Source organism: Cupriavidus phytohabitans (assembly GCF_000426345.1).
In the GTDB taxonomy this organism is placed as follows: Bacteria; Pseudomonadota; Gammaproteobacteria; order Burkholderiales; family Burkholderiaceae; genus Cupriavidus.
On the sequence record NZ_AUFE01000028.1, the window covers coordinates 1 to 57,136 of the forward strand.

The window sequence follows — 57,136 nt, forward strand, 5'->3', positions numbered from 1 at the left end:
AGCTCGTCCGTTACGTCGAGAACGGCGCCTGGCCGATATCGAACAATGTGATTGAGAATTCGATCAGGCCGTTCACCGTAGGGCGCCGGAACTGGCTCTTCTGTGACACCGTGGCTGGCGCGAACGCAAGCGCGAATCTGTACTCGATCATTGAGACCTGCAAGGCCAATGGCGTCGATACGTACCGCTATCTCGTCGCCTTGTTCAAGGCGCTGCCGCTCGCGAAGACCGCTGACGACTACGAGGCCTTGCTGCCTTGGAATCTCAAGACATCCGCTGTTTAGCCGACCTCGTATCCGGCCGCAAGAGGCGTTGTTAGTCGACCGCTTACGCTGCGATTGGCGACCTCTACTGGAGTCAGCCAGTTGGCCAGTTCCGCCGGCCCAGGCACGAACATTTCCCACCATTGCCCGAACGCGCTGCCGTCCATGACGGCATGCATCAATACGGCTTCGGTCATGCCGCCCGACAGGAATTCATCGCCGCCCGGCTCATAGCGCGCCGGATAGCTGCGGTCGTGCCCGAACCAACGATGCGCGCGCCGCACGATGGCGCGCCGCAACGCCGTGTCCTGCGCTGCGCGCGCGTAGGCCAGCGCCATCACGCAGGCAAAGGCGCTGTTGAAGTGTGTGCCGGTGCGCACCGGGAAATCCGCCGCGTCCAGAAACTCAGCCAATTGCCGCGACAGGTGCGAGGCGAGCGGAGCGCAGGCTTCGGCCCATGCCACGGCGCGCGGATCCAGCTGAGCCAGCGCCAGCAATTCGGCCTGCAGCTTCAGTACCCAGCCCCAGCCATACGGACGTTCGAACGTCCGCGAACCGGGCCGATGGAAATAGTCCAGTTCGACCGCGATATGCTGCGGCCGCAGCTGCGCGTCGAGCGCATCGCGAAGTTCGTCCGCTTCATCCAGGTCAGGGTACAGCGCCAGCAGCCGCACCAGCAGCCAGTGCATGTGCACGCTCGAATGCCAGTCGTAGCTGCCGCAAAAGGCCGGGTGCCAGTTCGCCGGCTCGGCCACGTCGCCGGCGGCGCACATCATGTGATCCACCTTGTACGGATAGCGGCGCAGGATATTGTCCAGTGCCACGCGCGCAAAGCTGCGCGCCGTCCCCCGATCAAGCGCCGAGCGGCCCATGCAGATGCTCCCCCTGTCTTGCGCGAATGCGCTGTTATCGATTCTGCCTGCAGGCTGCGCCTTGAGTTCTTGTTGTTACGCAGGCGCCAGCCACTTCTCCACCAGCCGCACGAAGAAAGTCGAGCCCACCGGCAGCAATTCGTCGTTGAAGTCGTAGCTGGGGTTATGCAGCATGCAGGGTCCCATGCCATGCCCGCTGTCGCGGTGTGCGCCGTCGCCGTTGCCGAGGAACAGGTAGCAGCCCGGCTTTTCCTGCAGCATGAAGGAGAAATCCTCGGCGCCCATGGTCGGCTCGATGTCGCTGTCGACATTGGCTTCGCCCACCAGTTCGGAGGCGACCGCGGCGGCGAAGCCGGTTTCGGCTTCGGTGTTGATCGTGGGCGGATAGTTGCGGTGGAATTCGTAGTCGACGGTGCAGTCAAACGCGCTCGCGACAGCGCGGGACACTTCCTCCATGCGCCGCTCGATCAGGTCGAGCACCGGCACCGTGAACGTGCGTACCGTACCGCCGATCCAGGCTTCGTTCGGCACGATATTGGTTGCGTCGCCGGCATGGAACTGCGTGACCGAGATCACCGCGGTATCGATGGGGCGCTTGTTGCGGGTGATGATCCCCTGCAGCGCCGAGACGATCTGCGCGGCGGTGAAGACTGGATCGCTGCCATTGTGCGGCATGGCCGCATGCGCACCCTTGCCGCGCACGACGATGCGGAATTCATTGCTCGATGCCATCAGCGGACCCGTGCGCGTGCCGAAGGCGCCTACCGGCATGCCTGGCCAGTTGTGCACGCCGAATACCGCATCGCAGGGAAAACGGGAGAACAGTCCGTCCTTGATCATTTCGCGCGCACCGCCGCCGCCTTCCTCGGCCGGCTGGAAGATCAGGTGCACGGTGCCGTCGAAGGGCTTGTGCTGCGCCAGGTAGCGCGCCGCGCCGAGCAGCATCGCGGTATGCCCGTCGTGGCCACATGCATGCATCTTGCCCGCATGCTGTGAACGGTGGCCGAAGGTGTTGGCCTCTTGCAGCGGCAGGGCGTCCATGTCGGCGCGCAGGCCGATGGTGCGCGCGCTGCTGCCGTTGCGGATCACCCCGACCAGGCCGGTGGTGCCGAGGCCGCGATGCACTTCGATGCTCCACGACTCGAGGTTGCGCGCAACCACGTCGGCGGTGCGCTGTTCTTCGAAGCAGAGTTCCGGATGAGCGTGGATATCGCGGCGGATCGCGCGGATTTCGGCCTGCGCCTGCAGGATTTCGGGGATGAGCTTCATGATGCCGGAGTCTGGGCGTGGCGAGCCGGGTAGGCGTCGGATAACCCCGATCATACGATGCCTCTTGGAAAAGCGCCAAAATGCGCCGGTTCGTGCCTCATCCAGCGAATGGCGCGGTGCAATATGCCAAGTGGTGTGGGTTTCCCCGCATTGCCCTCGCATGTCGACTGCTGGAACAGTTCATGCTTGAAGTGCCCGGCCGGCAAATTGCCGTTTTGCGCTGCATCACTGCGCCCAGATTGCGCACCAAAAAGCAGCGCCCGTGCGCGACCTGCTGCGTGACCCGCGGCGCGCGCATTGCCGATCCTAAAACGTCTGCTTCACTTCCTACAGGGAGAATTGCGCGATGTCCCTTCGCACTTTCAAGAAGGCAATCGGTGCTGTCGCCGTGGCCGGGGCCCTTGGCCTGGCCTGGTCCGGCAGCGCCCAGGCCGCGGACCTCAAACTGGCCATGAGTTCGCCGCCGACCTCGATGGATCCGCATTTCTACAACCTGTTCTCCAATATCAACGTGTCGGAGCACATCTTCGACTCGCTGGTGAAGATGGATCCGGACAGCCGCATCATCCCGGGCCTGGCCGAATCCTGGAAGCTGGTCAACAACCTGACCTGGGAATTCAAGATCCGACAGGGCGTGAAGTTCCATGACGGTTCCGAGCTGACCACCGAAGACATCGTCTGGTCGCTGGACCGCCCGGCCACCATCCAGAACAGCCCTGGCAAGTTCGACGTCTACACCAAGGCGATCGTCAACAAGAAGGTGATCGACAAGTACACCATCCAGCTGACCACCAACAAGCCGTACCCGCTGATGCTGAACGACCTGACGTCGATCTTCATCGTGCAGAAGAAGGCCACGCAGGGCCTGAGCTCGGACGATTTCGCCCAGGGCAAGGGCATGATCGGCACCGGGCCGTTCAAGTTCGTCAGCTACGCCCGCGACGACCGGGTCGAACTGGTGCGCAACGACAACTACTGGGGCGCCAAGCCGGCGTGGGAAAAGGCCACGCTGCGCTTTATCCCGAACCCGGCCACGCGCCTTGCGGCGCTGCTGTCGGGCGACGTGCAGGCGATCGAGAACGTGCCGACGCCCGACCTGCCCAAGGTGCGGCAGGATCCCAAGCTGTCGTTCTTCTCGAAGATCTCGCACCGCGTGATCTACCTGTATTTCGATGCCAAGCGCGACAAGTCGCCCTACGTCACCACGAAGGAAGGCGCGCCGCTGGACAAGAATCCGCTGAAGGACGCGCGCGTGCGCAATGCCATCAGCATGGCGATCAACCGGCAGGGCATCAAGGACCGGCTGATGGAAGGCCTGTCGGAGCCGACCAACAACCTGGTGCCGCCCACGCTGTTCGGCTACAACCCCAACCTGAAGACGGTCAAGTACGACCCCGAAGGCGCCAAGAAGCTGCTGGCCCAGGCCGGCTACGCGAACGGCTTCGGCGTGACGCTGCACACGCCCAACAATCGCTACGTCAACGACGAGAAGATCGCGCAGACCATCGCGCAGAACCTGACCCGCATCGGCATCGTTACCAAGGTGGAAGGCATGCCGATGGCGACGTACTCGTCCAAGGGCATCAAGCATGAGTGGTCGTTCGGCCTGCTCGGGTGGGGCGCGCAGACCGGCGAGGTCAGCTCGCCGCTGCGCGCGCTGCTGGCGTGCGAGGACAGCAAGAAGGGCTTCGGCACCACCAACTGGGGCGAATACTGCAACCCAAAGATGGACGTGGTGCTGGAACAGGCGCTGTCTACCGTGAATGATGCCGAACGCTCCAAGATGCTGCAGGAAGCCACCGCGATCGCGATCAACGATGGCGGTATCATCCCGATCCACCAGCAGGTGACCACCTGGGCCACGCAGAAGGGCATCGTCTATGTGCCGCGTACCGACGAGCGCACCTACGCGCATAACTTCAAGCCCCAGTAAGCAGGCTGCCTGCTGCTGAGTTCGCGGTGCCGCGCACGGCTGCCGCGCCGCCCGGAAGCGCATCCCGCTCCCGGGCGGCGTGCGCATTCGCGCGCGAAAGGATAGTGGTCTGAATATGCTGGTTTTCATCATCCGGCGCCTGATGCAGAGCGTAGTGGTGCTCTTCGTCATGTCGCTGCTGGTTTTCCTCGGCGTCTTTGCCATCGGCAATCCCGTCGACATCCTGATCAACCCGCAGGCCGACCAGGAGGACATCAAGCGCACCATCGCGGCGCTCGGCCTGGACAAGCCGCTGTGGGAGCAATACTGGGTGTTCCTGCAGAATGCGCTGCAAGGCAACCTCGGTACTTCGTTCGCGCACGGCACGCCGGCGCTCAAGCTGATCTTCGAGCGCATGCCAGCCACCATGGAGCTGGCCGTCTGCGCGATCCTGCTGGCGATCGTGCTGGGCATTCCGCTGGGGCTGTGGGCCGGGTTGCGGCCCAACGGCGTGGCGGGCAAGTCGATCATGACGGTGTCGATCCTGGGCTTCTCGCTGCCTACCTTCTGGGTCGGCCTGATGCTGATCATGGTGTTCGCGGTGCAGCTCGGCTGGCTGCCGTCCAACGGGCGCGGCGAGACCGTGCGCGTGCTCGGCATCCCGCTCAGCTTCCTGACCGTCGACGGCATCCGCCACCTGGTGCTGCCGGCGGTGACGCTGTCGCTGCTGAATATCGCCATGGTGATCCGGCTTACGCGCGCCGGCACGCAGGAGGCGATGCTGCAGGACTACGTCAAGTTTGCGCGCGCCAAGGGCTTGTCCAATACGCGCATCGTCGGCGTGCACGTGCTGAAGAACATCCTGATTCCGATCGTCACGGTGATCGCGCTGCAGTTCGGCTCGATCATCGCGTTCGCAATCGTGACCGAATCGATCTTTGCCTGGCCCGGCATGGGCAAGCTGATCATCGACTCGATCCAGCTGCTGGACCGGCCGGTGATCGTGGCCTACCTGATGGTGATCGTGACGCTGTTCATCCTGATCAACCTGGTGGTGGACATCATCTACAGCATGCTCGATCCGCGCGTGCGCATTGCCGACAACAAGGGCTGAGCCATGACTGCCGCAACCGTCGAACCGCAAGACAAGACGCCGCCGGGCGTACCACCGGCCGCACCGCCGGCCGCGCGCGAACAGTCGCCGTGGCGCCGCTTTGCCATGGAGTTCTTTTCCAGCAAGATCGCCGTGGCCGGGCTGGCCACGCTGGTCACCATCATCCTGATCGCCATCCTCGCGCCATGGCTGGCGCCGCAGAACCCGTATGACCTGGCTACGCTCGACGTGCTCGACGCCCGCCTGGCGCCGGGCGAGAAGGCCGGCACCGGCATGACCTTCCTGCTCGGCTCGGACGAGCAGGGGCGCGACATCCTGTCGGCGGTGATGTACGGGCTGCGCATCAGCATCGGCGTGGGCGTGGTCAGCACCGTGATCGCGCTGTTGCTGGGCGCCACGCTGGGGCTGCTGGCCGGCTTCCTGGGCGGGCGTACCGAGGCGTTCATCATGCGCGTGGCCGACCTGCAGCTGTCGTTCCCGCCGATCCTGCTGGCGCTGATCCTGCTGGCGTTCCTGCGCCCGGGGCTTGGCAACATCGTGATCGCGCTGGTGGCGGTGCAGTGGGCCTACTACGCGCGCACCACGCGCAGCGCCGCGCTGGTGGAGCGCCGCAAGGAATATATCGAGGCGGCCACCTGCCTGGGCCTGCCGCCGCGGCGCATCATGTTCCGCCACCTGCTGCCCAACTGCCTGCCGCCGCTGATCGTGATCGCGGCGCTGCAGGTGGCGTCGGCCATCACGCTGGAGGCGACGCTGTCGTTCCTCGGGCTGGGCGTGCCGATCACGGAGCCGTCGCTGGGCTCGCTGATCTCCAACGGCCAGCAATACATGCTGTCGGGCAAGTACTGGATCAGCTTCTTCCCGGGCATCGCGCTGGTGGTCACCATCGTGGCGATGAACCTGGTCGCCGACCAGTTGCGCGACGTGCTCAACCCGCGCCTGCAGACGCAATAACCCGCGGGAGACCGACATGGCACAACCTACGCTCGTCGTAGAGAACCTGAAGACGCATTTCTACACGCGCGGCGGCATTGCCAAGGCTGTCGACGACGTGTCCTTTACCGTGGGCCGCGGCGAGATCATGGGGCTGGTGGGCGAGTCCGGTTCCGGCAAGTCGATGACCGGCTACTCGATCATGGGCCTGATCGACCCGCCCGGGAAGGTCGTCGACGGGCGCATTGCGCTGACCAGCCGCGACGGCATCACGCGTGACCTGCGCGCGTTGACGCCGGCGCAGCAGCGCGACGTGCGCGGCAACCGCATCGCGATGATTTTCCAGGACCCGATGATGACGCTCAACCCGGTCCTGCGCATCGACACGCAGATGATCGAGGCGGTGCTGGCGCACGAGAACGTCGGCAAGGCGGTGGCGCGCGAGCGCGCGCGCAATGCGCTGGCGCGGGTCGGCATCCCGTCGCCGGACGAGCGCCTGCTGGCCTATCCGCACCAGTTCTCGGGCGGCATGCGCCAGCGCGTGGCGATCGCGATCGCGCTGCTGAACAAGCCCGACCTGATCATCGCCGACGAGCCGACCACGGCGCTCGACGTCACCATCCAGGGCCAGATCCTGTACGAGATGCAGACCCTGTGCCGCGAATCCGGCACGGCGCTGATCTGGATCACGCACGACCTGTCGGTGGTGGCCGGGCTGGCCGATACCGTGTGCGTGATGTATGCCGGCAAGATTGTCGAGGCGGGCGATGTGCGCCAGGTGCTCGAGCATCCCGAGCATCCGTACACGCACGGCCTGATCGGTTCGGCGCCGTCGCGCAACCCGCGCGGCGCGCCGCTGCGGCAGATCCCGGGGATGACGCCATCGCTGCTGAACCTGCCGGGCGGTTGCTCGTTCCGCGAGCGCTGCCCGTACGCGACCGCCGCGTGCAAGACCGAGCCGCCGCTGGAGACCGCGCCTGACGGCCGCCGCCTGCGCTGCTTCCACCCGGTGCTGGCCAACCAGGAGGCGGCATGACCACGACTGAACTGCAATCCCGACCGATGGCAAACACTGCGGCCGCTCCCGGTGAGACGCCCGCGGCGCCGCTGCTGGAGCTGCGCGGCGTGTCCAAGCGTTTCGTCAAGTCGCTCGACACCGCGGCGCGCATCGCCAACCTGTTCGGCGCCCATGCGCGCGAAGAGGTGGTGCATGCGGTCGACCGCGTCGACCTGAGCATCCGCACCGGCGAGGTGGTGGGCCTGGTCGGCGAATCCGGCTGCGGCAAGTCCACGCTGGGCCGCATGGCCGTGGGCCTGCACACGCTGACGGAAGGCGATCGGCTGTGGCGCGGCACCAACCTCGACCACCTGCCGCCGGACAAGCGCCGCGAGAAGCAGCTGGCGATCCAGATGATCTTCCAGGATCCGTACGCGTCCCTCAATCCGCGGCTGCGCGTGCTGGACATCGTCGGCGAGGCGCCGGTGGTGCACGGCATGGTCGACCGTGGCGGGCAGAAGGGCTATGTCGAGGACATGCTGGTGCGCGTCGGCATGGACCCGACCGTGCTGCGGCGCTTCCCGCACCAGTTCTCGGGCGGGCAGCGCGCGCGCATCGGCATTGCGCGCGCGCTGGCGGTGAAGCCGGAGTTTCTGGTCTGCGATGAGTCGGTGGCGGCGCTCGACGTATCGATCCAGGCGCAGGTGCTGAACCTGTTCATGCGGCTGCGCGAAGAGCTGAACCTGACCTACCTGTTCATCAGTCATGACCTTGGCGTGGTCAAGCACATCAGCGACCGGGTGGTGATCATGTACCTGGGGCGGGTGGTCGAGTCGGCGCCGACCGAGGACGTGTTCGCCGCGCCGAACCATCCGTACACGCAGGCGCTGCTGGCCGAAGCGCCGAAGCTGGAGGTCGGCAAGAAAACCTATGTGGCGATCAAGGGCGAGATTCCGTCACCATTGAATCCCCCGTCGGGGTGCCATTTCCATCCGCGCTGTCCGTATGCGATGCCACGTTGCAAGGAGGAGCAGCCGGCGTTGAAGGAGATCGCGCCGATGCGGTTTTCGGCTTGCCATTTGAATGACATGAAGTAGGAGAGGACCCAAGCCGTCTTGCTCCCCTCTCCCAGAGGGAGAGGGGAGAAACCCAGCGCGGCTGGAAAACTCACCGGATCACCTGCCCCTTCGAATTGATCACCGTCATCTCCACGAACCGTGACCCCACATGGTTCTCCGGCGTGAAGTTGACGATGAATCCGCCCAGGTCAAGGCTGCGCATCGATTCCAGTGCCGTCACCAGCTTCTCGCGCGTCAGGTCCTTGCCCGCGCGGCGCAGCCCTTCGGTAAAGGCCTTCGCCGCGATGTAGCCCTCGATGCTGGCGTAGTCGAACTCGTTCGGCTTGCCGGCGGCCTGAAGCAGGCGCAGGTATTCGCGCACCACCGGCAGCGTTGCGTTGCCCGGATGCGGCATCACCTGCGAGATGATCACGCCGCTGCCTTTCGCGCCGACCTCGTTTGCCAGCGCCTGCGTGCCGACGAAGGAAACGTTGTAGAACTGCCCGTTGTAGCCGCGCCGCAGCGCTTCCTTGACGAAGGCGCCGGCCGTGCGATACGCGCTGATCATCACCACGGTATCGGGCTGGGCCTTGATAACGCCCTGCATGGCGTCACCGATTTCCACCGTATTGCGGACCACGGCTTCGCGCGCGACCAGCTGCACCCCACTGTCGGTGGCGCTCTTCAGCGCGCGTTCCAGCTCTTCCAGCTCGGCCTTGCCGTAGGCATCGTCGTTGTAGACCACGGCCACGCGCTTCAGGCCGGTGGTCTGGATCTGGCGCAGGATCGCCGCGGCTTCGTCGCCGTAGCCGGCGCGGACATGGAAGACGTAGCGGCTGCGCGGCTCGCGCACCGAGCGCGCGCCGGTATAGGGGCCGAAGAACGGCACCCTGGCCTGTGTCGCCAGCGGCAGCGCGGCCTGGCTGGTGGGCGTGCCGACGTAGCCAAACAGCGCGAAAACGCGGTCTTCCTCGATCAGCTTCCGTGTGTTCTTGGCGGCAGGCTCGGGCTCGTAGTAGTCGTCCAGCGCCTCGAGCCGGATCTTGCGGCCAAAAATGCCGCCTTGCTGGTTGATGTGGTCGAAATAGAGCCGTGCGCCCGCGTGCATCTGCTTGCCGAGCGACGCGGCGGGCCCAGTCAGCGCGGCCGATTGGCCCAGCAGGATGGTATCGGCGGTGACGCCGGTTTCGGATGTGGCAGTGCTGGCGATGGCAGCGCCGGATGCGCCGCCCGTGCCGATGGCGCACGCCACCAGCAGGCCGGCAAGCCGGCCATTGACCCCGGATCGGAAAAACATAAACCCCCGCGAAATATGGTTCGGTTACCCGTTCGCCGCCATGCGCCGGTCTGCGCCGGCATTGGTCGGCAAGCGCGCCGCCAGCATGGCGCCGGCCGCGCGCCGGCACATCATAATCGAATACAATCCGATCGAGATACTCCCCGCGCCTGGTCCCGTACGCCCGCACGGACGGGGACGCGCCGCAGCGCCGGCGCCGGCCCGCGACCCGCGGCAACCGCGCCATAAACCTCACGTTCCGACCGAACGAAAGATAACGACTGACCGCCAGCCCCCCGGAGATCCCATGGCTTCCCGCATTGTCCGCGCCGCCTGCCCGCATGACTGCCCCGACACCTGTGCCTTGCTCGTCACCGTCGAGGACGGCCGCGCCGTCAAGGTGGCCGGCGATCCGGACCATCCCGGCACGCAGGGCGTGCTGTGCACCAAAGTATCGCGCTACACCGAACGCACCTACCACCCCGACCGCCTGCTGACGCCGATGAAGCGCATCGGCAGGAAAGGCGAGGGCAAGTTCGCACCGATTTCCTGGGATGAAGCGCTCGACACCATCGCAACGCGCCTGCAAGCCATCGCCGCGCGCGATCCGCAGGCCATCGTGCCGTACAGCTATGCCGGCACCATGGGCCTGGTGCAGGGCGAGAGCATGGCCGCACGCTTCTTCCACAAGCTGGGCGCGTCGCGGCTGGACCGCACCATCTGCGCCAGCGCCGGCGCCACCGCGTTGCGCTATACCTATGGCGCCAGCGTCGGCATGGACATGGAGCACGTGGTCGATGCGAAGCTGGTGATCATCTGGGGCGGCAACCCGATCGCTTCCAACCTGCATTTCTGGACACGTGCGCAGGAAGCCAAGCGGCGCGGCGCCACGCTGGTGGCGATCGATCCCTACCGTTCGCTGAGTGCCGAGAAATGCCACCGCCATATCGCGCCGATGCCCGGCACCGACGGCGCGCTCGCGCTGGGCATGATCCATGTGCTGGTCCGCGACGGGCTGCTCGACCATGACTACATCGAACGCCACACGGTGGGCTTCGAGGCACTGCGAGAGCGCGCCCAGGCCTATCCGCCGGCACGCGTGGCCGAGATCTGCGGCATTCCGGTCGAAGACATCGAGTGGCTGGCAGGCCTCTACGGCCAGTTGGCGGTGCGCGAGCGCCAGCCGGTGGCGATCCGCCTGAACTACGGCATGCAGCGCGTGCACGGCGGCGGCCAGGCGGTGCGGGCGGTGGCGTGCCTGCCCTCGCTGGTGGGCGCGTGGCGCCATGCCGCCGGGGGGCTGCAGCTGTCGACCTCGGGCTTCTTCCCGATCAACGATGCCGCGCTGCAGCGGCCTGACCTGCTGCCGGGCGGGCCCGGCAAACTGCCGCGCCTGGTCAACATGAGCACCATCGGCGATGCGCTGCTGGCTGACCCCGCGCCCGGCGCGCCGCGGATCGAGGCGGTGGTCGTCTACAACAGCAACCCGGTCGCGGTGGCGCCGGAGTCGGCCAAGGTCGCTGCCGGCTTCGCGCGCGAGGACCTGTTCACGGTAGTGCTCGAGCATTTCCGCACCGATACCGCCGACTACGCCGACATCCTGTTGCCGGCCACCACGCAGCTCGAGCACACCGACGTGCACAAGGCCTACGGCCACACCTATTTCCTCGCCAACAACGCCGCGATCGCACCGATGGGCGAGGCGCTGCCCAATACCGAGATCTTCCGCCGCCTGGCGCAGCGCATGGGTTTCACCGAGCCGTGCTTCGCCGACACCGACGAGGACATCGCCGCGCAGGCGATCCTGCCGGGCGATGCGCGCGCCGCCGGCATCAGCTGGGCGTCGCTCAAGGAGCAGGGCTGGCAGAAGCTGGCGCTGGCGCCGGCACCGTTCGCCGAAGGCGGCTTTCCCACCGCCTCGGGCAAGTGCCAGTTCTATTCCGAGCCGATGGCGCGCGACGGCTTCGACCCGCTGCCCGACTACGTGCCGCAGTACGAGTCCCCCGCGACCGCGCCGGAACTCGCGGCGCGCTACCCGCTGGCGATGATCTCGCCGCCTGCGCGCAACTTCCTGAATAGCTCGTTCGTCAATGTCGACAGCCTGCGCGCCACCGAGGGCGAGCCGCACCTGGACATCCACCCGGCCGACGCCGCCGAGCGCGGCATCGTGCACGGCGCCATGGTGCGCGCCTTCAACGACCGCGGCAGCATGCTGGCCCGCGCCCGCGTGACCGACCGCGCCCGGCGCGGGCTGGTGGTGGGCCTGTCGATCTGGTGGAAGAAGCTGGCCTCGGACGGCAAGAACGCGAACGAACTGACCAGCCAGCGCCTGACCGACCTGGGCCGGGCGCCGGTATTCTATGACTGCCTGGTGCAGGTCGAGGCCTGCACGGAAGGGGCAGTCCAGCCCGCATGAATACGCGGCAAGGCGCGCGGCCGGGCCGCCGGCGCGGGGCGGCAATCCTGGCGGCGTCGGTCATGACGGGCCTGGCCCTGCTCACGGCCGGATGCGAAACCGTGGGCTACTACGCGCAGTCGATCGGCGGCCACCTCGGCGTGATGGCGCAGGCGCAGCCGCTCAACGACGCCATCGCCGGCGCACGCGACGCCAACGACGCGCGCCTGGCGCAACGGCTGGCGCTGGCCGGCCGCATCCGCGACTACGCGTCGCGCGAGCTGAAGCTGCCCGACAACGGCAGCTACCGCCGCTATGCCAACCTGCACCGGCCCTATGTGGTGTGGAGCGTGTTCGCCACGCCCGAATTGTCGATGGAGCTGCGCAAGTGGTGCTTCCCTATCGTCGGCTGCATCAGCTACCGGGGATACTACGCGCAGGACGACGCCGAGCAGTACGCGCAGGGCCTGCGCCGCGACGGCCTGGAAGCGTACGTCGCAGGCATCCCCGCCTATTCGACGCTGGGCTATTTCGACGACCCGCTGCTCAATACCTTCGTCTACCTGCCGGAGGGCGAGCTGGCGCGGCTGATCTTCCACGAACTGGCGCACCAGGTCGTCTACGTGCGCAACGACACCGCCTTCAACGAGTCCTTTGCCACCGCCGTGGAAGCCGCCGGCGTGGAGCGCTGGCTGGCGGAGGATGCCTCGGAGGATGCGCGCACCAGCTACCGGCAGTATGACGCGCGCCGTCAGCAGTTCCGCGCGCTGCTGCTCGGCACGCGCGACCGGCTGGCGGCGCTGTACCAGACGCCGCTGGACGGCGAAGCCAAGCGCGAGGGCAAGGCCAGGATCTTCGCCGACATGCGCGAGCAATACGCTCGGCTCAAGCTGGAGTGGGGCAACTACAGCGGCTATGACCGCTGGTTCGACCAGCCGCTGACCAATGCCCACCTGGCGGCGGTGGCGACGTACCAGCAGTGGGTGCCGGCCTTTACCGCGCTGCTGGCGCAGTGCGATGGCGACTGGCGCCGCTTCTATGCCGAAGCCGGCCGCATCGGCGCGCTGCCGGCCGCCGAGCGCGAGGCCACGCTGCGCCGGCTGGCGCCGCCCGCTACCCGCGTCGATACGCTGACCGCGAGCGGCACGGCGGCCGGGCCCGACTGACGGCTGGCAGGTATCGATAAAGCGCGGTTTCCCTTCGGGCTGGCCATGTTGAGCGCGCGGCCACGCTGGCAGCCCCATGCCGCCATGCGAGAATTGCGATCATGTCGACCGTACAGAGACCCGCCCCCGCAGACGTTGCGCCCGAGCCCGTGCCGGCACGCATGCAAATCGCCGAGCGCCAGGAAGCGCGCCGCCGCCAGATCCTCGATACCGCCGCGCAGCTCTTCTATACCAAGGGCTATCCCGGCATGACCATGAACGACCTGTGCCGCGCGCTGGGCGTGACCAAGCCGGCGGTCTACTACTACTTCACCGACAAGTACGAGATCTTCGACATCCTGTGCCGCGAGTCGGCGCAGACCTGCCTGCCCGTGATCCGCGAGACCGCCGACCCGGCGCTGCCGGTGCGCGAGCGCCTGCATGCCTGCCTGCTCGAAATGGCACGCCGCTGCGTTGCCTGCCACGTGCCCGCGACGCTCAGCTTCCGCGACCACCAGTACCTGCGCCCCGATACCGTGGCCTGGCTCGACAGCATGGCGCGCGGCTTCTACCGCGACCTGTATGCGTTGCTGGAAGAGGGCAAGCGCGAGGGCGTGTTTGCCTTTGGCGATGCGCGCGTGACGGCGCATGCAATCGGCAGCGTGGTCGGCTTCATGTACACGTGGCACCAGCCGGGCCGCATGGACGACGAGGCGCTTGCGCACGAACTCGCCACCAACATGATGAAGCTGGTGCTGCCCGGCGGAGGTTGAACCCACGGGCCTAGGGGTTATCCCGCTGCCACCGCGGCACCGGTGGCGCATAATGCCCGTCAGGGGCGCGTTGCCTCGAACAATGTCCCCGAGGACTTCGTCTAAGTTGTTGTTTTAACCGAAGCGCCCGTTTAGCATCACGGCAAAATCGAACGACCATTCAGAAATTCAGGAGACGGTGCTATGGACAGGATTTGGCTGAAACACTACCCGGCCGGCGTCCCCGCCGAGATCGATGCCAGCCAGTTTCGTACGCTTGCCCAGCTGCTCGAAGCGTCTTTCCGCACCTATGCCGACCGCAAGGCCTTTGTCTGCATGGACAAGGCCATCACTTACGGCGAACTCGACCAGATGTCCTCGCGCTTCGCCGCGTGGCTGCAGTCGCGCGGGCTGCGTCCCGGCGCGCGCGTGGCAATCATGATGCCGAACGTGCTGCAGTATCCGGTGGTGCTGGCCGCGGTGCTGCGCGCCGGCTTCGTCGTGGTCAATGTCAATCCGCTTTACACCCCGCGCGAGCTGGAGCACCAGCTCAAGGACAGCGGCGCCGAGGCCATTGTCATCCTGGAGAACTTTGCCGCCACGCTGCAGCAGGTGCTGGCCCGCACGCCGGTCAAGCACGTGGTGGTCGCCAGCATGGGCGACTTGCTCGGCGGACTGAAGGGCGCGATCGTCAATTTTGTCGTGCGCAACGTCAAGAAGATGGTGCCGGCGTGGGAGTTGCCCAACTGCGTGCGCTTCAACAGCGTGCTGGCCGAAGGCGGCAGGCTCACGCTGCAGCCGGCGACCACCGGACCTGACGACATCGCCTTCCTGCAATACACCGGCGGCACCACCGGTGTGAGCAAGGGCGCGGTGCTGCTGCACCGTAACGTGGTCGCCAACGTGCTGCAGTCCGAGGCCTGGATGCAGCCGGCGCTGGCCAAGGGCGGCCATATCGACCAGGTCGTCACCATCACCGCGCTGCCGCTGTACCACATCTTCGCGTTGACCGTCTGCTGCCTGCTGGGGATGCGCAGCGGCGGCATGAGCGTGCTGATCCCCAACCCGCGCGATATCCCGGGCTTTATCAAGGAATTGCAGAAGTACAAGTTCAACATGTTCCCGGCGGTCAACACGTTGTACAACGCGCTGATCAACAACCCGGAGATCGCCAAGGTCGACTTCTCCGGCCTGCGCGTGGCCAACGGCGGCGGCATGGCGGTGCAGGAAGCGGTGGCCAAGAAGTGGCTGGACAAGACCGGCTGCCCGATCATCGAGGGCTACGGCCTGTCCGAGACCTCGCCGTCGGCCACCTGCAACCCGACCGACAGCAATGCCTTCTCCGGAACCATCGGCATGCCGCTGCCGTCGACCGAAGTGGTGATCCGCGACGACGATGGCAGGGACCTGCCGCTGGGTCAGCCGGGCGAGATCTGCATCCGTGGCCCGCAGGTGATGGCGGGCTACTGGAACCGCCCGGACGAGACCGCCAAGGTCATGACCGCTGACGGCTTCTTCAAGACCGGCGATATCGGCATCATGGACGAGCGCGGCTACACCAAGATCGTCGACCGCAAGAAGGACATGATCCTGGTGTCGGGTTTCAACGTGTACCCGAACGAAGTCGAAGGCGTGGTGGCCGAGTGCCCGGGCGTGCTGGAAGTGGCTGCGGTGGGCGTGCCCGACACGCACTCTGGCGAGGTGGTCAAGCTGTTCGTGGTCAAGCAGGACCCGGCGCTGACCGAGGCGGACGTGATCGAGTTCTGCAAGGAGCGGCTGACCGGCTACAAGCGGCCGAAGTACGTGGAGTTCCGCACCGAGCTGCCCAAGACCAACGTCGGCAAGATCCTGCGCCGCGAACTGCGCGACAGCCGCAAGGCGGCCTGAGCGCCAGCGCCTGCGCAAACGACAACGGCCTCCGCAACGGAGGCCGTTTGCTTTCCAGCGCCGCTTCCGCGGCTCAGCATTCGTTCGATGGCGCCAGTCTCGGATCCGTACTGCCATCCAGGTAGATCACCCGCACGCACGCGCCCGGCTCCAGGCCCGGTATCGCCGGCGCATTGGCCGATACGAGCGTGCCGTCCATGGTCCGCACCTTGTACTGGAACAGGTCGATCTGCTGCACCGGCGCCGGGCGACTGAACAGCCGGCTCAGGTCGAAGGCAAAGCCTACGCCCACCCCGCCGCCTCCGCCACCTCCCGCGGCACCCACGCCGACGCTGGTACCGCTGCCGTAATAAGCGGGCGCCTGCGCGACGTCCATCCGAGTCAGGAAGGTCCTTTCGGTCACGCGGCCAAGCTTGATGGTGGCGTTCACCGGGGTCATCTGCGGCGGTTGCGGCATGCTGCTGCAGGCGGCCAGGAGCGGCAGCAGGCCGCACAGCGTGAGGTAGGGTAGCGTCTTCATGGCGAGATCAGGCCGTTCTTGAGCCTGCCGAGTAGTCGGAACAGCGCGCGCCGGTCGGTTTCGGCCAGCCCCGAAAACAGTTGGCCGATCCAATCCTCATGCGCACGCGCCATGCGCGAGAATGCCGCGCGTCCCGCCGGCGTCAGGCGGATCAGGTAGGCGCGGCGGTCGGTGGGCAGCGCCTCGCGCGAGACCAGCCCTTCCTGCTGCAATTGGTCCGTGATGCCGGTGACATTGCCGCCCGTGACCATCATGCGGCGTGACAGCTCGCCCATCTTGAGCCCTTCGGGGTGGCGATCGAGCTGGGCCATCAGGTCGAAGCGCGGCAGCGTGCAGGCAAAATCCTGCCGAAGCCGCGAGCGGATGTCGCCTTCGATCAGGTTGGTGCAGGTCAGCAGCCGCAGCCACAGCCGCAGGGCTTCGTGCTCGGTCTGGTCGGCACGGGTTTCAAGGTCGACCGGCGCGTTCTCGGCGCCGGCGGCAGGGGACAGGTTTGGCATCTTCAGTGCAACGGTGCGCGGGTGTGCGGCGAACGCCGCCGGCGGCTGCAGGATCGGCCGGCAGTCAACATTTGATACCTCAAGTATATGCGCGATGCGGACGGTCGCCCCTGCCGGCGATCAAACCGCCGTCAATCGACCTTGGCGCCCGAATCCTTGACCACCTTGGCCCATTTGGTGGTTTCGGCGCGGATCAGCGCCGCGAACTGCTCCGGCGTATTGCCGACCGGTTCGGCACCCTGTGCCTGCAGGCGTTCGCGCACCGCGGGAGCGCCGAGCGCCTTGGCCACTTCCTGCTGGATGCGGTGGACGATTTCCGGCGGTGTCCCGGCGGGTGCCAGCATGCCGAACCAGGAGCTGGCCTCGTACTGCGGCAGGCCGGCCGCCTGCGCGATGGTCGGCACGCCCGGCAGTGCCGGCGAGGGTTTGGCGCTGGTCACGGCCAGCGCCTTGAGCTTGCCGGCCTTGATCAGCGCCATCGACGAGGGCAGGTTGTCGAACATCACCTGCATGGTGCCGCCGGTCAGGTCGGTCAGCGCCGGCCCGCTGCCCTTGTACGGGAAATGGACCATGAAGGTCTTGGTCTGGGTCTTGAACAGCTCGCCGGCCAGGTGGATCGAGGTGCCGTTGCCGCTGGAAGCCATGTTCAGCTTGCCCGGGTTGGCACGCGCGTAAGCGATCAGGTCCTTGACGCTGTCGATCTTGTTCTGCTGCGCGAAGGCCGGGTTGACTACCAGGACGTTCGGCACCGCCGCCACTTCGGTGATGGGTGCAAAGTCCTTGATGGGGTCGAACGGCAGCTTTCCGTACAGCGACTGGTTGATGCCGTGGGTGCCGACCGTGCCCATCAGCAGCGTATAGCCGTCCGGCGCCGCCTTGGCGACGATATCGGCGCCGATATTGCCGCCCGCGCCGGGTTTGTTGTCCACCACCACGTTCCAGCCAGGCAGCTTGGCCAGCTCCGCGGCGACGGCGCGGGCCAGGATATCGGTGGTGCCGCCTGCGGCAAACGGGACGACCAGCCGAACCGGCTTGGACGGATACGGATCGGCGGCCAGCGCCGCGGGACTGGCGAGCGCGGCAAGGCTGCCGGACAGCAACAGCGCGACGGCGCGCCGGCGAATGGGTTGCATGCGTGGTCTCCTGGTGTAGCCGCCTCGTGTCGCCGGGCGGTGGCATGTGCATTCTAGTTGGCCGCAATCGGCACGCCGATGGGGTGATGCCCTAAGCGCAAGGCGCCGCACGCCCATGAAAAAAGGCACCCGCAGGTGCCTTTTGAACGATCGGCCGGTGAGGCTGGCGATCAGAACTTGTGGCGGATGCCCAGGGCGACGCCGACCATCTTGTCTTCGCCGGTACCCAGGAAGTAACCATTGGCGAAGCTGATCGCCGAGGTGTCGAAGTTCAGGCCGGCGTTCTTCGAGAAGGCCGTGGTCAGGTACAGGTCGGTGCGCTTGGACACGCTGTAGTCCGCGATAAACGAGATCTGCCAGGGGTTCTTGATGTTGTTGGTGGCGCCGGTGGCAGCCGGGTTGAAGTTCTTGACGTCGTCGTAGTAGTACGCGAGCGTCAGGCCCAGTGCGGGGGTGACCTGGTAGTTGCCGCCGACCCAGTAGTAATTGTCCTTCAGGATCGTATTGTCGTTCGGCGCCTTGCTCATGCCCCAGCGATAGCCGGCCATCAGCTTGGCCGGGCCAAAGGAATAGCTGGCAGCGACCGCGGCCTTCTTGGCCTCCCCGGTGCCGCCGGCGGCGTTCAGGGTCGGGTTGTACTGGTCATAGGCGCCGCTGATGCCGAACGGGCCGGCTGCCCATGAGACGCCTGCACCGTAGCCGGTATCGCGGCGGAACTGGCCCGGGACTTCGCCTCCGCCGGCGACGCCGTTGCCGAACGACCAGTGGGCGACCGCCGTCACCGGACCGAACTTGCCCGTGTACTTGGCCGTGTTGTCCGAGCGGAAGTTCAGGCCCAGTTGCGCCACCACCGGTTCATACTGGGTGGCATAGCCGGCCGGCGAGAAATTGGCCATCATGTCGAACAGCGAGGTGTACTGGCGACCGAAGGTGAAGCGGCCAGCCTGGGCGCTTTCCAGGCCGACATAAGCCTGGCGGCCGAACAGGCGGCCGCCTTGCTGCAGACCGCCATTGTCGAGGCCGAAACCGCTTTCGAGCACGAACAGCGCCTTCAGGCCGCTACCGAGGTCTTCCACGCCGCGCAGGCCCCAGCGCGAGCCGGACAGGCCGCCGGATGACATACGGAAGAGGTTTTCGGCCGGGCCGGTGGCAAAGCCGTTGGCGGACGACGGGATGACGCTCGACATGTTGCTCACGTACTCGATGTTGGCATCCACCACACCGTAGAGCGTGACGCTCGATTGGGCCTGCGCCGCCCCGGCAAATGCGCCAAGCGCTGCCAGCGCCAGAAGCGATTTCTTCATGCTCGTTGATCTCCACTGTAAGAATTATTGGTGACGGCCCGGGGGAACCTCCTGTTGGTCTCCATCCCCCATGCGTCAAACTTCCTTGGAAGTTGCGAAGTACTGTAACAAACAACTTTTCGTTCACCATTCGGGCGCAACCCCCTTGTCTGGTTTTAGCAACTCAGGGTTTCTGAGTAGCGCTCCGCATCGATGCAAGGCGTGGCGCGGGATGCGGCGAATTAGAGGCAAGCTACAATGCGGGTAATCCCGATGCGGTCGCCGCGGGTCGCGCTGCCGCGTGTGCCCCACCATGAAGACCTCGGGAGCAAGAAGATCAATCCGCTTGCGCGACATGGACACCCTGATCAAAGAATTCGACGTGGCACTGCGGGCCATCGCCGGGGCAACCCGCTCCGCGCGCGCCAACCCGGCCGACCAGCTGGCGCCGGACACCGAACAGATGAGCGCCGAAGAGCGGCGCCACGTGGCCGGCCTGATGCGCATCAACCATGTCGGCGAGGTTTGCGCCCAGGCCCTGTACCAGGCGCAGAAACTGACCGCGCGCAACGCGACAGTGCGCGCGCAGATGGATGCGGCCGCGCGCGAAGAAGAAGACCACCTGGCCTGGTGCGCCGAGCGGCTGCGCGAGCTGGGCTCGCGCCCGAGCCTGCTCAACCCGCTGTGGTACGCGGGTGCGTTCGCGATCGGCTGGGTTGCGGGCCGGACGGGCGACAAGGTCAGCCTTGGCTTCGTGGCCGAGACCGAGCGCCAGGTCGAGCACCATCTCGGCGGCCACCTGGACCGCCTGCCTGAAGCGGACGGCCGCTCGCGCGCTATCCTCGAGCAGATGCGCGACGACGAGATCCGCCATGGCGCTGCCGCCCGCGATGCCGGCGGCATCCCGCTGCCCGCGCCGGTGCGTGCGCTGATGCGCGGCGCTTCTCGCGTGATGACCACCGCCGCCTACCGCATCTGAAGCGCGGCGGCAGCGCGCCCGGCCTCATGGCCGCTCGCTCGCGGTTGCCCGCCGGCCCTTGATTTTCCAGTGCTGGCGGGCGATTGTTGTATCCTTTCCCCGGGCTGCGTGATAGTCGTTCCCGCCGCCGCCGGCAGTTCTCCTCCCGCAGTTCTCAGGTGGTTTCTCTGCTTTCCTCCCTAACATCTTCATTTCATTAAGGATTCACTTTCACGGTGCGTGAGGTGTGCGCGCTAAGTCATTGTTCTGATTCGAAAAATCTCGTTTGCTGCTCTGCAACCAGCCTTGACCGCCCAAATTGCTTCCTCTAAAGTGGGAAATAGTGTGAGGAAGTGTATTTTTGTGTGAAATTGCGAACCGACCGTGGGATCATTTCGTCACAGTCGGAAACAGAGGGATTCACGCGATTGCCAGCTGCCAGGGGCCACCGGTAGCAGGCAGGGACCGGGAGCGAGCGTGTTTCAGGGAGCATCGGCGCTGTCGCTGGATGCCAAGGGGCGGATGTCCATTCCGTCCAGGCATCGCGAGGCGCTGCAACAGCAGGCTGAGGGCCGGGTGACGCTGACCAAGCACCCGGATGGCTGCCTGCTGCTGTTTCCGCGGCCCGAGTGGGAAACCTTCCGCACGCGCATTGCAGCGCTGCCGATGGATGCGCACTGGTGGAAGCGCATCTTCCTGGGCAACGCCGCCGACGTGGAAATGGACGGAGCAGGCCGGGTGCTGATCGCACCGGAGCTGCGCAGTGCCGCCATGCTCGACAAAGAGGTCATGCTGCTCGGCATGGGCAGTCATTTCGAAGTGTGGGATGCCGCGACCTACGCCGCCAAGGAACAGCAGGCGATGGCGCAAGGCATGCCCGAAGCATTGAAAAATTTCTCTTTCTGAAGAGGTCATGAGTCCTACCGGAACGCCGGCAACCCCCGCCCTGCGCCATCGCACCGTGCTGCTGGACGAGGCCGTGGACGCCCTGATCTGGCGCCCGGACGGCGTCTACGTGGACGGCACCTTCGGCAGGGGAGGGCACAGCCGGGCGGTACTGGCCCGGCTGGGGCCAGACGGGGCCCTGGTCGCGTTCGACAAGGACCCAGCAGCAATCGCAGAAGCGGGCACCATCGGGGATGCCCGCTTCTCCATTGAGCACGCCAGCTTTGCGGACATGGCAGAGCGCCTGGCCGGGCGCGGCCACGTGGCCGGCGTGCTGCTCGACCTGGGGATCAGCTCGCCCCAGATCGATGAGGCGGCGAGGGGGTTTTCCTTTCGTTTCGAGGGCCCGCTGGACATGCGCATGGACACCACGCGCGGCATTACCGCCGCGCAGTGGCTGGCGCAGGCGGATGAGCAGGACATTGCCAGGGTGATACGAGACTATGGGGAAGAACGGTTTGCTGTACAGATTGCAAAGGCGATTGTTGCTCGCCGGCGCGAACCCGGCGATGGCGGACCCATCGCCACTACTGCCGACCTTGCCGCGCTCGTGGCGAAAGCCGTCAAAACACGCGAGAAGGGCCAGGACCCTGCGACCCGCACCTTTCAGGCTCTACGGATTCACGTCAATCAAGAGCTTGAGGACCTCGAAAGAGGTCTGAAGGCGGCTTATGACCTGTTGCAGGTAGGGGGACGCCTGGTGGTGATCAGCTTCCATTCGCTGGAGGACCGCATCGTCAAGCGGTTCATGGCGGCGCACGCCCGTCCCCAGCAGGATGCCGACCCGGCCCTGCGCCGCGCGCCGCTGCGCGCGGCCGACCTGCCGCAGCCCACGCTGCGCCTGCTCGGACGCTCCAAGCCCGGCGCCGAAGAGATCGCCGCCAATCCGCGCGCGCGCTCGGCCGTGATGCGCGTGGCCGAGAAACTGGCTCCGGCCGGCGGAGGCGTGCGCGCATGAACCGCCTGACTTTCTTCCTTCTGGCCGCGCTGATCCTGTGCGCGCTCTCGCTGGTGAGCGCCCAGCACCAGGCGCGCACGCTGTTCGTGGCGCTGGAGCGGGCACAGTCGGAAGAACGCCAGCTCGACATCGACTGGGCGCGCCTGCAGTACCAGCAGAGCTCGCTCGGCAAGAGCGCGCGCATCGCCGATGCCGCGCGCGCGCAGCTGAAGATGGCACCGGCCAACCCCGGCAAGACCCAGTACCTGTCGGGCATCGTGCTGCCGCCGGCGCAGCCCGCGCCGGCCAGCGAGGCGGAGGCGCGCCAATGAGCATGGCCCGACCCAACCCGCCCGGCCGCAACGGCAACGGCACTCCGTCGCGCCCGCGCAGCGGCCAGTTCTCGGCCAGCCCGGTGCTGGGGCTGCGCCTGCCGATGTGGCGCTCCAAGCTGGTGGTGTTCCTGATGTTCGCGGCTTTTGTCGCGCTGGCGCTGCGCGCCGCATGGATCCAGGGCCCGGGCAACCAGTTCTACGAGGCCGAGGGCAAGAAGCGCTTCCAGCGCACGCTGGAACTGCCGGCCACGCGCGGCAAGATCCTGGACCGCAATGGCCTGGTGCTGGCCACCAGCCTGCCGGTCAAGGCGATCTGGGCGGTGCCCGAGGATGTGCCCAACCAGGTCGAGCTGGCCAAGATCCGCCAGCTGGCCAGGCTGCTCGGCATGTCGGAGAAGGACCTCGGCAAGAAGCTGTCGGAGGACAAGGGCTTTGTCTACCTGAAGCGCCAGGTGCTGCCCGACGTCGCCGACAAGATCGCCGCGCTCAAGATCGAGGGCATCCACCAGACCCGCGAGTACAAGCGCTTCTACCCGGAAGGGGAGGCGATGGCGCATATCGTGGGCTTCACCAATGTGGAAGACCGCGGGCAGGAAGGCGTGGAGCTGGCGCGCGAGACCGGCCTGGCCGGCCGCCCCGGCGCGCGCCAGGTGATCAAGGACCGCCTCGGCCGCGTGGTCGAGGATGTCGGCATCCTGAAGACTCCGCGCGACGGCGAAGACATCCAGCTGTCGATCGACGCCAAGATCCAGTACCTCGCCTACAACGAACTCAAGGCCGTGGTGGATAAGCACAAGGCCAAGGCCGCCAGCGCCGTGGTGCTCGACGCCCAGACCGGCGAGGTGCTGGCGCTGGCCAACTGGCCCACCTACAACCCCAATGACCGCACCCGGCTGTCCGGCGAGCAGCTGCGCAACCGCGTGTTGACCGACACCTTCGAACCCGGCTCGATGATGAAGCCGATCACCGTGGGGCTGGCGTTGCAGCTCAAGCGCGTGACGCCGTCGACGGTGATCACCACCACCGGCAAGTACCAGTTCGAAGGCGCCACCATCAGCGATACCCACAACTACGGCGCCCTCACCGTCAGCGGCGTGATCCAGAAATCGTCCAACATCGGCACGACCAAGATCGCGATGCTGATGAAGCCGCAGGAGATGTGGGATATGTACACCAGCATCGGCCTGGGCCAGGCGCCCAAGATCGGCTTCCCCGGCGCGGTGGCAGGGCGCGTGCGTCCGTTCAAGAGCTGGCGCCCGATCGAGCAGGCCACCATGTCGTACGGCTACGGCCTGTCGGTGTCGCTGTTCCAGATGGCGCATGCCTACACCATCTTCGCGCACGACGGGGAGCTGATCCCGGTCACCATGTTCCGCGCCAACGGTCCGGCCACCGGCGAGCGCATCCTGTCGCCGCAGGTGGCGCGCGACGTGCGCGCCATGATGGAAACCGTGACCGCGCCCGGCGGCACCGCGCCCGAGGCGCAGGTGATGGGCTATCGCGTCGGCGGCAAGACCGGCACCGCCTACAAGCACGAAGGCCGCGGCTATAACCGCAGCAAGTACCGCGCCTCGTTCATCGGCCTGGCGCCGATGTCCAACCCGCGCATCATCGTCGCCGTCAGCGTCGACGAGCCTACCGCCGGCAGCCACTACGGCGGCCTGGTGGCGGGCCCGGCGTTCGCCGCCATCACCGGCGGCACGCTGCGCGCACTGAATGTCCAGCCCGATTCGCCGATCCGCCAGCTGGTGGTCAGCGACAAGGTGCCGGAAAGCGAACCGTGGAGCGCGACCCAATGACGGCCAAGCCCCTGCTCCCGCTCGAGGTGACCACCCAGGCCAGCAACGCGCTGGCCTGGCTGCGTACCAACGTGGCCGCTTCGGCGCAGTTGACGGGCGATAGCCGCCGGCTGGCGCGCGGCGACGTGTTCTTTGCCTACGTGCTCGGCAACGAGCGCCTGGCCACAGACGGGCGGCCCTATGTCCAGCAGGCCATCGCGGCCGGCGCCGGTGCCATCGTCTATGAGGCTGAAGGCTTCGACTGGCCATTTGGCGACGTCGTGCCGCATCTGGCGGTCAGCAATCTGCATCAGCTGGCCGGCCCGATCGCTGCCGGCTGGCACGGGAATCCGGTGCGCGGCCTGGCCGTGACCGGGATCACCGGCACCAACGGCAAGACCTCGTGCAGCCAGTGGCTGGCGCGCGTGCTGCAGGCCGCTGGCACGCCCTGCGCGACCGTCGGCACGCTCGGCACAGGCTTCCCCGGCGCACTGCAGGCGACCGGCTTCACCACGCCCGACGCGGTGCAGCTGCAGGCCAGCCTGGCGGCGCTGCACGACGCCGGCGCGCGGGCCGTGGCGATGGAAGTGTCCTCGCACGGCCTGGAGCAGGAGCGCGTGGCCGGCACGCATTTCACGGTGGCGGTACTCACCAACCTGACGCAGGACCACCTCGACTACCACGGCTCGATGACCGAGTACGAGGCCGCCAAGGAGCGCCTGTTCCAGTGGGACGGCCTGCGCACCGCAGTGGTCAACCGCGACGACGCCATGGGCCAGCGGCTGCTGGTGGCGGACGCGGCCGCAATCGCCGCGCCGCACGTGATCGAATACGGCATCGACGGCCCCGGCGCTGCCACGGTGCGACGCCCGCGCGGCGAATGGCTGCGCGCCACCAACGTGCGCGCCACGCCCAACGGCACCGCTTTCCATATCGACGGCAGCTTCGGCAGCACCGAGATGGCCACGCCTATGATCGGCGCCTTCAACGTCAGCAACCTGCTGGCGGTGCTGGGCGCGGCGCTGGCCAACGGCGTGGCATGGAATGCGGCGCTGGCGGCGCTGCGCGCGCTGACGCCGGTCGAGGGCCGCATGGAATTGTTCGGCGCCAACGGTGGCGATGCCGGGCTGGGCCCGCTTGCGGTGGTCGACTACGCTCACACCCCTGACGCGCTGGAACAGACGCTGGCCGCGCTGCGCCCGGTGGCGCGGGCGCGTAATGGCCGCCTGTGGTGCGTGTTCGGCTGCGGCGGCGATCGCGACCCGATCAAGCGCCCGCTGATGGGCGCGGTGGCCGAACGCCTGGCCGACGAGGTCATCCTCACCAGCGACAACCCGCGCAGCGAGGACCCGCAGGAAATCCTGGACGCGATCGCCGACGGCATGGCCGACCGCGCGCGCGGCCGCCAGATCGAGGACCGCGCCGCCGCCATCCTTTACGCCATCCGGCACGCGGCTTCGGCCGACGTGGTGCTGGTGGCAGGCAAGGGCCACGAGGCCACCCAGGAGATCCAGGGGCGCAAGCGCCCGTTCTCCGACCGCGAGCATGTCCGCCTGGCGCTAGCCACCCGTGGAGTATCGGCATGAGCCAGACCACCATGACCACCTTGCAGGACGCCGCCGGCTGGATTGCCGGCGCGCGCGTTTCCGGCGACGGCGCCGTTGCGTTCTCGCGCGTGCAGACCGACAGCCGCACCGTCGAGCCCGGCGACCTGTTCGTCGCGCTGAAGGGCGAGCGCTTCGATGCGCATGACTTCATCGCCGACGTGGTGGCCAAAGGCGCCGCGGCCGTGCTGGTGAGCCGTGAAGTCGATGCTGGCGTGCCGGCCATTGTCGCCCCCGACACCCGCATCGCGCTGGGCGAGCTGGGTGCCGGCTGGCGCCGCCGGTTCACGCTGCCCGCGGTGGCGGTGACCGGCAGCAACGGCAAGACCACGGTCAAGGAAATGATCGCGGCGATCTTCGCTGCGGCGGTGGGTGAAGACCAGCGCCTGGCCACCGGTGGCAACCTGAATAACGACATCGGCCTGCCGCTGACGGTGCTGCGCCTGCGCGCCACGCACAAGCTGGCAGTGCTGGAGCTCGGCATGAACCATCCGGGCGAGACCGTCTACCTGGCCGGCATCGCCCAGCCCACCGTGGCGGTCATCACCAACGCGCAGCGCGAGCACCAGGAATTCATGGTCAGCGTGGAAGCCGTGGCGCACGAGCACGCGGCCGCGATCGCGGCGCTGCCGGCGGACGGCGTGGCGGTATTCCCGCTCGACGAGGAAAGCGGCGGTGCCTATGCACCGGTCTGGCGCGAGGCCGCCGGTGCGCGCCGGGCGCTGTCGTTCGGCACCTCGCAGCGCGCGGACGTGCACGCCACCATGGCATTGGTCGACGGCGTGCAGGTAATGCAGGTGCGCGCGCCGGGCCATGCGTTTGAAGTCAGGCTTGCGCTGCTGGGCGAGCACAACGTGCGCAACGCGCTCGCGGCGATCGCCTGCGCGCTGGCCGCGGGCGTGCACGTGCCGGCGATCCAGGCGGGGCTGGCCGGCTTCCAGGCGGTCAAGGGCCGGCTGCAGGTGAAGTACACGCCGGGCGGCACGGTGGTCATCGACGACACCTACAACGCCAACCCCGATTCCATGCGCGCCGCCATCGACGTGCTGGCCGGTTTTGCCGCGCCGCGCATGCTGGTGCTGGGCGACATGGGCGAGGTCGGCAACCAGGGGCCGGCGTTCCACGAAGAGATCGGCGCCTACGCGCAGGCGCGCGGCGTCGACGCGCTGTGGGCCGCCGGCGAACTGGCCGTGCACGCGGTGCGCGCGTTCGGCGCCAACGGCCGCCATTTCGGCAGCGTGGAAGACCTGGCAAAGGCCTTGGAGGAAGACAGCGGGGGCATGGTGGCGCAAGCGGGCGCCGTGCTGGTGAAGGGATCGCGCTTCATGCGCATGGAACGGATCGTCGCTGCGCTGGTCGCAGACACTTCCGCACATTAACGAAGACAACACGATGTTATTGGCTCTGGCCCAGTGGCTGCAAAACGACTACAGCTTCCTCCGGGTCGTCAACTACCTGACATTCCGCGCGGTGATGGCAAACCTCACCGCGCTGCTGATCGGCCTGACGTTTGGTCCGTGGGTGATCCGCAAGCTGACCGAACTGAAGGTCGGCCAGGCGGTGCGCACCATCGGCCCGCAGACGCACCTGGTCAAGTCCGGCACGCCGACCATGGGCGGCGTGCTGGTGCTGGTGTCGATCGCCGTCTCGACACTGCTGTGGTGCGATTGGGGCAACCGCTTTATCTGGGTGGTGATGCTGGTCACCTTCGGCTATGGCGCCATCGGCTGGGTCGACGACTACCGCAAGGTGGTCTATCGGGACCCGCGCGGCATGTCGAGCCGCGAAAAGTTTTTCTGGCAGACGCTGATCGGCCTTGTGGCCGCGGTCTACCTGGCGTTCTCGGTGTCCGAAAGCAGCAATGTGCGGGTCTGGGAGCTGTTCCTGAACTGGGTCGAGGGCGGGCTGTCGCTCGACATGCCGTACAAGTCCAACCTGATCGTGCCTTTCTTCAAGGAGATCAGCTACCCGCTGGGCGTAGCCGGCTTCATCGTGCTGACCTACCTGGTGATCGTGGGCTCGAGCAACGCCGTGAACCTGACCGATGGCCTGGACGGCCTGGTGATCATGCCGGTGGTGCTGGTCGGCGGCGGGCTGGGCGTGTTTGCCTACGTGATGGGCAACGCGGTCTACAGCAAGTACCTGCTGTTCCCGCATATCCCGGGCGCGGGGGAACTGCTGATCTTCTGTTCCGCGCTGGGTGGGGCAGGGCTGGCCTTCCTCTGGTTCAACGCGCACCCGGCACAGGTGTTCATGGGCGACGTGGGCGCCCTGGCGCTGGGCGGCGCGCTGGGCACGATCGCGGTGATCGTGCGCCAGGAGATCGTGCTGTTCGTGATGGGCGGCATCTTCGTGGTGGAAACGCTGTCCGTGATGGCGCAGGTCACATGGTTCAAGATCACCAAGCGCCGTTTTGGCGAGGGCAGGCGGCTGTTTCGGATGGCGCCGCTGCACCACCATTTCGAGCTGGGCGGCTGGAAGGAAACGCAGGTCACGGTGCGCTTCTGGATCATCACCATGTTGCTGGTGCTGATCGGGTTGTCGACGCTGAAGCTGCGTTAATGGTTGTGCCGATGGCGATGGCCGCGGCGCTTTCTAAATAGAAACAGGAAACCAAAGGCAGGAAATCGAAGTGTTTGGCGAGCTGCAGAAACCTCATGTGCTGGTACTTGGCCTCGGCGAATCGGGGCTGGCCATGGCGCGCTGGTGTGGCCTGAACGGCTGCGCGGTGCGCGTGGCCGACACGCGCGAGGCGCCCGCCAACCTTGTCTTCCTGCAGGCCGAGCTGACTTCGGCCGAGTTCGTGGGCGGCCCGTTCGCGGAAAGCCTGCTCGACGATATCGGCCTGGTGGCGATCAGCCCCGGCTTGTCGCCGCTGGACGCCGGCACCGGTGCCTTGCTGGCCGCCGCGCAGGCGCGCGGCATTCCGGTGTGGGGCGAGATCGAGCTGTTCGTGCGCGCGCTCAGGCACCTCGAAGCCGAATCCGGCTACGCGCCGAAGCTGCTCGCGATCACCGGCACCAATGGCAAGACCACCACCACGGCGCTGACGGGCCGGCTGGTCGAGCGCGCCGGCAAGACCGTGGCGGTGGCGGGCAATATCAGCCCGTCGGCGCTGGACAAGCTGTCGGCATGCATCGCCTCGGCCACGCTGCCGGAGGTGTGGGTGCTGGAACTCTCCAGCTTCCAGCTGGAGACCACGCATACGCTGGCCCCGGATGCGGCCACCGTGCTCAACGTGAGCCAGGACCATCTCGACTGGCACGGCTCGATGGAAGCCTACGCCGCATCCAAGGCGCGCATCTTCGGGCCCGCCGGCAGCGAGTGCGTGCAGGTGCTGAACCGCAATGACAAGCTGACGCTGGACATGGCGCGGGCGGGCCGCAAGCCGGTGACCTTCGGCATCGACCTGCCGGAAGTGCCGGGCAGCTTCGGCATCCTGCGCGAGGGCGGCATGCCCTGGCTGGTGCTGGCCGAACCCGATTCGGAAGCGGAAGGGGAGGGCAAGCCGCGCCGCCGCAAGGCCGCCGAAGCTTCCGAGGAAGCCGTGCCGGTGCGCCACAAGCGCCTGATGCCGGCCGACGCGCTGCATATCCGCGGCATGCACAACGCCACCAATGCCATGGCGGCGCTGGCGCTGTGCCGTGCCATCGACCTGCCGATGAACGCCTTGCTGCACGGACTGCGCGAGTACCGCGGCGAGCCGCACCGCGTGGAGTGGGTGGCCACCATCGATGACGTCGAGTATTTCGACGACAGCAAGGGCACCAATGTCGGCGCAACCGTGGCCGCGCTGTCCGGGCTGGACAAGCGCGTGGTGCTGATCGCCGGCGGCGAAGGCAAGGGCCAGGACTTCTCGCCGCTGGCCGCGCCGGTGGCGCAATACGCGCGCGCAGTCGTGCTGATCGGCCGCGCTGCCGCCGAGTTGCGCGATGCGTTGCAGGGCAGCGGCGCCAGCCTGGCCGATGCCGCCACGCTGGAAGAAGCCGTGGCCAAGGCCACGGAACTGGCCGAACGCGGTGACGTCGTGCTGCTGTCGCCGGCCTGCGCCAGCCTCGACATGTTCCGCAACTACGTGCACCGCGCCGAGGTATTCCGCGCCGCGGTGGAAGAACTGGCCCTGTCCCGGGGGATCCTGCCATGAGCGACGCGCAGGTCAAGCGCAGCGGGTTTATCGGCGCCACCATCGGCAATGCCTGGGGTGGCCTGCGTGACGCGGTATCGGGCGTCAAGCCCACGCGCTCGCGCATGATGGAGTACGACCAGCCGCTGCTGTGGGTCGCGATCATGCTGCTCGCGCTCGGCCTGGTGATGGTCTTTTCGGCCTCGATCGCGCTGCCGGATTCGCCGCGCTACGCCAACTACCGCGAAAGCCATTTCCTGATGCGGCATGCGTTTGCGCTGTTTATCGGGCTCTCGGTCGGGCTGGTGGCGTTCCAGGTGCCGGTGAAGGTATGGGACCGCTATGCGCCCAAGCTCTTTGTCGTCGCGCTGATCCTGCTGGTGATCGTGCTGGTGCCGTTCGTCGGCAAGGGCGTGAACGGGGCGCGCCGCTGGATCCCGCTGGGCGTGATGAATTTCCAGCCGTCCGAGCTGATGAAGCTGGCGGTGGTGCTGTATGCCGCCAACTACACCGTGCGCAAGCAGGAGTGGATGCAGACCGTGGCCAAGGGCTTCCTGCCGATGGGCGTGGCGGTGGTGGTGGTCGGCATGCTGCTGCTGCTCGAGCCCGACATGGGCGCGTTCCTGGTGATCGCGGCGGTGGCGATGGGCATCCTGTTCCTGGGCGGCATCAACGGCAAGCTGTTCGCCGGGCTGGTCGGCGTGGCAGTGGGCGCGTTCGCGCTGCTGATCACGGCGTCGCCGTGGCGGCGCGAGCGGATCTTTGCCTACCTGAACCCGTGGGAAGAGAGCAACGCGCTGGGCAAGGCCTACCAGCTGACGCACTCGCTGATCGCCTTCGGACGCGGCGAGTGGACTGGAGTCGGGCTGGGCGGCAGCATCGAGAAGCTGCATTACCTGCCCGAGGCGCATACCGACTTCATCCTCGCGGTGATCGGCGAGGAATTCGGCTTTGTCGGCGTGCTGGTGGTGATCGTGCTCTTCTACTGGCTGGTGCGGCGCGCCTTCAATATCGGCCGCATCGCGCTGCAGCTCGACCGCACCTTTGCCGGCCTGGTGGCCAAGGGCATCGGTGTGTGGATCGGCTGGCAGACCTTCATCAACATGGGCGTGAACCTGGGCCTGCTGCCGACCAAGGGGCTGACGCTGCCGCTGGTGAGCTATGGCGGGTCGGGGATTCTGATGAACTGCGTGGCGTTGGCGATCCTGCTGCGTATCGATTATGAAAATCGCGTGCTGATGCGTGGAGGGAAGGTATGACGCAGCCACGCACCCTGCTCGTGATGGCCGGCGGCACCGGGGGACATGTGTTCCCGGGGCTGGCGGTCGCGCATGCGTTGCGCGAGCAGGGCTGGAACATCGTCTGGCTGGGCAACCGCACCGGCATGGAAGCCACGCTGGTGCCCAAACACGATATCCCGATGGAATTCATCCAGTTCGGCGGGCTGCGTGGCAAGGGGCTGGTGACCAAGTTCCTGCTGCCGCTGAGCCTGCTGCGCGCATTCTGGCAGAGCATCGGCGCGCTGCGCCGGGTAAAGCCGAACGTGGTGCTGGGCATGGGCGGGTATATCACCTTCCCGGCTGGCATGATGGCCTCGCTGCTGGGCCGCCCCCTGGTGCTGCACGAGCAGAACTCGATCGCCGGCCTGGCCAACAAGGTGCTGGCCAAGGTGGCCGACCGCGTGCTGTGCGCGTTCCCGGACACGCTGCCCGGCGGCGAATGGATCGGCAACCCGGTGCGCGAGGAACTGGCGCACCTGGATGCGCCCGAGTCCCGTTACGACCAGCGTACCGGTCCGCTGCGCATCCTGGTGGTGGGCGGCAGCCTGGGTGCCGCGGCGCTGAACGAGGTGGTGCCGAAGGCGATCGCGCTGTTGCCGGAAAGCGAGCGTCCGGTGGTGACGCACCAGGCCGGTGCCAAACAGATCGACACGCTGCGCGCCAACTACGCGGCGGCGCAGGTGCCGGCGCAGACCCTGCCGTTCATCGACGACATGGCGCGTGCCTATGCCGATGCCGACCTGGTGATCTGCCGCGCCGGCGCAATGACGGTGTCGGAAGTGGCCGCGGCGGGCGTGGCGGCGCTGTTCGTGCCGTTCCCGCATGCCGTGGACGACCACCAGACCACCAACGCAAAGTTTTTGTCCAGCCAGGGCGCGGCCCTGCTGGTGCAGCAAGACGACCTGACGGCCGAGGGCCTGGCGCAAACCATCGCCAGCCTGACCCGGCCGCAGCTGAAAGACATGGCGCGCCTGGCGCGCGGACTGGCCAAGCCTGAGGCAACCCGGCGCGTCGCCGAGGTGTGCAGCCAGCTGGCCAGGGACTGAAATGAGCGAAGCAGCAATCCAATGAAGCATATCGTCAAAAACATCCACTTCGTGGGCATCGGCGGGGCCGGCATGAGCGGCATCGCCGAGGTCCTGCTGAACCTGGGCTACAAGGTCTCGGGTTCCGACGTGGGCAGCAATGCCGCCACGCGGCGCCTGGCGTCGCTGGGCGCAACGGTCATGCACGGGCATGACGCGGCCAACGTGACCGGCGCCAATGCCGTGGTGGTGTCGACCGCGGTCAGCGGCGACAACCCCGAGGTGCTGGCCGCTCGCAGCAAGCGCATCCCGGTGGTGCCGCGCGCGGTGATGCTGGCCGAACTGATGCGCCTGAAGCAGGGCGTGGCCATCGCCGGTACGCACGGCAAGACCACCACCACCAGCCTGGTGGCATCGGTGCTGGCAGAGGGCGGGCTGGACCCGACCTTCGTCATTGGCGGCCGGCTCAACTCCGCGGGCGCCAACGCGCGCCTGGGCACCGGCGACTTCATCGTGGCCGAGGCGGATGAGTCCGACGCGTCGTTCCTGAACCTGTTCCCGGTCATCGAGGTCATCACCAATATCGATGCCGACCACATGGACACCTACGGGCACGATTTCGCCCGGCTCAAGCAGGCGTTCATCGAATTCACGCAGCGCCTGCCGTTCTACGGCATCGCCGTGCTGTGCGTGGACGATCCCAACGTGCGCGAGATCCTGCCGCTAGTGTCCAAGCCGGTGGTGCGCTACGGGTTTGCCGAAGACGCGCAGATCCGCGCGGTGGACGCGCGCGCGGTCGATGGGCAGATGCACTTCACCGTGATGCGCCAGCTCAACGGCCATACCGAGCCGCCGCTGGACATCGTGCTGAACCTGCCCGGCATGCACAACGTGCAGAACGCGCTGGCGGCGATCGCCATTGCCACCGAGCTGGAAGTGCCGGACGCCGCCATCGTCAAGGCGCTGCGCGAGTTCCACGGCGTGGGCCGCCGCTTCCAGCGCTACGGCGAAGTGGCCACCACCGACGGTGCCGGCACCTTCACGCTGGTGGACGACTACGGCCACCACCCGGTGGAAATGGCTGCCACGCTGGCCGCGGCGCGCGGCGCGTTCCCGGGCCGCCGCCTGGTGCTGGCGTTCCAGCCGCACCGATTCACTCGTACGCGGGATTGCTTTGAGGACTTCGTCAAAGTGCTGGGCACCGTCGATGCCCTGCTGCTGTCCGAGGTCTATGCCGCCGGCGAGACCCCGATCGTGGCCGCCGACGGCCGTGCGCTGACCCGCGCGTTGCGCGTGGCCGGCAAGGTAGAACCTGTTTTCGTGGAGCAGATGGAAGAGATGCCGCAGGCCATCCTGAATGCTGTCCGGCCCGGCGACGTGGTCGTGACGATGGGCGCCGGCTCGATCGGCGGCGTGCCGGGGCAACTGGTGTCATACCAGCAGACGCAACAGTCGGGAGGCCAGCAATGAGCTTCGTCGCCCATCCCAATATCGATCCCAAGTCGCTGGGCAAGGTCGGCGTGCTGTTCGGCGGCCGTTCCGCCGAGCGCGAGATCTCGCTGATGTCGGGCAACGGCGTGCTGGCCGCGCTGCAGTCGCGCGGCGTCGACGCGCATGGCTTCGATCCCGGCCTGCAAAGCGTAGCCGAGCTTGCCGCGGCCAAATTCGACCGCGTCTTTATCGCGCTGCACGGCCGCTACGGCGAAGACGGCACCATCCAGGGCCTGCTGGAACAGCTGGGCGTGCCCTACACCGGCAGCGGCGTGCTGGCGTCGGCGCTGGCGATGGACAAGCAGGCCACCAAGCGCCTGTGGACCACCCATGACCTGCCCACGCCGCGCTTCGCCATGCTGCACGCCGACTCGGATTTCGACGCGGTGGTTGCCGACCTGGGCCTGCCGCTGATCGTCAAGCCGGCGCGCGAAGGCTCGTCGATCGGCCTGACCAAGGTGACGGCGGCCGACCAGATGCGCGAGGCGTTCGAGAAAGCCGAGGCGCTGGACAACGACGTCATCGCCGAGACCTTCATCGACGGCGCCGAGCTGACCTGCCCGATCGTGGGCGAGGGCGACACCGCCGAAGCGCTGCCGGTGATCCGCATCGTCGCGCCCGAAGCCAACTACGACTATCAAAATAAATATTTTACTGACGATACCCAATACTTGTGTCCGTCAGGGCTGGACCCCGAAATCGAGAAGGAAGTCCAGGCGCTGGCGGTGCAGTCCTACCGCGTGCTGGGCTGCCGCGGCTGGGCGCGCGCCGACGTGATGCTGCGCGCCGACGGCAAGCCTTTCCTGCTCGAGATGAATACCTCGCCAGGCATGACCGGCCACTCGCTGGTGCCGATGGCGGCGCGCGCGGTCGGCATCAGCTACGAGGACTTCGTGCTGCAGGTGGTGGCCGCCGCGACGCTGGACCTGCACCCGAACGAGCACTGGAAGCCCGAATAACCGAGAACCCGCCTGGACCATGTGGCATAACGCACGCCTGCTCAACCTGATCGCCACCACGCTGTACGCCGTGGTGGCGTTGATGGCGCTCGCGGCCGGCCTGCTGTGGCTGGCGCAGCGGCCGGTGTTTGCCATCACCCACGTGGAGATCGCGCCGATGGACGGCGGCGCGCTGCGCCACGTGAACGCCCCCAGCGTGCGTGCCAGCGCGCTGGGCAAGCTGTCGGGCAACTTCTTCACGCTCGACCTGACCGCGGCACGGCAGGCGTTCGAGTCGGTGCCGTGGGTGCGGCGCGCCAGCGTGCGGCGCGAGTGGCCCAACGGCCTGGCCGTGGAGGTCGAGGAGCACGAGGCGCTGGGGACGTGGGGCTCGCCGGAGAGCGGGCGCCTGCTCAATACCTACGGCGAGATCTTCGTGGCCAACACCGCCGAGGCGGAAGAAGACGCACAGCTGCTGGCGCTTGACGGGCCGCCGGACAGCGAGGGCGACGTGATCGAGAAGCTCGAGGTCATGCGCCAGTGGTTCAAGCCATTGCATACCGAGCCGCTGGCGGTGACGCTGTCGGGCCGCTATGCCTGGCGGGCCAGGCTGTCCAACGGCATGGTGGTCGAGCTTGGCCGCGAGCAGAACGATGAAGACCGCGCTGCAATGGACAAGCGGGTCAGGCGGTTCGTCGCTGCGTGGCCGCAGGTCACCGAGCAGTGGGGCAAGCAGATCGACTACGCCGACCTGCGTTATCCCAACGGCTTTGCCATCCGTGCCGCCAACGCCCGCTTCCTGACCGAGGCGCAGATCGCCGCGGCGGTGCGGGCCGAGAAGGCGGAGCGGGCAGCGAAGGCGGCCCGGGCTACGCAGGCGGCAGCAGCGGTTTCCGGTACTTCCAACAACAATCCGACGCGACTGAAGAGCAAGAACGCGGAGAAAACCCGATGAGCAAGGAATACAAGGACCTGTTGGTCGGTCTCGATATCGGCACCTCGAAGGTGGCGGCGGTGGTCGCAGAACTGCGCCCCGACGGCAGCTACGAGGTGATCGGGATGGGCCAGTCGGAGTCCAAGGGTCTGAAGAAAGGGGTCGTGGTCAATATCGAGGCCACCGTGCAGTCGATCCAGAAAGCACTGGAAGAGGCTGAGCTGATGGCCGACTGCAAGATCTCGGAGGTCTTTACCGGCATTGCCGGCAGCCATATCCGCAGCTTCAACTCCAGCGGCATGGTGGCGATCAAGGACAAGGAGGTCACGCAGACCGACGTGGCGCGCGTGATCGAGACCGCCAAGGCGGTCAATATCCCGACCGACCAGCAGATCCTGCACATCCTGACGCAGGAATTCATCATCGACGGCCAGGAAGACGTGCGCGAGCCCATCGGCATGAGCGGCATCCGCCTGGAAGTGAAGGTGCATATCGTCACCGGCGCCGTCAGCGCCGCGCAGAACATCGTCAAGTGCGTGCGCCGCTGCGGCCTGGAAGTGCATGACCTGATCCTGCAGCCGCTGGCGTCGAGCCTGGCGGTGCTGACCGAGGACGAGAAGGAACTGGGCGTGGTGCTGGTCGACATCGGCGGCGGCACCACCGACATCGCCATCTTCAGCGAAGGCGCGATCCGCCATACGGCCGTGATCCCCATCGCCGGCGACCAGATCACCAACGACATCGCCATGGCGCTGCGTACGCCGACGCCGGACGCCGAGGACATCAAGATCCAGTACGGCATCGCCAAGCAGGCCATCGCCGATCCGGAAGACATGATCGAGGTGCCGGGCGTGGGCGATCGCGGCACGCGCACGCTCAGCCGCCAGGCGCTGGCCGCGGTGATCGAGCCGCGCATCGAAGAGCTGTACTCGCTGGTGCACCAGGTGGTGCGCGAGTCGGGCTACGAAGAGCTGCTGTCGTCCGGCGTGGTCATCACCGGCGGTACCGCGATGATGCCGGGCATGGTCGAGCTGGGCGAGGACATCTTCCTCAAGCCCGTGCGCGTGGGCGTGCCGGAGTATCGCGGCAACCTGCACGAGGTGGTGAAGAGCCCGCGCTATGCGACGGTGATGGGCCTGCTGCTGGAAGGCCGCGTGCAACGGATGCGCGGGCGCAAGGTCGCGGTGCAGAGCGGGTCGGTCAAGCAGGTGTGGACCCGCATGAAGGAATGGTTCGTCGGCAATTTCTGATCGATGTTCCGATCGACGCGGAAATTACCGGGCTGAAGATGCAACGGCGCGCGAATGGCTTTGTCTACCGGACATGCGTTGGCGCGTTGAGTGAAGTTTATTGGTTCTTTTCTTAATGGTTTCTTGTTCAGAAACCAGGGGTTGCGGCGGGGAGGCTGCATCGTCTGGGGACTGATTCTTCTCGGAGGCAGTGATGGACTTTGACATGATCGAAACGGAAGTGATGGACGGCACCATCATCAAGGTGGTCGGCGTGGGCGGCGCGGGCGGCAATGCCGTGCAGCACATGATCAGCCGCGGCGTGCAAGGCGTCGAATTCATCTGCATGAACACCGACGCCCAGGCGCTCAAGCGTTCCAGCGCTTCGCGCGTGCTGCAACTCGGCAATACGGGCCTGGGCGCCGGCGCCAAGCCGGAAGTCGGCCGCGGTTGTGCCGATCAGGCCCGCGAGCAGATCGCCGACGCGCTGCGCGGCGCGCACATGGTCTTCATCACTGCCGGCATGGGCGGCGGCACCGGCACCGGTGCTGCGCCGATCGTGGCGCAGGTTGCCAAGGAAATGGGCATCCTGACCGTGGGCGTGGTCAGCAAGCCGTTCGACTTCGAAGGCGCGCGCCGCGCCAAGGTGGCCGAGCATGGCTCCAGCGAGCTGGAGTCGAGCGTCGATTCGCTGATCGTGGTGCTGAACGAAAAGCTGTTCGAAGTGATGGGCGACGACGCCGAGATGGACGCATGCTTCCAGTGCGCCGACGACGTGCTGCACAACGCGGTGGCCGGCATTGCCGAGATCATCAATGTTGACGGCCTGGTGAACGTCGACTTCGAAGACGTGAAGACGGTGATGGGCGAGCAGGGCAAGGCCATGATGGGGACGGCCACGGTGTCGGGCGTGGATCGCGCCCGCCTGGCGGCCGAGCAGGCCGTTGCCAGCCCGCTGCTGGAAGGCGTGGACCTGTCCGGCGCGCGCGGCGTGCTGGTCAATATCACCGCCAGCCGTTCGCTGAAGCTGTCGGAAACCAAGGAAGTCATGAACACCATCCGCAGCTATGCCGCGGAAGATGCAACCGTGATTTTCGGTACGGTGTACGACGATTCGATGAGCGATGCGCTGCGCGTGACCGTGGTCGCGACCGGCCTGGGCCGCTCGGCCAAGAAGCAGCAGCCGATGACACTGCTGAAGACCGGCACGGACAACATGCCGGTGCAGATGATGGCCAACATGGCCGCCACCGCCGCGCAGCACAGCTCGCCGGACTACAGCAACCTGGAGACGCCGGCGGTGTGGCGCAGCTCGCGCGAGTCGGCGTCTGCCCACGTGGCGGCGCTGCAGGAGAAGGGTGTGGACACGTACGATATTCCGGCCTTCCTGCGCAAGCAGGCAGACTGAGCGCCGGACGGCGCGGCATCGGTGCCTCCACCGGCCGGCTGACGGATCGCGTCGCCTTGTCGCGATGCACGCGCGCTCCCTATCCGCGCGTGCCTTGCATGGACTGACGTGACCCGGCAGGCCGGCCGGCGGCGCCGCGCCGCCTGCCGCAACGGCGCATCGTCCGCCACAACCCGCATCCCGTCGCCGGGCAGGGCGTGCCGCTGGCCGCCTCCCCGGACTGGTTTCCCGCCTTCCCGGTCGGGATGTCTCGCCGTCCGCGCGGCGCACCCACAAGGTGCGTCGCGCGGACGTCTTTGTAGCAAGGTGTATCGAATGCGACCGGATGTGACCCGGCTTTTGCATCGCCGGCGCGGCGCCTATGATCTTGGGGTTGCCCGCGGTACGAGACATTGTCCGGAACGCTGTCCGGATCGTTGAACCGGCACGCTGCCGCGCCGCTGCGGCGCAGCCGGCCGCCATCCGTCCTATCCTTCAGACAACCCAGAGACTTCGCCCCATGATTACCGTCGGTTCCCGCGTCCCGGACGCCACCCTGCAGGAATTCATCGAAACCGAAAGCGAGGGCTGCTCGCTCGGCCCCAACGCCTTCCGCGTCGCCGACCTGGTGCGCGGGCGCAAGATCGTGGTGTTCGGACTGCCGGGCGCGTTCACGCCGACCTGCTCGGCCAAGCATGTGCCGGGCTTCGTGACACATGCCGCGGACCTGCGCGCCGCCGGCGTCGATGAAGTGTGGTGCGTGTCGGTCAACGACGCCTTCGTCATGGGCGCGTGGGGCCGCGAACAGCAGGTTGCCGGCAAGGTGCGCATGATGGCCGACGGCAGCGCCGAATGGACCCGTGCGCTGGGCCTGGACCAGGACCTCGGTGCGCGTGGCATGGGCGTGCGCTCCAAGCGCTATGCCATGGTGATCGACGATGGTGTGGTGGCCCGGCTCGATGTGGAGGCGCCCGGCGAATTCCGCGTCAGCAGCGCCGAGGCCGTGCTGGCTGCGTTGCGCGGCTGACACAGTCATCCGGGTAAACGTGGATAATTCGCAACATCTTGATGCGGTGTTAACAGCCGGAAACAAAACCCGGCTGCACCACCTTCCGGGTGGTGGTAAAATCGCTTTATCAAAAAAAGCACCACGATAGATTTTTATAATAGTTGAGGCTGTCATGCTCAAACAGCGCACGATCAAATCCCTGGTGAAGACGGTAGGCATCGGCCTGCACTCGGGCCGCAAGGTCACGTTGACCCTGCGGCCCGCGGCGGCCGACACCGGCATTGTCTTTACCCGCGTCGACCTGCCCGAGGCCGTCGAGATTCCCGTGGCCGCTTCGGCCATCGGCGACACGCGCCTGGCGTCGGTGCTGCAGAAGGATGGCGCGCGTGTTTCGACCGTCGAGCACCTGATGTCGGCGTGTGCCGGCCTCGGCATCGACAACCTCTATGTCGATGTCGACGCCGAGGAAATCCCGATCATGGACGGCAGCGCCGCGTCCTTCGTGTTCCTGCTGCAGTCGGCCGGCATTGAAGAACAGAACGCGCTGAAGACCTTTATCCGCGTCAAGAAACCGGTGGAAGTGCGCGAGGGCGACAAGTTCGCGCGGCTGGAGCCGTTCTTCGGCTTCAAGCTGGCGTTCACCATCGACTTCCGTCATCCGGCTGTCGACAAGACTGGCCAGACCTTCTCGATCGACTTTGGCGACACCAGCTACGTGCGCGAGATCGCCCGGGCCCGCACCTTCGGCTTTGCCCATGAGGTGGAGGCGCTGCGCGAGATGGGCCTGGCGCGCGGCGGCAGCCTGGACAACGCTATCGTGCTGGACGAGCACCGCATGCTGAACAACGAGGAACTGCGCTATGGCGACGAATTCGTGCGCCACAAGATCCTCGATGCCATCGGCGACCTGTATGTGGTCGGCCACCCGCTGATCGGGTCCTATGTAGCGCACAAGTCGGGCCACGGCCTGAACAACCAGCTGCTGCGCGCGCTGCTGGCGGACCAGGAGGCCTATGAACTGGTCACCTTCGACCGCGTCGAGGAAGCGCCCGCCGCCTTCCTGCCGCAGGCGCAGCCGGCTTTTGCCTAGAACCGCGCCACTGCCCGCCACGCAACGAAAAGCCGACCCGAGGGTCGGCTTTCTTGTTTGTCCGGAATTTCTGCCGGCCGCTCAGCGGTGATGCGAGAGCAGCGTCTTGAGCGCATCGCGCAGCGGCGAGTCCGGCAGCGTGCGCGCGAGCTGGTCCAGGCTGGCGAGGCCGGTTGGCGTCATCTGCCCGCTGGTGCGCTTGCGCTCGACCGGACCAGCGTCCCAGTCCGAGTGACGCTGCACCTCGGGCTGCACCCGCACCCGGATCGCGGTGATCTGCGAGCCGCGCTGCTGCAGCCGTCCCAGCAGCGTCGGCACCACCTGCCGCACCCGCGCCGCGGCCGCGCCATGTGCCGCCAGCAACAGCAGCACCTGGCCGTTCGGGTCGACGGCGTCCCGCTTGACGCCGGCCACGGCGATGCCGGCGCGCATGCCGGGGGGCAGCAGCGACAGCACTTCGGCCTCCAGCACGGACAGCTGGCGCGCGGTCTGCATCAGCCCGGAAACCGGGCCGGACTTGGCCAGCCAGTCGTTGAGCGGCTTGGCGGCAGCAGTCTGCAGGGCGTGATGGGTGAAGCGGCGCATGGCTGCATTCTAGCAAGGGGCGGCGGGGCTGCCCGGGGCGGTGCGGATTGAAGCTGCCGCACCCGCCCCAAACTGCAGCAGACAGAGGGGGCCGGGGTCGGCCCGCGTTGGCCGGTGCCTGGTCGGCAGCCTTGCACGGCAAGGGCCGGCGCGTTCCGGCCGTGACCCCGGCACATGATAAACTCGGCGTTTCGCGCCAATCTATCCATTCCTCGCCCGGCCGCCGGTGCAGCCCGCTTACCAGGGGCGTCAGCCCGGTCCCGCGCAGGTGAAAGCAATCGATGATCACGGGCCTTCTCAAGAAAGTCTTCGGCAGCCGCAATGAGCGGCTGATCAAACAATATCGCCGCACGGTGGCGCAGATCAATGCGCTGGAGCCGAAGTTCGAGCAGCTCTCGGACGACGACCTGCGTGGCATGACCGAGACCTTCCGGCAGCGCCATGCCGGCGGCGAGTCGCTCGAAGCGCTGCTGCCCGAGGCTTTCGCCGTATGCCGCGAGGCCAGCAAGCGCGTCATGAAGATGCGCCACTTCGACGTGCAGCTGATCGGCGGCATGGTGCTGAACGACAACAAGATCGCCGAAATGCGCACCGGCGAGGGCAAGACGCTGACCGCGACGCTGGCCGTGTACCTGAATGCCATTACCGGCAACGGCGTGCACGTGGTGACGGTCAACGACTACCTGGCGCAGCGCGATGCCGAGTGGATGGGCCGCCTGTACAACTACCTGGGCCTGTCGGTGGGCGTGAACCTGTCGCAGATGGCGCATGACGAGAAGCAGGCTGCGTACAACGCCGACATCACCTACGGCACCAACAACGAGTTCGGCTTCGACTACCTGCGCGACAACATGGTCTACGACCCGTCGCAGCGGGTGCAGCGGCCGCTGAACTACGCCATCGTCGATGAAGTGGACTCGATCCTGATCGATGAGGCGCGCACCCCGCTGATCATCTCGGGCCAGGCCGAGAACCAGACCGACCTGTACCAGCGCATGAACGGCATCCCCAAGCTGCTCGAGCGCCAGATCGGCGAGGAAAAGGCCGACGGCACCGGCGTCGAGAAGCCGGGCGACTACTACGTCGACGAGAAGGGCCACCAGGTCTACCTGACCGAAGCCGGCCACGAGAAGGCCGAAGTGATCCTGTCGCAGCAGGGCCTGATCGGTGAAGGCGAGTCGCTGTACGCGCCGCAGAACATCACGCTGATGCACCACCTGTACGCCGCCTTGCGCGCGCACAGCCTGTTCCATCGCGACCAGCACTACGTGGTGCAGAACGACGAAGTGGTGATCGTCGATGAATTCACCGGCCGCCTGATGACGGGCCGCCGCTGGTCAGATGGCCTGCACCAGGCCGTCGAAGCCAAGGAAGGCGTGACCGTCCAGCAGGAAAACCAGACGCTGGCGACCATCACCTTCCAGAACTACTTCCGCATGTACAGCAAGCTGGCTGGCATGACCGGCACGGCCGACACCGAAGCGTACGAATTCCAGGAAATCTACGGCCTGGAAGTGGTGGTGATCCCGACCAACCGCCCGGCCCAGCGCAAGGACCAGCAGGACCAGATCTACAAGACCGGCAAGGAGCGCTACGACGCCGTGGTGCGCGATATCCGCGACTGCTACGAGCGTGGCCAGCCGGTGCTGGTGGGCACCACCTCGATCGAGACCTCGGAATACCTGTCGGGCCTGCTCGAGCGCGAACAGCTGCCGCACCAGGTGCTCAACGCCAAGCAGCACGCGCGTGAAGCCGAGATCGTGGCGCAGGCCGGACGTCCCAAGATGATCACCATCGCCACCAACATGGCCGGTCGCGGTACCGACATCGTGCTGGGCGGCAACGTGGAGAAGCAGTCGGGCTTTATCGAAGCGGACCCGAACCTGTCCGACGCCGACAAGGGCGCGCGCATCCAGCAGCTCAAGGATGAATGGCAGTCGCTGCACGAGCAGGTCAAGGCCGCCGGCGGCCTGCATATCGTCGGCACCGAGCGCCATGAATCGCGCCGTATCGACAACCAGCTGCGTGGCCGTGCCGGCCGCCAGGGCGACCCGGGTTCATCGCGCTTTTACCTGTCGCTGGACGACCAGCTGCTGCGCATCTTCGCCGGCGATCGCGTGCGCGCGATCATGGAACGCCTGAAGATGCCTGAAGGCGAGCCGATCGAGGCCGGCATCGTCACGCGCTCGATCGAGTCGGCGCAGCGCAAGGTGGAAGGCCGCAACTTCGATATCCGCAAGCAGCTGCTGCAGTACGATGACGTCGCCAACGACCAGCGCAAGGAAATCTACAAGCTGCGCAACGACGTGCTCGAGGCCAACGACGTCGGCGAGATGGTCACCAACCTGCGCGAGAGCGTGCTGATCGAGCTGTTCCGCGACCATGTGCCGGCCGACACCATGGAAGAGCAGTGGGACATCGCCGGCCTGGAAACGCGCCTGCGCGAGGACTGGGGCCTGGAAGTGCCGCTGGCGCAGACCATCGAGGGCGCGCAGAGCATCGAGGACGAAGAGCTGCTCAACCTGATCATGAAGGCCGCGACCGAGCGCTACGAGGGCAAGGTGGCGATGGTCGGCCGCGAATCGTTCGCCGGCTTCGAGCGCTCGGTCATGCTGCAGAGCATCGACACGCACTGGCGCGAGCACCTGGCCGCGCTGGACCACCTGCGCCAGGGCATCCACCTGCGCGGCTATGCGCAGAAGGACCCCAAGCAGGAGTACAAGCGCGAGTCGTTCGAGCTGTTCGCGCGCCTGCTGGACGTGATCAAGAGCGAAGTCACGCGCGTGACCTTCAACGTGCAGATCCAGTCGCCGGAGGAACTGGAACAAGCCTCCGAGCAGATCGAGGAAGGCCTGTCGCATCTGGAGAACGTCCAGTACAAGCACGACGAGTTCGCCGAAGGCCGCGAGCCGGTCGAGGAAGCGCCGTCGCCGCGCACCGGTGCAGCGATGGCCGCCGCCGAGCTGGCGCTGGCCGGCATGCCCAAGGTTGGCCGCAACGATCCGTGCCCGTGCGGCTCGGGCAAGAAGTTCAAGCAGTGCCACGGCAAGCTCAGCTGAACTGAGCCGCGCCGGGTGCCCGGTATGACGTCGGTCCCGCAGCGGGGCATGACGCAACAGGAATCGAACATGCCCGCCCCTCGCGGGCATGTTCGTCTGATGACAAGCAAGTCGCGAGCAGGAACATCGAGGAGTCCTACATGCCCGTCAATCTTCCGCTGCCCCTGGCAGAGAACCTGAAATCCGTCGCCGGCGTGGAGCTCGGCTGGGCCGAGGCGGGCATCCGCAAGGCCAACCGCAAGGACGTGCTGGTGGTGCGCGTCGCCGAAGGCAGCACCGTGGCCGGCGTCTTCACCAGCAACCGCTTCTGCGCCGCGCCGGTGCAGGTGTGCCGCGAGCACCTTGCGGCCGCGGGCAAGTCGGGCAAGGGCATCCGCGCGCTGGTGGTCAACACCGGCAATGCCAACGCCGGTACCGGCGAGCAGGGCCTGGCCAACGCCCGCGCCACCTGCGACGCGCTGGCTGCGCAGCTGGGCATCGATGCCGGCCAGGTGCTGCCGTTCTCGACCGGCGTGATCCTTGAGCAATTGCCGATGGACCGCCTGCTGGCCGGGCTGCCCGCCGCCGTCGCCAACGCCAGGGGGGACAACTGGCTGGCCGCGGCGGAAGCGATCATGACCACCGACACGCAGCCCAAGGTGGCCTCGCGCACGGTGCAGATCGGCGGCAAGACCGTGACGCTGTCGGGCATCAGCAAGGGCGCGGGCATGATCCGCCCGAACATGGCGACCATGCTGGGCTTTATCGCCATGGATGCCGCGGTGGCGCAGCCGGTGCTGCAGGGACTGGTGACGCACGCCGCCGATCACTCGTTCAACAGCATCACCATCGATGGCGATACCTCGACCAACGATTCGTTCGTGCTGATCGCCTCGGGCAAGTCCGGTGCCGTGGTCGACCGCGCCGAAGGCCCTGCCTTCGAAGCGCTGCGCGATGCGGTGACGAGCCTGGCGCAAGAGCTGGCGCAGATGATCGTGCGCGACGGCGAAGGCGCGACCAAATTGATGACCATCCGCGTCGAAGGCGGCAAGGACGTTGCCGAGTGCCGCCAGATCGCCTATGCGGTTGCGCATTCGCCGCTGGTCAAGACCGCGTTCTACGCCTCGGACCCCAACCTCGGCCGCATCCTGGCCGCGGTCGGCTACGCCGGCGTCGACGACCTCGATGTCGGCCGCGTCAACTTGTGGCTGGACGATGTCTGGGTCGCCCGCGACGGCGGCCGCAATCCCGACTACCGCGAGGAAGACGGCCAGCGCGTGATGCAGCAGGCCGAGATCACGGTACGCATCGCGCTGGGCCGCGGCAATGCCGAAGCCACGGTGTGGACCTGCGACCTGTCGCACGACTACGTGTCGATCAACGCCGACTACCGTTCGTAAGCACCACTGTTTTGCCCCCTCTCCCGCTTGCGGGAGAGGGGCCGCGGGAGAGGGCCGGCGCATCAGGAAGCGTGGTACCGCCAAACTACCCCTCTCCCCAATCCCCTCCCACAGAGGAGAAAGGGAGCAAAAACAGTTGGCAACAAGCTGACCTCTACTGCCACCACCCCATCACCATGTCCGACCTCGCCGCCCGCCTCGACAACTTCCTCTCCCGCCTCGAACAATGGCTGCCGCCGCAACTGAGCGACGCGGACTGGCAGGAGGCGGTAGCGTTCCGCTGGCGCAAGCGCCAGAGCCTGTTCGGCAATATCGGCTACCTGCAGCCGGTGCGCCAGCTGCCGCCGATTCACCTGGACGACCTGAAGAACATCGAGCGCCAGAAGGACGCCATCGTCGCCAACACGCGCCAGTTCGTGAACAAGCTGCCGGCCAACAACGTGCTGCTGACGGGCGCGCGCGGTACCGGCAAGTCGTCGCTGATCAAGGCCTGCCTGAATGCCTTCGTCAGGGACGGGCTGCGGCTGGTGGAGGTCGACAAGGATGACCTGGGCGACCTCGGCGATATCGTCGAGCTGGTCTCGGCCCGGCCCGAGCGCTTCGTCATCTTCTGTGACGACCTGTCGTTCGAAGAGGGCGAATCGGGCTACAAGTCGCTGAAGTCGGCGCTGGACGGATCGGTCGCGGCGCAGTCGGACAACGTGCTCATCTACGCCACGTCCAACCGCCGGCACCTGCTGCCGGAGTACATGAAGGACAACGAAACCTACCGCCACACCGACGACGGCGAGATCCATCCCGGCGAAGTGGTCGAAGAAAAGATCTCGCTGTCCGAGCGCTTCGGGCTGTGGCTGTCGTTCTACCCGCCCAAGCAGGATGAGTACCTGACCATCGTCGGCCACTGGCTCAAGCACTTCGGCTGCACCGACGAAGACATCGCCGCCGCACGGGGCGACGCGCTGGTGTGGGCACTGGAGCGCGGCTCGCGCTCGGGCCGCGTGGCGTGGCAGTTCGCGCGCGACTGGGGCGGCAAGCACGGCCAGCCGTACATTGCCGACGTGCCGGGGAACGACAAGGCATGAGCGCGGCCATGGACAAGCCCGCAGAGACCGCCGGCAACCCGCCTCGCAAGGTCACCGAAGTCGCCGTCGGGGTGATGGTGCAGCCGGATGGCCGCTTCCTGCTGGCGCAGCGCCCCGTGGGCAAGCCGTATGAAGGCTATTGGGAGTTCCCGGGCGGCAAGCTGGAGCCAGGTGAGACCGTCGAGGCAGCGCTCGCCCGCGAACTGCATGAAGAGCTGGGACTGGATATCACCGCGTGCGAGCGCTGGCATGTGCTCGAGCACGACTACCCGCACGCCTATGTGCGGCTGCATTTCTGCAAGGTTACTGCCTGGCGCGGTGACCCGGTCGGCCGCGAAGGCCAGGCCTTTTCCTGGCAGACGGTGCCCGTGACGGTCGCGCCGCTGCTGCCGGCCACCATTCCGGTGGTCGAATGGCTGGGCGAAGAGGCCTAGGGCACAGACCCTGGCGCCAATGAGCGGCCTGTGCGGGAGGCGACTGCGTCAGTCGTCCTCGTCGCCGGGCAGGTCCGGCGAAGGCGTCTCGCCTGGCTTGCCGCCGATCACGTATTTCTCGGACGCCCAGGCGCCCAGGTCGATCTGCTTGCAGCGCTCGGAACAGAACGGGCGGAACTTGTTGTCCGGCACCCAGGCCACCTCGGTGCCGCAGGTGGGGCATTTGACGACAGCAGGCATGGCTTCAGAAATTGCAGAGTTTCAGCAGGAACGGGATATCGGCATCGACCGAGCGCGGGCGCAGGTCGCCGTCCTGCTGCGTGAAGCGCACCCACAGCATGTATTTGTTCGCGCTCATTTCCGGGATGAAGGCTAGCAGCGAGTCATCCAGCCACACCTGCATCAGCTGGTAGCTGCGCCCGGACAGCATTTGCTGGTAGCTGCCGCCGGTGGCGATCACCTTCCCGCTCTGGCCGGCTTCGCGCAGCAGGCGCAGCACGATGGTGGTGCCCATGCGCAGCGACACCAGCGGGCGGGCCCACTTCAGGATATCGGCGCGGCGGTCCTCCGCGGGGCGGTGTTGCCACGCGTAATAGGCCGGCAGGTCGAACTCGCAGGTGCCACCGGGAATGATGGCACGGCTGCGGATGCTGGTCAGCCACTCGTTGTCGGTCAGCAGCTGCCCGGCCTTGCCCACGGTCTGGTTGAGCATGGTGATGCCTTGCTCGATTTCGCCAATCACACCGTCCAGCGCTTCCTGGTCGATCTGCGGGTTGGCGCGCAGCGGCGCCAGCGCCTGGCGCTGGCGTTCCAGTTCCTTGATCAGGTCGGTCTTGAGGTCGGCGCGGCCGGCTACGTCGATGATCTCGAACAGCGTGGTCAGCGCGACATGGTGCTGCTGGGGATGATCCTGGCCGAGGAAGTATTCCAGCCGATCGAACAGGTCCTCCAGCCGCAGGAGTGTCCTGATGCGTTCGTTGAATGGATATTCGTACAGAATCAAGTGCTATGTCCGTGCAGGGCGCCGGGCGGGCCCCGTAAGAGGAGCAGGCCCGGTGCGGAATGTGGCCCGGGGAACGCCGGAAGGGGCTGGGTGGACTGTGTCGGAGTGATCCGCGGTGTCCAATGCCCGCAGTATGCGGCGATTTCCCGGCATGTTCCAGCGCATTCTATGCGAGACCCGGGCCGAGGACAATGTCGGACGCGCGTTCGCCGCGTGCCGCCGGGCCGGGCCCGCGCATCATGCGCCGGCTTCAGGATGGACCTTTCCTGACGCTGACAGTTCGCGGTAATAGCGGTCGAGGCGGTCCACCTGTGCCACGAGCGCATCGACTGGCCCGTCGTTGTCGATGACGTCGTCGGCACATGCCAGCCGCGCGCGCCGCGTTGCCTGCCTGGCCATGATTGCCTGCACCTGCTCGCGGCTGAAGCCGTTGCGCGCCATCACGCGCGCCACCTGGGTGGCTTCGGTGCAGTCGACCACCAGCACGCGGCCCACGCGCTCGCGCCACGAGCCGGACTCTACCAGCAGCGGCACCACGTAGATCAGGTAAGGATGCTCGCCGGCATCGCGGACCGCCTGCGCATGCTCGTTGGTCAGCGCCCGGATCAGCGGATGGGTGATGCCTTCGAGGCGCGCCTTGGCGGCCGGGTCGGCGAATACCAGCGCGCGCATCGCGTCGCGGTCCATGGCGCCGTCAGGGCGCAGGCATTCAGGCCCGAAGGCCTCGACCAGCGCCGGGATGGCACGCCCGCCCGGGGCGGTGACCTGGTGGGCGAGGAGGTCTGTATCGATGATCGCGGCGCCGCGCGCGGCGAACATGTCGGCCACGCGGGTCTTGCCGCTGCCGATGCCGCCGGTCAGTCCGATTTCCAGCATGTGGGGATGCCGTGAAGGCTAGTTGACGATGTTGCCGTCACGATACCAGCTTCACGGCAGCACGGTCAGCGGCAGAACGCCGGAGCCGAACACCAGCACCACCACGCCCGCCAGGGCGATAAAGGGGCCGAAGGGGAAGGGCGTCTCGCGATCCTGCCGGCGCAGCGCGATGCTGGCCAGCCCGAACACCACGCCGGCCACCGAAGACAGCAGCACCAGCGCCGGCAGCGCCTGCCAGCCAAACCACGCCCCGAGTGCGGCCATCAGCTTGAAATCGCCGAAACCCATGCCTTCCTTGCCACGCACCAGCCGGAACAGCCAGTACGCCGTCCACAGCACCAGGTAGCCGGCGGCGGCGCCGATCACGGCGTCGGCCAGCGGCACGAACAACCCGCCCAGGTTCAGCACCAGTCCCAGCCACAGCAGCGGCAGCGTGATCTGGTCCGGCAGCAACTGGGTATCGGCATCGATCAGGGTCAGCGCCAGCAGCGCCCAGACCAGCGCCAGCGCCGCCAGGGCCTGCCAGCCGGGCCCGAAGCGCCAGGCCACCAGCGCGCTCAGCACGCCGCAGGCCACTTCCACCAGCGGATAGCGCGCGCTGATCGGCGCCTTGCAGGCCGAGCAGCGCCCGCGCAGCGCCAGCCAGCTCAGCACCGGCACGTTCTCCCAGGGCGCGATCGAGTGGCCGCAGTGCGGGCAGGCCGAGCGCGGCACCATCAGGTTGTAGCGGGCGGGGTAGGGCAGCGGGTCGCCGCGCAGCTCGGCGATATAGTTGGCTTCCTCGCGCTCCATCATGCGCGGCAGCCGGTGGATCACCACGTTGAGGAAACTGCCCACCACCAGCCCAAGCATGGCCGCTGCCGCCACCATGAAGGCAGGCGGCAGCGCCGCCAGCGCCTGCAGCAATTGCCCGCTGCCGGCGGGAAACGGCGAAACGGAATACGACAGCGCCATCGCTTACACCACCTGTCCCAGCTTGAAGATCGGCAGGTACATCGCCACCACCATACCGCCGATCAGCACGCCCAGCACCACGATGATGATCGGCTCGATCAGGCTGGAGATGGCGGCCACGGCGTCGTCGACCTCGCGCTCGTAGAACTCGGCCACCTTCAGCAGCATATTGTCGAGCGCGCCGGATTCTTCACCGATCTGTGTCATCTGCAGCACCATGTTGTCGAACACGTGCGTGGCCTGCATGGCGTTGGTCAGGCTGGTACCGATGCGAACCGACTGTTCGATCTCGCGCGTGGCGTCGTAGTAGACCCAGTTGCCGGCGGCGCCCGCCACCGACTCCATCGACTCCACCAGCGGCGTGCCGGCGGCGAACATGGTCGCCAGCGTGCGCGTCCAGCGCGCGATCACCGCCTTGCGGAACAGGCTGCCGAAGATCGGCAGCTTCAGCAGCGCGCGGTCGGACCAGCGCTGCACCTTCTCCGATTTCTTGCGCGCCCGCAGGTAGAACGTGATGCCGGCCACTGGCCCGCCGATGACCAGGTACCAGTACTGCACGAAAAAGTCTGAAATTGCGATCACCAGCAGCGTCGGCGCGGGCAGGTTGGCGCCGAAGCTTGAGAACACACCCTTGAACGCCGGGATCACGAACAGCATCAGGATCACGGTGACGGCAAAGGCCACCGTCAGCACCGCGATCGGGTAGATCATCGCCGACTTGATCTGGCCCTTCAGCGCGATGGTCTTTTCCATGTAGAGCGACAGGCGCTCCAGCAGCGCGTCCAGGATACCGCCCTGTTCGCCGGCATCGATCAGGTTGCAGTAGAGCGTGTCGAAGTACTTCGGCTGTCGCCGGAACGCCGCCGCCATGCTGCTGCCCGATTCGATATCGAAGCGGATCTCGGACAGCAGCTGGGTGAAGTTGGGGTTGGCGTGCCCGCGCGCGATGATGTCGATCGACTGCAGCAGCGGAATCCCCGCCTTGAGCATGGTCGACAGCTGCCGGGTAAAGTAGGCGATGTCCTTCTCGGTGATCTTGCGCCCGCGCGCGGCCTTGCGCTTCTTGAGCTTGACGATGGTCAGGCCCTGCTTGCGCAGCGTGGCGGTGACCTCGGCCTGGCTCTCCGCGCGCAACTCGCCGGTGAAGGTCTTGCCTTTGCGGTCCTTGCCTTCCCATTCGAAGATGTACTGGGTGGGGGCCTTGCGCCCCTTGCCTGATTTCGCCCGCGACGGTGTTGCCGTCCGGGCACCCGCCGCTGGTGCGCGCGTCGCCATGTTGTTGACCCCCGGTGTAAATGACGCTTCTGGTACGTCTTGTATTTACGTTGTGACTTGACTGCCTTGCTACGTATTCGTGGTCGCCAGCACCTCTTCGAGTGACGTGACGCCCTGCCTGACCTTCAGCAGCCCAGCCTCGCGCAACGATAGCACGCCGTCCTTGCGCGCCTGCTCGGCGATCTGCAGCGCGGTGCCGTGCGACAGGATGATCTGCTGCATTGCCTCGGTGATCGGCATGACCTGGTAGATGCCGCAGCGGCCCTTGTAGCCGCTGCCGTTGCAGCGCTCGCACCCGACCGGGTGGTAGGGCTGCCAGCTGCCGTCAAGGTCCTGTTCGCGGAAGCCGGCATCCAGCAGCGTCTCGCGCGGCAGATCGCCGGGGCGCTTGCAGGTGCACAGCCGCCGCGCCAGCCTCTGTGCGGTGATCATCAGCACGCTGGAGGCGATGTTGAACGGCGCCACGCCCATGTTCATCAGCCGCGTCAGCGTGGTGGGCGCGTCATTGGTGTGCAGCGTCGACAGCACCAGGTGGCCGGTCTGCGCGGCCTTGATCGAGATATCGGCGGTTTCCAGGTCGCGGATTTCGCCGACCATGATGACGTCCGGATCCTGCCGCAGGAACGAACGCAGCGCCGCGGCAAAGGTCAGACCGGCCTTGTCGTTGACGTTGACCTGGTTGATGCCGGGCAGCTGGATTTCGGCCGGGTCCTCGGCGGTCGAGATATTGATGTCGCCCTGGTTCAGCAGGTTCAGGAAGGTGTACAGCGAGACCGTCTTGCCGCTGCCGGTGGGGCCGGTCACCAGCACCATGCCGTACGGGCGCTTGATCACGTCCAGCAGCAGCGCCTTCTGCTGTGGCTCGTAGCCGAGCTGGTCGATGTCGAGCTTGTCGCTCGACGATTCCAGGATCCGCATCACGATCTTCTCGCCGAACAGCGTCGGCAGCGTCGAAACGCGGAAATCGACGGCTTTCTCGACTGTTTCCCTGGCGTCCTTGTCCTTGGAATCCTTCGCGTCCTTGCTGTCCTTCGTATCCTTGGGCAGGGCGATCAGGAGCTTCATGCGGCCATCCTGCGGCACGCGCTTTTCAGAAATATCCAGCCGGGACAGCACCTTGATGCGGGTGGCGATCTTGTCGCGGATATCCAGCGGCGGCCTTGCCACCTCCTGCAGCACGCCGTCCACGCGGAAGCGGACCCGGTAGAAGGTCTCGAACGGCTCGAAATGCAGGTCGGAGGCGCCGCGGTGGAAGGCTTCGGTCAGCAGCTTCTGCAGGAAGCGCACCACGGGCGCGTCGTCGATGGCATCGGCGGCAGTGCGGTTGCGCTGCGCGCCGGCGGCTGCCACCGGGTCGTATTCGATCATCTTGCGCTCGGCCTGCACCGGCGAGATGTTCTTGAGCGTGCCCAACGCCTCGCCGGCGGAGCGCACGTACTTCATCAGCTTGTCGTGCTCGACCACCACTGCTTCGACCGGCAGCTTGTACTTTTCCTTGATCGCGTCCAGCCCGGCCTGGTTGGACGGATCGGACAGCCCCAGCACCAACCGGTTTTCTCGCCGGCCCAGCGGCAGCAGGCGGTGCGCATGGAATTCGCGGTTCCCCGCCAGCCCCGGCGGCACCTTGGCCAGGTTGTACTGGTTCAGGTCCAGCAACGGCAGCTGGTATTTGTCCGCGGCGAACAGCGCCAGGTCGTGGGCGCTCATGGTGCCGCTGCCGACGATCTCGTCGATCAGCTGCGATTGCTTTTCACGAGCAGCCTGCTCCAGCTGAGCAAGCAGGGCGGGCGCGATACGCCGGCTCTGGGCCAGGGCAAGACCGAGTGTCATGACAGGTGCGCAGTGGTTGGAACAGTGGCGCCGGCCAGGGCAGGGCGAGACGGTTCCACGTCTTGGGATCGGGCCAGTTTGCCGCTGGGGTCACTTTTTGTAAAGGCGACTGCGGGACGTGTTGGCGTTTGCGCGACACGGGCGCAACCCTACTTGCGCGGGGGCATGGGTAGCCATCAAGGAGCTGCCGGCCAGAAAGACAAAAAGCCGAATCAACTTTCGTTGATTCGGCTTTTTAAATCTGGTCGGGGTGAGAGGATTCGAACCTCCGGCCTCTACGTCCCGAACGTAGCGCTCTACCAGGCTAAGCTACACCCCGATTTGTTTTTGCTGTCGTCGCCAAGCGTCAGCAGCAAAGAAGGTAACTATAACAGCGTTTGTGCTGAAATGGAAGAGGATGATTCAGGGAATCCTTACGACTGCCGTTGCAGCGAGAACTCGCAGAGCTGGATCAGCGTTTCCTTCAGCGCGGAATCCGGGAACTGCCGAGCGGCCCGCTCGGCGGCTTCCGCTTCCTGGCGCGCGGCCTCGAAGGTGACGTCGAGCGCGCCGCTGGCGTGGATCGCCGCGAAGACCGCGTCGAAGTGCTCGGTGCCGCCCTGCACGATGGCATCGCGCGCCAGCTGGCGCTGCTGCGCGGTGCCGTGCTCCAGCAGGTGCAGCAGCGGCAACGTGGGCTTGCCTTCGCGCAGATCGTCGCCGGCGTTCTTGCCCATCTGCTCGGCGCTGGCGGTGTAGTCCAGCATGTCGTCGATCAGCTGGAAGGCGGTGCCGATGCGGCGGCCGTATTCGGCGGCGGCATCTTCCATCTGCTTGTCGGCGCCAGCCAGCACCGCGCCCAGCTGGGCAGCGGCCTCGAACAGCTTGGCGGTCTTGTAGCGGATGACCTGCAGGTAGCGCTCGATGGTGACGTCCGGGTCGTGCATGTTCAGCAGCTGCAGGACCTCGCCCTCGGCGATCACGTTGGTCGCGTTGGACAGGATCTCCATGATGCGCATGCTGCCGGCATCGACCATCATCTGGAACGCGCGCGAGTAGAGGAAGTCGCCGACCAGCACGCTGGCGGCATTGCCGAACACTGCGTTGGCGGTATCGCGGCCGCGGCGCAGCTCGGATTCGTCGACGACGTCGTCGTGCAGCAGCGTGGCGGTGTGGATGAATTCCACGACGGCAGCCAGCTCGTGGTGCCGGTTGCCGTCGTAGCCCAGCGCTCGTGCCGTCAGCAGCAGGATCACCGGGCGCAGGCGCTTGCCGCCGGCACCGATGATGTATTCGCCGATCTGTTCGATCAGGGGGACTTCGGAAGACAGCCGCTGGCGGATGACAGCATCAACCGCGCGCATGTCTGCAGCGACCGGGGCAAGCAAGGCAGTGGCGGAAGGCTGGGACAAGATGATCACCGTTACGCAAAACCGGACGATTATATGCGAAGCACGCGGCGTTCTACGCATGCCCCGCATTCTCGCCGGGCGCTCAGGGTATGCGCGCAGCGGCGCCGGTGACCGGCGCAACTATAATGCGGACATGGACAAGCCCGTATCCCGCCGCCAACTGCGCCGCACCGCCTGGTTGGTGGCGTTTGCCGCACTGGCGGGGTTCCTTCTCGCCGATCTGACCTGAGCGAGCCGCTGCCGATTGTGCCGGCCGCGCCGCAAGCAGGCTATGTGCCTGTTTTCTTTGCACTTTTGCCCGATCTCGTTTACAATTCCCGGTTTCCTCCGGTAGTCACTCGCGTTTGCGGGCCTTTTGCCGGCGGGAGATAACCGGGCCGCATCGCGCGGTCTCGGCGTTTTATTCACATCCGAGAGGTTCGACAATGTACGCGGTCGTAAAAACCGGCGGCAAGCAATACAAGGTTGCTGCTGGCGAAAAACTGAAAGTAGAACAGATACCGGCAGACATTGGCGCAGAAATCACGCTCGACCAGGTGCTCGCAGTGGGCGCCGGCGACCAAATCAAGTTTGGTACGCCGCTGGTTAGCGGGGCTTCCGTCAAGGCTACCGTTATCTCCCAGGGTCGTCACGACAAGGTGAAGATCTTCAAGATGCGCCGTCGCAAGCACTACCAGAAGCGTCAGGGCCATCGTCAGAATTACACCGAACTGCGCATCGAAGCGATCGTTGCCTGATCGATCGAGCGTAATCCGGTAAAGCGACAGGAGTAAGACATGGCACAGAAAAAAGGCGGCGGTTCCACGCGGAACGGCCGTGATTCCGAATCGAAGCGTCTGGGCGTGAAGGTGTTTGGTGGCCAGGCCATCAACGCCGGCGGCATCATCATCCGCCAGCGCGGTACCCGCGTGCATGCCGGCGACAACGTCGGCGTGGGCAAGGACCACACGCTGTTCGCCCTGGTTGACGGCCACGTGCAGTTCGCCGTCAAGGGCCCTGCCAAGAAGCAGCAAGTCAGCGTCGTCCCGGCGGCCTGATAACAGCCTTTGCAGGATGAAAGGCCCCGCAACGCTTGCGGGGCTTTTTCTTTTCTGGCGAAGTAAACTACGCCGGCCCCCGATCTGCCGATCCATCACGGAAAACCCATCATGAAGTTCATCGACGAAGCCCGAATCGAAGCCATCGCCGGCAACGGCGGCAATGGCAGCGCCTCGTTCCGGCGCGAAAAGTTTGTGCCCTTCGGCGGCCCGGATGGCGGCGACGGCGGCCGCGGCGGCAGCGTGTTCGCGCAGGCGGATCGCAATATCAATACCCTGATCGACTTCCGCTACGCCAAGAAGCACGTGGCCAGGAACGGCGAGAACGGCCGTGGTTCCGACTGCTACGGCGCGGCCGGCGACGACATTACGCTGCGCATGCCGGTCGGCACGCTGATCACCGACATGGACACCGGCGAAGTCATCGCCGACCTCACCGAGCACGGCCAGCGCGTGTGCCTGGCCGAAGGCGGCATGGGCGGCTGGGGCAACCTGCATTTCAAGTCCAGTACCAACCGCGCGCCGCGCCAGCAGGTGGACGGCAAGCCGGGCGAGCGCCGCATGCTCAAGCTCGAGCTGAAGGTGCTGGCCGATGTCGGCCTGCTGGGCATGCCCAATGCCGGCAAGTCGACTTTTATCTCGCATATTTCCAACGCGCGGCCCAAGGTGGCGGACTATCCGTTCACCACGCTGCATCCCAACCTGGGCGTGGTGCGCGTGGACCATGAGCAGTCGTTCGTGGTCGCCGACATTCCGGGCCTGATCGAAGGCGCGGCCGAGGGCGCGGGCCTGGGCCACCAGTTCCTGCGCCACCTGCAGCGCACGGGCCTGCTACTGCATATCGTCGACCTGGCGCCGTTCGACGAGGCGGTCGATCCGGTCGCCGAGGCCAAGGCCATCGTCAACGAACTGAAGAAGTACGACGAGGACTTGCACGACAAGCCGCGCTGGCTGGTGCTGAACAAGCTCGACATGGTCCCCGAGGACGAGCGCGCGGCGAAGGTCAAGGACTTCCTCAAGCGCTACAAGTGGAAGGGGCCCGTGTTCCAGATCTCGGCACTGACCGGCGAAGGCTGCCGCGAGCTGATCTACGCGATCAAGGACCACCTGGCGGCGATCAAGGCCGAAGAGGCGGCGGCGCTGGCAGAACCGGACATCCGGCTCGACGAGCGCCTGCATAACGTCGGCCAGGACGAGCGCGAGGCATAAACAAAACCAACGGTCAGAAACGAATTCCGGAGACAGGATTCCCGCCATGCAATCGGTCATCGCGCAGGCAAAGCGCATCGTCGTCAAAGTCGGCTCCAGCCTGGTCACCAATGATGGCAAGGGACTGGACCACGACGCCATCGCCCGCTGGGCATCGCAGATCGCCAAACTGCGCGTGGCGGGCAAGGAAGTGATGCTGGTCAGCTCCGGCGCCATCGCCGAAGGCATGCAGCGCCTGGGCTGGGTGCGCCGGCCGAAGGAAATCCACGAGCTGCAGGCCGCCGCCGCCGTCGGCCAGATGGGCCTGGCGCAGGTCTATGAAAGCCAGTTCACGCGCTACGGCATCCGCACCGCGCAGGTGCTGCTGACCCACGCCGACCTGGCCGACCGCGAGCGCTACCTGAACGCGCGTTCCACGCTGCTGACGCTGCTTTCACTGGGTGTGGTGCCGATCATCAACGAGAACGACACCGTGGTCACCGACGAAATCAAGTTCGGCGACAACGACACGCTCGGCGCGCTGGTGACCAACCTGATCGAAGGCGACGCGCTGGTGATCCTGACCGACCAGCGCGGCCTGTACACTGCCGACCCGCGCAAGGACCCGGCGGCGCAGTTCGTCGACGAGGCCATGGCCGGCACGCCCGAAC

General features: G+C 66.5%; 52 protein-coding genes and 1 tRNA gene (1 of these 53 cut by a window edge). 37 read left to right on the forward strand and 16 right to left on the reverse strand.

Going from position 1 to position 57,136, the window contains the following annotated elements; all coding sequences use genetic code 11:
• On the forward strand, positions 1-284 hold a 284-nt coding region (locus tag K309_RS36905), incomplete at its 5' end, for a transposase domain-containing protein (RefSeq protein WP_035877952.1).
• Here the strand turns inward: K309_RS36905 and K309_RS36910 are convergent.
• Both K309_RS36910 and K309_RS0119870 read right to left on the reverse strand, forming a co-directional pair.
• A complete protein-coding gene (locus K309_RS36910; RefSeq protein ID WP_084402472.1) occupies positions 281-1,135 on the reverse strand; it encodes a DUF2891 domain-containing protein in 855 nt (284 codons plus the stop codon). The genes K309_RS36905 and K309_RS36910 overlap by 4 nt on opposite strands.
• A 75-nt stretch (positions 1,136-1,210) precedes the next feature.
• The gene (locus tag K309_RS0119870; RefSeq protein WP_029048050.1) at positions 1,211-2,404 is read right to left on the reverse strand and encodes a M20 aminoacylase family protein; all 1,194 of its coding nucleotides are present in this window, start codon (positions 2,402-2,404) and stop codon (positions 1,211-1,213) included.
• Positions 2,405-2,750: 346 nt separating this feature from the next.
• Here K309_RS0119870 and K309_RS0119875 point away from each other — a divergent pair, with 346 nt between their 5' ends.
• The 5 genes from K309_RS0119875 (at position 2,751) to K309_RS0119895 (ending at position 8,457) form a co-directional block, all read left to right on the forward strand.
• The gene (locus K309_RS0119875; protein WP_029048051.1) at positions 2,751-4,337 is read left to right on the forward strand and encodes an ABC transporter substrate-binding protein; all 1,587 of its coding nucleotides are present in this window, start codon (positions 2,751-2,753) and stop codon (positions 4,335-4,337) included.
• A gap of 115 nt (positions 4,338-4,452) precedes the next feature.
• Positions 4,453-5,430 carry an ABC transporter permease gene (locus tag K309_RS0119880; RefSeq protein ID WP_029048052.1) on the forward strand — a complete coding sequence of 326 codons (978 nt, stop codon included), beginning with the start codon at positions 4,453-4,455 and terminating at the stop codon, positions 5,428-5,430.
• A gap of 3 nt (positions 5,431-5,433) precedes the next feature.
• Positions 5,434-6,384, forward strand: coding sequence for an ABC transporter permease (locus K309_RS0119885; protein WP_029048053.1), 951 nt, complete (start codon positions 5,434-5,436; stop codon positions 6,382-6,384).
• A gap of 16 nt (positions 6,385-6,400) precedes the next feature.
• Positions 6,401-7,399, forward strand: a complete 999-nt coding sequence (locus tag K309_RS0119890) for an ABC transporter ATP-binding protein (protein ID WP_029048054.1) — start codon at positions 6,401-6,403, stop codon at positions 7,397-7,399.
• Positions 7,396-8,457 (forward strand): ABC transporter ATP-binding protein, encoded by a 1,062-nt coding sequence (locus K309_RS0119895; protein ID WP_029048055.1) that lies wholly within the window; start codon positions 7,396-7,398, stop codon positions 8,455-8,457. The genes K309_RS0119890 and K309_RS0119895 overlap by 4 nt, the downstream gene beginning before the upstream one ends.
• A 70-nt stretch (positions 8,458-8,527) precedes the next feature.
• Here K309_RS0119895 and K309_RS0119900 read toward each other — a convergent pair whose 3' ends face one another.
• Positions 8,528-9,715, reverse strand: coding sequence for an ABC transporter substrate-binding protein (locus tag K309_RS0119900; RefSeq protein WP_029048056.1), 1,188 nt, complete (start codon positions 9,713-9,715; stop codon positions 8,528-8,530).
• Between the two features lie 286 nt (positions 9,716-10,001).
• On the opposite strand from K309_RS0119900, the gene K309_RS0119910 reads away from it, so the two are divergent.
• The 4 genes from K309_RS0119910 to K309_RS0119925 all read left to right on the forward strand — a co-directional run bounded on the left by K309_RS0119910 (position 10,002) and on the right by K309_RS0119925 (position 15,873).
• Positions 10,002-12,110 carry a molybdopterin-containing oxidoreductase family protein gene (locus tag K309_RS0119910; RefSeq protein ID WP_029048057.1) on the forward strand — a complete coding sequence of 703 codons (2,109 nt, stop codon included), beginning with the start codon at positions 10,002-10,004 and terminating at the stop codon, positions 12,108-12,110.
• A complete protein-coding gene (locus K309_RS0119915; RefSeq protein ID WP_029048058.1) occupies positions 12,107-13,255 on the forward strand; it encodes an aminopeptidase in 1,149 nt (382 codons plus the stop codon). The genes K309_RS0119910 and K309_RS0119915 overlap by 4 nt, the downstream gene beginning before the upstream one ends.
• Positions 13,256-13,356: 101 nt before the next feature.
• Complete coding sequence (locus K309_RS0119920; RefSeq protein ID WP_035877959.1) at positions 13,357-14,007, forward strand: TetR/AcrR family transcriptional regulator; 651 nt, start codon at positions 13,357-13,359, stop codon at positions 14,005-14,007.
• A 183-nt stretch (positions 14,008-14,190) separates the two neighbouring features.
• The gene (locus K309_RS0119925; RefSeq protein ID WP_029048060.1) at positions 14,191-15,873 is read left to right on the forward strand and encodes a long-chain fatty acid--CoA ligase; all 1,683 of its coding nucleotides are present in this window, start codon (positions 14,191-14,193) and stop codon (positions 15,871-15,873) included.
• Positions 15,874-15,946: 73 nt separating this feature from the next.
• On the opposite strand, the gene K309_RS0119930 is transcribed toward K309_RS0119925, so the two are convergent.
• The 4 genes from K309_RS0119930 to K309_RS0119945 all read right to left on the reverse strand — a co-directional run bounded on the left by K309_RS0119930 (position 15,947) and on the right by K309_RS0119945 (position 19,330).
• Positions 15,947-16,393, reverse strand: a complete 447-nt coding sequence (locus tag K309_RS0119930; protein WP_029048061.1) for a hypothetical protein — start codon at positions 16,391-16,393, stop codon at positions 15,947-15,949.
• A complete protein-coding gene (locus K309_RS0119935) occupies positions 16,390-16,893 on the reverse strand; it encodes a MarR family winged helix-turn-helix transcriptional regulator (RefSeq protein WP_029048062.1) in 504 nt (167 codons plus the stop codon). Before K309_RS0119935 ends, K309_RS0119930 begins: the two co-directional genes overlap by 4 nt.
• A 131-nt stretch (positions 16,894-17,024) precedes the next feature.
• Entirely contained in the window at positions 17,025-18,026 is a 1,002-nt protein-coding gene (locus K309_RS0119940) for a tripartite tricarboxylate transporter substrate binding protein (RefSeq protein ID WP_029048063.1), read from the reverse strand.
• Positions 18,027-18,196: 170 nt separating this feature from the next.
• A complete protein-coding gene (locus tag K309_RS0119945; RefSeq protein WP_029048064.1) occupies positions 18,197-19,330 on the reverse strand; it encodes a porin in 1,134 nt (377 codons plus the stop codon).
• 334 nt (positions 19,331-19,664) lie between these two features.
• On the opposite strand from K309_RS0119945, the gene coq7 reads away from it, so the two are divergent.
• The 18 genes from coq7 to lpxC all read left to right on the forward strand — a co-directional run bounded on the left by coq7 (position 19,665) and on the right by lpxC (position 40,372).
• The gene (gene coq7, locus K309_RS0119950) at positions 19,665-20,288 is read left to right on the forward strand and encodes a 2-polyprenyl-3-methyl-6-methoxy-1,4-benzoquinone monooxygenase (protein WP_029048065.1); all 624 of its coding nucleotides are present in this window, start codon (positions 19,665-19,667) and stop codon (positions 20,286-20,288) included.
• Between the two features lie 456 nt (positions 20,289-20,744).
• Positions 20,745-21,173 carry a division/cell wall cluster transcriptional repressor MraZ gene (mraZ, locus tag K309_RS0119955; RefSeq protein ID WP_010814778.1) on the forward strand — a complete coding sequence of 143 codons (429 nt, stop codon included), beginning with the start codon at positions 20,745-20,747 and terminating at the stop codon, positions 21,171-21,173.
• A 7-nt stretch (positions 21,174-21,180) separates the two neighbouring features.
• Positions 21,181-22,170: a 16S rRNA (cytosine(1402)-N(4))-methyltransferase RsmH gene (gene rsmH / locus K309_RS0119960; protein ID WP_029048066.1), complete on the forward strand. Its 990-nt coding sequence runs from the start codon at positions 21,181-21,183 to the stop codon at positions 22,168-22,170.
• Positions 22,167-22,481, forward strand: coding sequence for a cell division protein FtsL (gene ftsL / locus K309_RS0119965; protein ID WP_029048067.1), 315 nt, complete (start codon positions 22,167-22,169; stop codon positions 22,479-22,481). Before rsmH ends, ftsL begins: the two co-directional genes overlap by 4 nt.
• On the forward strand, positions 22,478-24,283 hold the full coding sequence (locus K309_RS0119970; RefSeq protein ID WP_029048068.1) for a peptidoglycan D,D-transpeptidase FtsI family protein: 1,806 nt from the start codon (positions 22,478-22,480) through the stop codon (positions 24,281-24,283). The genes ftsL and K309_RS0119970 overlap by 4 nt, the downstream gene beginning before the upstream one ends.
• Positions 24,280-25,848 (forward strand): UDP-N-acetylmuramoyl-L-alanyl-D-glutamate--2,6-diaminopimelate ligase, encoded by a 1,569-nt coding sequence (locus K309_RS0119975; protein WP_029048069.1) that lies wholly within the window; start codon positions 24,280-24,282, stop codon positions 25,846-25,848. Before K309_RS0119970 ends, K309_RS0119975 begins: the two co-directional genes overlap by 4 nt.
• The gene (locus K309_RS0119980; RefSeq protein ID WP_029048070.1) at positions 25,845-27,245 is read left to right on the forward strand and encodes a UDP-N-acetylmuramoyl-tripeptide--D-alanyl-D-alanine ligase; all 1,401 of its coding nucleotides are present in this window, start codon (positions 25,845-25,847) and stop codon (positions 27,243-27,245) included. Before K309_RS0119975 ends, K309_RS0119980 begins: the two co-directional genes overlap by 4 nt.
• 13 nt (positions 27,246-27,258) lie before the next feature.
• Entirely contained in the window at positions 27,259-28,428 is a 1,170-nt protein-coding gene (mraY, locus tag K309_RS0119985; RefSeq protein ID WP_029048071.1) for a phospho-N-acetylmuramoyl-pentapeptide-transferase, read from the forward strand.
• A 70-nt stretch (positions 28,429-28,498) separates the two neighbouring features.
• Positions 28,499-30,010, forward strand: coding sequence for a UDP-N-acetylmuramoyl-L-alanine--D-glutamate ligase (murD, locus tag K309_RS0119990; RefSeq protein WP_029048072.1), 1,512 nt, complete (start codon positions 28,499-28,501; stop codon positions 30,008-30,010).
• The gene (gene ftsW, locus K309_RS0119995) at positions 30,007-31,248 is read left to right on the forward strand and encodes a putative lipid II flippase FtsW (protein WP_029048073.1); all 1,242 of its coding nucleotides are present in this window, start codon (positions 30,007-30,009) and stop codon (positions 31,246-31,248) included. The genes murD and ftsW overlap by 4 nt, the downstream gene beginning before the upstream one ends.
• A complete protein-coding gene (murG, locus tag K309_RS0120000; protein ID WP_029048074.1) occupies positions 31,245-32,315 on the forward strand; it encodes an undecaprenyldiphospho-muramoylpentapeptide beta-N-acetylglucosaminyltransferase in 1,071 nt (356 codons plus the stop codon). The genes ftsW and murG overlap by 4 nt, the downstream gene beginning before the upstream one ends.
• 21 nt (positions 32,316-32,336) lie before the next feature.
• Positions 32,337-33,764: a UDP-N-acetylmuramate--L-alanine ligase gene (gene murC, locus K309_RS0120005; protein ID WP_029048075.1), complete on the forward strand. Its 1,428-nt coding sequence runs from the start codon at positions 32,337-32,339 to the stop codon at positions 33,762-33,764.
• Complete coding sequence (locus tag K309_RS0120010; protein ID WP_029048076.1) at positions 33,761-34,744, forward strand: D-alanine--D-alanine ligase; 984 nt, start codon at positions 33,761-33,763, stop codon at positions 34,742-34,744. Before murC ends, K309_RS0120010 begins: the two co-directional genes overlap by 4 nt.
• A gap of 19 nt (positions 34,745-34,763) precedes the next feature.
• A complete protein-coding gene (locus tag K309_RS0120015; protein WP_029048077.1) occupies positions 34,764-35,678 on the forward strand; it encodes a cell division protein FtsQ/DivIB in 915 nt (304 codons plus the stop codon).
• Entirely contained in the window at positions 35,675-36,907 is a 1,233-nt protein-coding gene (gene ftsA / locus K309_RS0120020; RefSeq protein ID WP_012353950.1) for a cell division protein FtsA, read from the forward strand. Before K309_RS0120015 ends, ftsA begins: the two co-directional genes overlap by 4 nt.
• Before the next feature lie 193 nt (positions 36,908-37,100).
• Complete coding sequence (gene ftsZ, locus K309_RS0120025; protein WP_029048078.1) at positions 37,101-38,294, forward strand: cell division protein FtsZ; 1,194 nt, start codon at positions 37,101-37,103, stop codon at positions 38,292-38,294.
• A gap of 499 nt (positions 38,295-38,793) precedes the next feature.
• The gene (locus K309_RS0120030; protein WP_029048079.1) at positions 38,794-39,300 is read left to right on the forward strand and encodes a peroxiredoxin; all 507 of its coding nucleotides are present in this window, start codon (positions 38,794-38,796) and stop codon (positions 39,298-39,300) included.
• Positions 39,301-39,454: 154 nt separating this feature from the next.
• Complete coding sequence (lpxC, locus tag K309_RS0120035; protein ID WP_029048080.1) at positions 39,455-40,372, forward strand: UDP-3-O-acyl-N-acetylglucosamine deacetylase; 918 nt, start codon at positions 39,455-39,457, stop codon at positions 40,370-40,372.
• 81 nt (positions 40,373-40,453) lie between these two features.
• On the opposite strand, the gene K309_RS0120040 is transcribed toward lpxC, so the two are convergent.
• A complete protein-coding gene (locus K309_RS0120040) occupies positions 40,454-40,957 on the reverse strand; it encodes a DciA family protein (protein ID WP_029048081.1) in 504 nt (167 codons plus the stop codon).
• Positions 40,958-41,238: 281 nt separating this feature from the next.
• Between K309_RS0120040 and secA the strand changes: the two genes are divergently transcribed.
• From secA to K309_RS0120060, 4 genes are all read left to right on the forward strand, one after another.
• A complete protein-coding gene (secA, locus tag K309_RS0120045) occupies positions 41,239-44,016 on the forward strand; it encodes a preprotein translocase subunit SecA (protein ID WP_029048082.1) in 2,778 nt (925 codons plus the stop codon).
• A 140-nt stretch (positions 44,017-44,156) separates the two neighbouring features.
• Positions 44,157-45,395, forward strand: a complete 1,239-nt coding sequence (gene argJ / locus K309_RS0120050; RefSeq protein ID WP_029048083.1) for a bifunctional glutamate N-acetyltransferase/amino-acid acetyltransferase ArgJ — start codon at positions 44,157-44,159, stop codon at positions 45,393-45,395.
• 176 nt (positions 45,396-45,571) lie between these two features.
• The gene (locus K309_RS0120055; RefSeq protein ID WP_029048084.1) at positions 45,572-46,477 is read left to right on the forward strand and encodes an ATP-binding protein; all 906 of its coding nucleotides are present in this window, start codon (positions 45,572-45,574) and stop codon (positions 46,475-46,477) included.
• The gene (locus K309_RS0120060; RefSeq protein WP_029048085.1) at positions 46,474-46,911 is read left to right on the forward strand and encodes an NUDIX domain-containing protein; all 438 of its coding nucleotides are present in this window, start codon (positions 46,474-46,476) and stop codon (positions 46,909-46,911) included. The genes K309_RS0120055 and K309_RS0120060 overlap by 4 nt, the downstream gene beginning before the upstream one ends.
• A 48-nt stretch (positions 46,912-46,959) precedes the next feature.
• On the opposite strand, the gene K309_RS0120065 is transcribed toward K309_RS0120060, so the two are convergent.
• From K309_RS0120065 to ispB, 8 genes are all read right to left on the reverse strand, one after another.
• The gene (locus K309_RS0120065; protein ID WP_029048086.1) at positions 46,960-47,151 is read right to left on the reverse strand and encodes a DNA gyrase inhibitor YacG; all 192 of its coding nucleotides are present in this window, start codon (positions 47,149-47,151) and stop codon (positions 46,960-46,962) included.
• A gap of 4 nt (positions 47,152-47,155) precedes the next feature.
• Entirely contained in the window at positions 47,156-47,914 is a 759-nt protein-coding gene (gene zapD / locus K309_RS0120070) for a cell division protein ZapD (RefSeq protein ID WP_029048087.1), read from the reverse strand.
• Positions 47,915-48,151: 237 nt separating this feature from the next.
• A complete protein-coding gene (gene coaE / locus K309_RS0120075) occupies positions 48,152-48,790 on the reverse strand; it encodes a dephospho-CoA kinase (RefSeq protein ID WP_029048088.1) in 639 nt (212 codons plus the stop codon).
• A 51-nt stretch (positions 48,791-48,841) separates the two neighbouring features.
• Positions 48,842-49,744 (reverse strand): prepilin peptidase, encoded by a 903-nt coding sequence (locus K309_RS0120080; protein ID WP_029048089.1) that lies wholly within the window; start codon positions 49,742-49,744, stop codon positions 48,842-48,844.
• Between the two features lie 3 nt (positions 49,745-49,747).
• A complete protein-coding gene (locus K309_RS0120085) occupies positions 49,748-51,019 on the reverse strand; it encodes a type II secretion system F family protein (RefSeq protein ID WP_029048090.1) in 1,272 nt (423 codons plus the stop codon).
• Between the two features lie 69 nt (positions 51,020-51,088).
• Positions 51,089-52,849 carry an ATPase, T2SS/T4P/T4SS family gene (locus K309_RS0120090; protein WP_029048091.1) on the reverse strand — a complete coding sequence of 587 codons (1,761 nt, stop codon included), beginning with the start codon at positions 52,847-52,849 and terminating at the stop codon, positions 51,089-51,091.
• Positions 52,850-53,091: 242 nt separating this feature from the next.
• Positions 53,092-53,168: transfer RNA gene (locus K309_RS0120095), tRNA-Pro, on the reverse strand.
• A gap of 94 nt (positions 53,169-53,262) precedes the next feature.
• On the reverse strand, positions 53,263-54,192 hold the full coding sequence (gene ispB / locus K309_RS0120100; protein WP_051320524.1) for an octaprenyl diphosphate synthase: 930 nt from the start codon (positions 54,190-54,192) through the stop codon (positions 53,263-53,265).
• Between ispB and K309_RS39230 the strand changes: the two genes are divergently transcribed.
• From K309_RS39230 to proB, 5 genes are all read left to right on the forward strand, one after another.
• Positions 54,191-54,469: a hypothetical protein gene (locus tag K309_RS39230; protein WP_051320525.1), complete on the forward strand. Its 279-nt coding sequence runs from the start codon at positions 54,191-54,193 to the stop codon at positions 54,467-54,469. The genes ispB and K309_RS39230 overlap by 2 nt on opposite strands.
• 196 nt (positions 54,470-54,665) lie before the next feature.
• Complete coding sequence (rplU, locus tag K309_RS0120110; RefSeq protein ID WP_006576525.1) at positions 54,666-54,977, forward strand: 50S ribosomal protein L21; 312 nt, start codon at positions 54,666-54,668, stop codon at positions 54,975-54,977.
• A gap of 39 nt (positions 54,978-55,016) precedes the next feature.
• On the forward strand, positions 55,017-55,277 hold the full coding sequence (rpmA, locus tag K309_RS0120115) for a 50S ribosomal protein L27 (protein WP_010814747.1): 261 nt from the start codon (positions 55,017-55,019) through the stop codon (positions 55,275-55,277).
• Positions 55,278-55,388: 111 nt separating this feature from the next.
• Positions 55,389-56,486 (forward strand): GTPase ObgE, encoded by a 1,098-nt coding sequence (gene obgE / locus K309_RS0120120; RefSeq protein ID WP_029048093.1) that lies wholly within the window; start codon positions 55,389-55,391, stop codon positions 56,484-56,486.
• A gap of 46 nt (positions 56,487-56,532) precedes the next feature.
• Positions 56,533-57,136 carry the 5' portion of a glutamate 5-kinase gene (gene proB / locus K309_RS0120125; protein WP_029048094.1) on the forward strand. It continues 515 nt past the right edge of the window, so 604 of the gene's 1,119 nt are visible here — the first part of the coding sequence; its start codon is at positions 56,533-56,535; its stop codon lies off the right edge, out of view.

Coding starts and splice junctions, on each gene's coding strand:
- K309_RS0120055 (WP_029048084.1), top strand. CDS start 45,572: ATGTCCGACCTCGCCGCCCGCCTCGACAACTTCCTCTCCCGCCTCGAA.
- secA (WP_029048082.1), top strand. CDS start 41,239: ATGATCACGGGCCTTCTCAAGAAAGTCTTCGGCAGCCGCAATGAGCGG.
- K309_RS0119930 (WP_029048061.1), bottom strand. CDS start 16,393: ATGAAGACGCTACCCTACCTCACGCTGTGCGGCCTGCTGCCGCTCCTG.
- coq7 (WP_029048065.1), top strand. CDS start 19,665: ATGGACACCCTGATCAAAGAATTCGACGTGGCACTGCGGGCCATCGCC.
- K309_RS0119970 (WP_029048068.1), top strand. CDS start 22,478: ATGAGCATGGCCCGACCCAACCCGCCCGGCCGCAACGGCAACGGCACT.
- ispB (WP_051320524.1), bottom strand. CDS start 54,192: ATGCGCGCGGTTGATGCTGTCATCCGCCAGCGGCTGTCTTCCGAAGTC.
- K309_RS0119935 (WP_029048062.1), bottom strand. CDS start 16,893: ATGCCAAACCTGTCCCCTGCCGCCGGCGCCGAGAACGCGCCGGTCGAC.
- K309_RS0119910 (WP_029048057.1), top strand. CDS start 10,002: ATGGCTTCCCGCATTGTCCGCGCCGCCTGCCCGCATGACTGCCCCGAC.
- K309_RS0120010 (WP_029048076.1), top strand. CDS start 33,761: ATGAGCTTCGTCGCCCATCCCAATATCGATCCCAAGTCGCTGGGCAAG.
- K309_RS39230 (WP_051320525.1), top strand. CDS start 54,191: ATGTCTGCAGCGACCGGGGCAAGCAAGGCAGTGGCGGAAGGCTGGGAC.
- K309_RS0120040 (WP_029048081.1), bottom strand. CDS start 40,957: ATGCGCCGCTTCACCCATCACGCCCTGCAGACTGCTGCCGCCAAGCCG.
- ftsZ (WP_029048078.1), top strand. CDS start 37,101: ATGGACTTTGACATGATCGAAACGGAAGTGATGGACGGCACCATCATC.
- K309_RS0120060 (WP_029048085.1), top strand. CDS start 46,474: ATGAGCGCGGCCATGGACAAGCCCGCAGAGACCGCCGGCAACCCGCCT.
- K309_RS0119885 (WP_029048053.1), top strand. CDS start 5,434: ATGACTGCCGCAACCGTCGAACCGCAAGACAAGACGCCGCCGGGCGTA.
- murC (WP_029048075.1), top strand. CDS start 32,337: ATGAAGCATATCGTCAAAAACATCCACTTCGTGGGCATCGGCGGGGCC.
- K309_RS0120015 (WP_029048077.1), top strand. CDS start 34,764: ATGTGGCATAACGCACGCCTGCTCAACCTGATCGCCACCACGCTGTAC.
- rpmA (WP_010814747.1), top strand. CDS start 55,017: ATGGCACAGAAAAAAGGCGGCGGTTCCACGCGGAACGGCCGTGATTCC.
- K309_RS0119945 (WP_029048064.1), bottom strand. CDS start 19,330: ATGAAGAAATCGCTTCTGGCGCTGGCAGCGCTTGGCGCATTTGCCGGG.
- K309_RS0119875 (WP_029048051.1), top strand. CDS start 2,751: ATGTCCCTTCGCACTTTCAAGAAGGCAATCGGTGCTGTCGCCGTGGCC.
- coaE (WP_029048088.1), bottom strand. CDS start 48,790: ATGCTGGAAATCGGACTGACCGGCGGCATCGGCAGCGGCAAGACCCGC.
- K309_RS36910 (WP_084402472.1), bottom strand. CDS start 1,135: ATGGGCCGCTCGGCGCTTGATCGGGGGACGGCGCGCAGCTTTGCGCGC.
- ftsW (WP_029048073.1), top strand. CDS start 30,007: ATGAGCGACGCGCAGGTCAAGCGCAGCGGGTTTATCGGCGCCACCATC.
- K309_RS0120090 (WP_029048091.1), bottom strand. CDS start 52,849: ATGACACTCGGTCTTGCCCTGGCCCAGAGCCGGCGTATCGCGCCCGCC.
- lpxC (WP_029048080.1), top strand. CDS start 39,455: ATGCTCAAACAGCGCACGATCAAATCCCTGGTGAAGACGGTAGGCATC.
- K309_RS0119920 (WP_035877959.1), top strand. CDS start 13,357: ATGTCGACCGTACAGAGACCCGCCCCCGCAGACGTTGCGCCCGAGCCC.
- K309_RS0120080 (WP_029048089.1), bottom strand. CDS start 49,744: ATGGCGCTGTCGTATTCCGTTTCGCCGTTTCCCGCCGGCAGCGGGCAA.
- rplU (WP_006576525.1), top strand. CDS start 54,666: ATGTACGCGGTCGTAAAAACCGGCGGCAAGCAATACAAGGTTGCTGCT.
- K309_RS0119895 (WP_029048055.1), top strand. CDS start 7,396: ATGACCACGACTGAACTGCAATCCCGACCGATGGCAAACACTGCGGCC.
- K309_RS0119940 (WP_029048063.1), bottom strand. CDS start 18,026: ATGCAACCCATTCGCCGGCGCGCCGTCGCGCTGTTGCTGTCCGGCAGC.
- argJ (WP_029048083.1), top strand. CDS start 44,157: ATGCCCGTCAATCTTCCGCTGCCCCTGGCAGAGAACCTGAAATCCGTC.
- K309_RS0120085 (WP_029048090.1), bottom strand. CDS start 51,019: ATGGCGACGCGCGCACCAGCGGCGGGTGCCCGGACGGCAACACCGTCG.
- K309_RS0119980 (WP_029048070.1), top strand. CDS start 25,845: ATGAGCCAGACCACCATGACCACCTTGCAGGACGCCGCCGGCTGGATT.
- mraY (WP_029048071.1), top strand. CDS start 27,259: ATGTTATTGGCTCTGGCCCAGTGGCTGCAAAACGACTACAGCTTCCTC.
- murG (WP_029048074.1), top strand. CDS start 31,245: ATGACGCAGCCACGCACCCTGCTCGTGATGGCCGGCGGCACCGGGGGA.
- ftsL (WP_029048067.1), top strand. CDS start 22,167: ATGAACCGCCTGACTTTCTTCCTTCTGGCCGCGCTGATCCTGTGCGCG.
- K309_RS0119915 (WP_029048058.1), top strand. CDS start 12,107: ATGAATACGCGGCAAGGCGCGCGGCCGGGCCGCCGGCGCGGGGCGGCA.
- K309_RS0119890 (WP_029048054.1), top strand. CDS start 6,401: ATGGCACAACCTACGCTCGTCGTAGAGAACCTGAAGACGCATTTCTAC.
- K309_RS0119900 (WP_029048056.1), bottom strand. CDS start 9,715: ATGTTTTTCCGATCCGGGGTCAATGGCCGGCTTGCCGGCCTGCTGGTG.
- K309_RS0120030 (WP_029048079.1), top strand. CDS start 38,794: ATGATTACCGTCGGTTCCCGCGTCCCGGACGCCACCCTGCAGGAATTC.
- K309_RS0119925 (WP_029048060.1), top strand. CDS start 14,191: ATGGACAGGATTTGGCTGAAACACTACCCGGCCGGCGTCCCCGCCGAG.
- rsmH (WP_029048066.1), top strand. CDS start 21,181: ATGAGTCCTACCGGAACGCCGGCAACCCCCGCCCTGCGCCATCGCACC.
- K309_RS0119880 (WP_029048052.1), top strand. CDS start 4,453: ATGCTGGTTTTCATCATCCGGCGCCTGATGCAGAGCGTAGTGGTGCTC.
- K309_RS0119870 (WP_029048050.1), bottom strand. CDS start 2,404: ATGAAGCTCATCCCCGAAATCCTGCAGGCGCAGGCCGAAATCCGCGCG.
- ftsA (WP_012353950.1), top strand. CDS start 35,675: ATGAGCAAGGAATACAAGGACCTGTTGGTCGGTCTCGATATCGGCACC.
- K309_RS0120065 (WP_029048086.1), bottom strand. CDS start 47,151: ATGCCTGCTGTCGTCAAATGCCCCACCTGCGGCACCGAGGTGGCCTGG.
- K309_RS0119975 (WP_029048069.1), top strand. CDS start 24,280: ATGACGGCCAAGCCCCTGCTCCCGCTCGAGGTGACCACCCAGGCCAGC.
- obgE (WP_029048093.1), top strand. CDS start 55,389: ATGAAGTTCATCGACGAAGCCCGAATCGAAGCCATCGCCGGCAACGGC.